Raw genomic sequence first — 57,287 nt, 5'->3', positions numbered from 1 at the left:
GTGACCGCGTCGCCGCGCACGCCAGCCGCACGATGCTGGGCACGGTGGTGCTGGTCGAGAAACTGGTCGAGACACCCACCAACGGCGCGACGCCCAAGGGCGCGGTGCGCAAGGGGGCGGCCAAGAAGGTCGCCGACGTCATGCTGCGGTACAACTTCCCGGCCGCCGGGCTCACCGACGACGCACTGCGCACCCTCATCCTGATGGTCCTGGCGACCGGTGCGGACGTGCGCCGGGATCTCACATCGTGACTTCGGTCATCGGCATCGTCGCGGCCGTGGTCCTCGACGAGCGCAATCGCCTGCTCGTGGTCCGCAAGCGCGGCACATCCGCCTTCATGCAACCCGGCGGAAAGATCGAGCCCGGCGAAGAGCCGTTGCAGGCGCTCGCCCGCGAGGTCTACGAGGAACTCGGCACGGGCTTCGATACGACGACGGCTCGGGCACTGGGCCGCTACACCGCGGCCGCGGCCAACGAACCGGGCCACGTCGTCGACGCTCATCTCTATTCGGTCGCACTCGACGGCGCTCCTGCGCCCCAGGCCGAGATCGAGGAGATGGCCTGGGTTGATCCGCATGCACCCGGAGACATCCAGTTGGCGCCACTCACCGAACACACTGTGCTGGCGCTGGTGCGCAACCCGGTTTAGAAGCGGCTGGGTGTATCCGGTCGGCCCGCCTATCAGCGACAAAGTCGCGGAAAACGCTTCGTGCGTAACATCATTCGCTTCAGCCCCACGCCGTGGATAACAGCTGCCACTCATGGCCCGCTGGCCACGTGCGTCACGCGATTCGGCATGCCCGCCTTACAGCGACAAAGTCGCGCGCAGGGCGGACACCTAATAATTGAGGCCGCTGTGGCGCACCGACATAGGAGTGCTTAGTGTGATTGTGCCCATGAGGCTCATGCTCCCATTGGGACTGCTGAGACGATTTCCGCGACTTTGTCGCTAATAGCCGGGCGCACCGGTACCTGCCACCGAGACGCGTACGGCTATTTGGCGCCGACGCACTCACCGCACACGCCGAAGATCTCGATCGTGTGGCTGACGTCGGAAAATCCGTGCTCGCGGGCGACGTCGGCAGCCCACGTCTCGACGTCGGGACCCGACACTTCGACGGTTGAACCGCACGCGCGGCACACCAAGTGGTGGTGATGGTGTTCCGAGCACCGCCGGTACACGGACTCTCCGGTATCGGTCCGCAAGGTGTCGACGACGCCTGCGGTCGCCATGGCCTGCAGGGTGCGATACACCGTCGTCAAGCCGATGCCCTGGCCGCGGCGGCGCAACTCATCATGTAGCTCCTGGGCGGAGCGGAACCCGTCGGTCTCGTTGAGAAGGTCGGCAATGGCCGCCCGCTGGCGGGTGGACCGGACTGCGCCCGTCACCGGCGGTCCTCGCCGGCGTGCGCGACGGCGTCGACGACGATGTGTGCGAGGTGGTGATCGACCAGCCGATAGAGCACCTCACGGCCGGCCCGCTCGCTGGACACCACGCCGGCCTGTTTCAGGATGCGCAGGTGCTGGCTGACCAGAGGTTGCGGCACGCCGAGCGCGTCGACCAGTTCGTGCACGCACCGCTGGGACTGCTGGAGTTGCAGCACGATCGCGATTCGCAGCGGCGCGGCCAGCGCGCGCAGCAGCTCACCCGCGGTGTCGAGGACCTCGCGCGGCGGCAGTTCGGGAGCCGGCGCGCCGTGATGCTGATGCGCGTCAGCGTGCTGATCGTCTGCCAAACTGGAAATCGTTTTCATTATGCGGCCAGAATACATGCGCGTTGATGCATGTCAACAGTTCGGGCCGGTGCGGCGGATTATCAGTGGCAGGCCGCCGGTCGCTACGCTGTTGCACCGTGGCATCCATCATCGACACCGTTGCGAACCTGGCGAAACGCCGTGGCCTTGTCTATCAGTCGGGCGAGATCTACGGCGGCACCAAGTCGGCATGGGATTACGGGCCACTCGGTGTCGAGCTCAAGGAGAACATCAAGCGTCAGTGGTGGCGCTCGGTGGTCACCGGCCGCGACGACGTCGTCGGCTTGGACAGCGCCATCATCCTGCCGCGGCAGGTGTGGGTCGCCTCGGGTCACGTCGAGGTGTTCAACGATCCGCTGGTCGAGTGCCTGAACTGCCACAAGCGGCATCGGCAGGACCACATGCAGGAGGCGTACGCGGCGAAGAAAGGTCTCGATGACCCCGACGCGGTGCCGATGGACGAGATCGTCTGCCCGGACTGCGGCACCAAGGGCCAGTGGACCGAGCCCCGCGACTTCAACATGATGCTCAAGACCTACCTCGGCCCGATCGAGACCGAGGAAGGGCTGCACTATCTGCGCCCCGAGACCGCGCAGGGCATCTTCGTGAACTTCGCCAACGTGGTCACCACCGCACGCAAGAAGCCGCCGTTCGGCATCGGCCAGATCGGTAAGAGTTTCCGCAACGAGATCACACCGGGCAACTTCATCTTCCGCACCCGCGAGTTCGAGCAGATGGAGATGGAGTTCTTCGTCGAGCCGTCGACCGCGGGCGAGTGGCACCAGTACTGGATCGACACGCGCCTGGAGTGGTACGTCGATCTGGGCATCAACCGCGACAACCTGCGGCTCTATGAGCACCCGAAGGAGAAGCTGTCGCACTACAGCGACCGCACCGTCGACATCGAGTACAAGTTCGGATTCGCCGGTAACCCGTGGGGTGAGCTCGAGGGCGTGGCCAACCGCACGAACTTCGACTTGTCCACCCACTCACAGCATTCCGGCGTCGATCTGTCGTTCTACGACCAAGCCACCGAGACCCGCTTCGTGCCTTACGTGATCGAGCCCGCGGCGGGCCTGACGCGTTCGCTGATGGCCTTCCTTGTCGACTCCTACACCGAGGACGAGGCGCCCAACGCCAAGGGCGGTGTCGACAAGCGCACGGTGCTCAAGCTCGACCCGCGGTTGGCGCCGGTCAAGGCGGCCGTGCTGCCGTTGTCGCGCAACGCCGACCTGTCACCGAAGGCCCGCGACTTGGCCGCCGAGCTCCGCAAGAGCTGGAACGTGGAATTCGACGACGCCGGCGCGATCGGCCGCCGCTACCGCCGTCAGGACGAGATCGGCACACCGTACTGCGTGACAGTCGATTTCGACACGCTCGAAGACAACGCGGTCACCATCCGCGAGCGCGACGCCATGACCCAGGAACGCGTCGCACTCGACAAGGTGTCCGACTACCTGGCGGTGCGGCTCAAGGGCTGCTGAGCCGCGCGCTCAGAACCGGCCGCCGCCGCCGCTGTAGCTGCGGCCGGACGAGCGGGATGCCCCGCCGTAGGACGTCGGCCGGCCCATGCCGCGGCCGCCGCCGAACCCTCCGCCGTAGCCCCCGCCGAACCCTCCACCGCCGGAGAAGCCGCCGCGGAGGATGTTGCCGATGATGATGCCGCCCAGCACCGCGCCCATATCGGACCCGCCGCCGCCCCCGTAATGCGACGTGTAGGAGCGCTGCGCCGCGCGCACGTCGTCGTTGGCCAAGCCCTGCGCCTGAGCGGCCAGCGTCGAGGCCCCATTGGCATGCGCGACAGCCTCATTGGGATTGCTGGCGCGTTTGGCCTCGGCGGCCTGCAGCTGTCGGCCCGCTTCGGCGAGCCTGGTACGCGCCTCCGGGCCGATGCTGCCGCGCCGCGTCTCGATGAAGTCCGACACCGCTTTGATGCGCGACTGGGCGGTGAACAGTGCCTGCTCCAGCGTGCGCGCCAGGCGTTCTGCGGCTTCGCGTTGTTCGTGCACGCTGGCGAGTAGTTGGTCGAGGTTGGCGTCGGCCTGCGTCAACCGTGTGAATGTGCCCAGCGGGTCGGCGTTGCCGTTGGCCCTGGCGTCGTCGGCGGCTTTGGCGGCCGCGTCGCGGGCGGTCGAGAGCTTGTCGGTCTGTGGCGTACCCGCTTGTGCCAGGAGGGTATTCGCCTGGTCGATACCGGCCTGGATGTCGGTGATCGCGGCGGGAAGCCCGGCCAGCGCCCGATTGATGTCGGTGGCCGCGCTGTCGACCGCGTCCAGCAGGGTGCGGGCCTGATCGAGCGCGGACTCCGCCGCACGTACCGAGTCGACCAACCCGGTCTGATCGCCTGCCGGCCGGGCCACCAGATTGCGGGCATTGCTGATGTTGCGGTCGGCGAACGCCAGCCGTTCCTTGGCGGCGTCGACGTTGCCTGCCACCGAACTGAGTGCGGAGGCGTCGAACTGCTTGTGCAACCCATCGAGCGTCTGCGCCGACGGATTCATCCGCGCCGTCAGATCGACCATCTGTTGCGTCATGGTGTCGAGCCGCGCCGGGGCGTTGATCACCAGGTCCCGCAGCTGCTCGAACGCCTGGCTCTGCGCATCGAGTTCACGGTCGGCCCTTGCCGCCGCCACGACGACCCGGGTCAGCAGATCGCGTTGTTGCAGCGGTGTCTCAGGCGCGTCGTCGTCGAGGATCTGGCGCACGTTGAACGCTTGCGCCAGGGCGGTTTTCGCGTTGGACAGAGCCCGGCTGAAGGGTTCGGTCTGCTTGGGGCCGAACTCTTCGACTGCCAGTTCGAGTTCGGCTTCGCTGGTACGCACCGCGTTGTCGACGTCGACGACGATCGAGCGGGAGAGCTCGTCGAGCGCTTCCAGCGGCACCGTCGCAAGCGCATTGGCGTCGGTCGGGTCGACGCGTTTCGCGGCCTCGAATTCGGCCTTGCGGCGCTTGGCGCGGCGCCGGCGCGACCACCACCAGAGCAGTCCGCCCGCCACGAGCAGCACGCCGAGGGCGATCAACAGCGCAGGCCACGACACACTGGATTGCGGCGCGGCCGGTTCGGCGTTCAGATTGTTGGCGGCCGCGATCGCTGCGCCCGCCCAGTCGTCGCGCCGCAGCGCCGGTTCGATGTTGTCGCGCCGGATCTCCTCGGCTCGGGAGTTGCCGCCGGGAAGCGTGTCCGGAACCTGGAATGCGAACGAACGCGCTCGCGTGGCGACCGCCAGCAGCGCATCGTCGTCACCCAAGTCGCTCAACTGCATCGTGTTCTGTGCCCAGCCGAGATGATTCTGGTCGGAGAAATCCTCGACGAACACGACCCACAGCTGGATGCGGCGGTCGTCGTAGAGCTGGTCTAGGGCTCGTTGCACGCCGGCGCGCTGGGAACTCGAGAGGGCGCCCGCGTTGTCGGTGAGCTGGGTCGCGAGCCGCAGTGGTGGTTCGGCCGCGGCGCCGGGCGCAGCGAGCAACGCGGTTATCAGTATCGCGAGCAGCATGCTGAGCAGACGGGCGATGCGCATGACGGTCAATCTAATGCGCTGCACGGGTTGGGCGGCGTGTCCTGGCAGACTGTGCCCCGGTGAACGCGGTAAGGCACGACCACTATGACGACTTCGACCGGCAACGCTTGGTGGCCGAAGCGCCGAAAGGTGCTGCGCTGCCCGGGACCGATGCCGAGCACCGCACCGACTTCGCCCGGGACCGGGCGCGGGTGCTGCACAGTGCCGCGCTGCGGCGGCTGGCCGACAAAACGCAGGTCGTCGGACCGCGGCAGAGCGAGACCCCACGGACTCGCCTGACGCATTCGCTTGAGGTGGCCCAGATCGGTCGCGGCATGGCGATCGGCCTCGGGTGCGATCCCGACCTCGTCGACCTGGCCGGGCTGGCCCACGACATCGGGCACCCGCCCTACGGTCACAACGGCGAGCGTGCGCTCAACGAGATCGCCAACGCCTTCGGCGGGTTCGAGGGCAATGCGCAGAACTTCCGGATCCTCACCCGGCTTGAGCCGAAAGTCCTTGACGGCGAAGGCCGTTCGGCGGGTTTGAACCTGACGAGAGCCGCGCTCGACGCGGTGACGAAATACCCGTGGCGGCGATACGGCGGCCGCAAGAAGTTCGGGTTCTACGACGACGACCTCGACGCCGCGGCCTGGGTGCGCGACGGTGCGCCTGCCGAGCGGCCGTGCCTGGAAGCGCAGGTGATGGACTGGGCCGACGACGTCGCCTACTCCGTGCACGACGTCGAGGACGGCGTGATCTCGGGCCGCATCGATCTGCGGGTGCTCGCGGACGCCGACGCCGCCGAGTCGCTCGCGCGCCTGGGCGCCGAGTCCTTCCCGACGGTGACGCATGACGAACTGCTGGCCGCCGCACAGCGTCTGTCGGAGATGCCTGTCGTGGCGGGCGTCGGCAAATACGACGGAACGCTTGCGGCCTCGGTCGCGCTCAAACGCCTGACGAGTGAGCTCGTCGGCCGGTTCGCGAGCGCGGCGATCACCGAGACCCGGGAGGTGGCCGGTGACGGCCCGCTCAAGCGTTTCGACACCGATCTCGCGGTGCCGAACCTCGTGCGCGCCGAGGTCGCGGTGCTCAAGATGCTGGCGTTGCAGTTCATCATGTCCGACCATCGGCACCTGCAGATACAAGCGGACCAGCGCACGCTCATCCATGAGGTGGCCCTGGCGCTCTGGGCACAGGCACCCGGCAGTCTCGACCCGCAGTTCGAGCCGGAGTTCACCGCGGCCGACGACGACGGTGCCCGGCTGCGGGTGGTGATCGACCAGATCGCGTCCTACACCGAGGGGCGGCTGGAACGAGTGCACGAAGCGCGCTCGCCACGGCCGTTGGACTGAAGAACCTCAGGCGCCGATCTTGTCGGCAATCGCCCACGCCACGTCGACACCACTCGTCTCGGGGTTGGCGACCTCGGTGGATTTCCCGTCGTCGAACGAGATCTCGGTCTCGACCAGGTAGCTGCCTGCGACCGTGACGGCCCGGGCGTTGGGACTGGTCTGCGCATTCCTGGTGCGCCCGAACAACACCGTCGCGGCCAGCGTCGTCTCCTCGGTCCGGATATCGGTGATCTTGTGCGTCAGGTGCCCGGCATCGGGTATCTCGGTACCCCAATAGGTGACGGTCTGGCCGTCACAGCGTTGCCACGTCGCCTTGATCTCATCGAAAACCGCCTGAGCCTCCTCGGGCGTCGACAGTTCGATGACGGCCTCGTCGACCTTCCTGACCACCCCGTCGGAGCCGCGCCAGACTTGACGCGCGAAGTCCTGCACATCGGCGTCGGCGTAACCACTCCTCTCGGCCACCACGACGGGACCGATGCAGTCGTACGGTTCGGCACCGGCCTGGGAACTCGAGGTCTCGGCCATGTCGTCGATGCCGCCCTCGACGGCGTCTTGGGGGACGGGTTCGAACGTCTCGCCGAGCAATTCACCGAGTTCGCTCCCGGTCAAGAGCAACTGCTTGGCCGACTTGTCGCTCTCGGCCGCGGACGTCCCCGACGTCGCAGGGTTGTCCGACTTGCCGGGTAGCACCGCCCACACCACCACCGCGACTACTGCGGCAACGATCACGCAGTAGGAGATGGTCAGTCCGGCCACCGCCCGCCCGCGACCCCGCTCGCGACGTTTCTTGATCTGTGTCAGCGCGAGGTGGCCGAGTACGGCGCCGACCGGGGCGAACACGAAGCCGAACACGATCGACAGCGTCGACAGGGGATTGACCGGTGCTGCGGGTGGCGGCGCCGAAAAGGTGTGTGGTGGCGGGGGCCCGCCGTATCCGCCGAAGCTCATCTGCGTCCCTCCCCGCCGCGGGCAAACCCGTTCAACCGGAGTTTCCGGCACGCATAGACTAGGCCGGTGGCCGGCCGGATTCCTGATCGCGATATCGCGGCCATCCGTGACAAAGTCCGCATCGAGGATGTCGTCGGCGATTACGTGCAGTTGCGGCGTGCCGGTGCGGACTCGATGAAGGGGCTGTGCCCGTTCCATGACGAGAAATCACCGTCGTTCCATGTCCGGCCCAATCACGGTCACTTCCACTGCTTCGGGTGCGGCGAGGGCGGTGACGTCTACGCGTTCGTCCAGAAGATCGAGCACGTCAGCTTCGTCGAGGCAGTCGAGCTCCTGGCCGACCGCGTCGGCTACACCGTCACCTACACCGGCGCGTCGACCACGAACGTGCAGCGCGACCGCGGCAGCCGCAGCCGCTTGCTGGCGGCCAACGCCGCCGCCCAGGAGTTCTACGCCGAGGCTCTGCAGTCAGACGAGGCCGCCGAGGCCCGCAAGTACCTGACCGAACGCAACTTCGATGCCGCAGCGGCCGCCCAGTTCGGCTGCGGGTTCGCCCCGTCGGGGTGGGACAAGCTGACAAAGCACCTGCTGCGCAAGGGTTTCGAGTTCAAGGAGCTGGAAGCGGCCGGGCTCAGCCGGGAGGGTAAGCGCGGCCCGATGGACCGGTTCCACCGTCGCCTGCTGTGGCCCATCCGGGTGTCGTCGGGCGAGACCATCGGCTTCGGTGCGCGCCGGTTGTTCGACGACGACCAGAACCAGGCCAAATACGTCAACACGCCGGAGACCGTGCTCTACAAGAAGTCTCAGGTGCTGTTCGGGCTCGACCGCGCCAAGCGCGATATCGCCAAGGGCCATCAGGCCGTCGTCGTCGAGGGCTATACCGACGTGATGGCCATGCACCTGGCCGGGGTGACCACCGCGGTGGCCTCGTGCGGGACCGCGTTCGGTGACCAGCACCTGTCGATGTTGCGGCGACTCATGATGGACGACAACTTCTTTCGCGGTGAGTTGATCTACGTGTTCGACGGCGACGCCGCAGGCCGGGCCGCGGCGGTCAAGGCGTTCGAGGGGGAGCAGAACCTCGCCGGGCAATCATTCGTGGCGGTGGCGGCCGACGGTATGGATCCATGCGATCTGCGGTTGCGTTCCGGTGACGGCGCGCTGCGGGATCTGGTGGCCCGACGAACACCGTTGTTCGAGTTCGTGATTCGCAGCGCGCTCGCCGAACACGACCTCGACAGTGCCGAAGGCCGCGTGGCCGCGTTGCGCCGGTGTGTGCCGATGGCGGCCCGGATCAAAGACCCGACACTGCGAGACGAGTACGCCCGCCAGCTCGCCGGCTGGGTCGGCTGGGACGACGTGGCACAGGTGATCGGGCGCGTGCGCGAGGAGGCCAGCGGTGGCCGCCGCGACGGCCGTCGTGCCGGCGCCGAGCCGCAGGCCCGGCCCAAACCACCCCCCGTGCAGCGGCCTGACCCGAGCGATCCCACACTGTGGCCGCAGCGGGAGGCCCTCAAGGCCGGCCTGCAGTATCCGGCGCTTGCCGGTCCGGTGTTCGACTCGCTGACCGTGGAGAGCTTCACGCATCCGGGCTATGCCGCCGTGCGCACCGCCATGGAGGCGGCAGGTGGCACAGCGTCGGGCGCGTCCGGGGCGCAGTGGATCGAAGCCGTGCGCGAGCAGACGTCGTCTCCTGCGGCCGCGAGCCTCGTCAACGAGCTCGGCGTGGAAGCGATCAACGTCGAAGACGACGAAAAGCTCCCGCGCTACATCGGCAGCGTGCTGGCCCGCCTGCAGGAGGTCTGGGTGGGCCGTCAGATCGCCGAGGTGAAGTCCAAGTTGCAACGGATGTCGCCGGTCGAGCAGGGAGACGAATATCACGCACTGTTCGGTGACCTCGTCGCGATGGAGTCCTACCGCCGCAGCCTGCTGGAACAAGCGAGCGGCGACGACCTCACTGCGTGACGGCTCACATCACGATAAGGTGGAGCCGATCTTTGGACGAGCTGAGAAAGGCAACCTGGTGACACAGTTCAGCAACCGGACGCGGCGCTTCGTCGCAGTCGGAGCTTTTGCGGCAGCCGCAGTGGCCGCCCCGGCCTTCCTCGCCGCCACGACCCCGCAGTCCGACGTCACTGCCGCCCCGGCCTGCCTGGCCTGGTTCGGCAACAAAGAGGACGGCAAGTGCCTGTCGTACTCCAACGGTCAGCCCGCGGTCGGCGGCATCCCGCCGGTCTCCATCGGCGCGCCCGGCAGCGGTAACCCCGGCCTGAGCACCGGCCCGCTGCTTCCCGGCACGTCGATCAATCAGAGCATCGGCTAGGGCTCACCAGCCGCGCTTGGCCTTCACCGAATCGTCGGTGTTCTCCACGGAGAGCACCGACGTTTCTGCGTCTATGGGGGTCATCGTCACGAACTCGGGATCGGGCGACACGCGGCGCGCGATCTGGCGCCGCCCGGCGTCGATGACGGCCCGGGTGGCAGGGTTGGACGTGACCGCGCGATAGGTGCCGGCGATCTGCTCGTAGCGACGGCGGCCGGCCTTCGCGCCGAGCACGTAGCCGACGGCGATCACGGCGGCATAGCGGATCACAGCGTTCCTCCCAGACGACAGTTGTGTGTGTCCATCCTGCCTCACCGACGCGTCGACTCGCCCGTGTGGGATCGCATTGGCGGCGGCGGCGGTCAGTACGCTAGAGTCAACGCTCGGCCGCGGAGGAGATCCGCGGAAAGGCAGTCCCCTGTAGCTCAATTGGCAGAGCATTCGGCTGTTAACCGAAGGGTTGCTGGTTCGAGTCCAGCCGGGGGAGCAAGGTACGAGATCGCCGGGCGGCATCGATCAGGTCCGCCTCGGCGAACCGCCCCCGCGGGGTGTGTTTGACCAGCTCCTCATCCAGGTACGGACAATCCGTTGTCGGATCGTCAGACGTGCACAGCAGCAAATGCGTCAGGTAGTTCCGCGCAGCCTGTAATCGCGCACACTGCTCGTCGAGCCGCTTGATGTGGCCCCGCACCGCCTCCAGCCATTCGCCGTTCTGCGTATCGCCGGATGTCACGATGGCGGCCTGGTCCAGCGGCATCCGTCCGGTGACCGCGCACAGATAGGCCAGCCCGATCCGGCGCAGGTCAGCTTCGCTGTAGGTGCGCCTGCCCCCGTTCTGGTCCGGCTCGGGCAATACGCCCTGTTTCTCCCACCAGCGCAGTGCCGACGGTGCGAGCCCGTAGAGGGCGGCGGCCTCACCGATCTGCACGTGCGCGCCACGTCGATTCTCGTCCATGTGGAGCAGTTGACATGAAGTCGACTTCAACTTCAAGACTTAGGGCAGCCTTCCCTATGAGAGGACGCCGACAATGCCCGAGGTCGCCCCACCTCCCGCACTACCCGTCAGCTACCGCGCCGCCGCTGACATGCTGCGCCCGGTGCACGTCAACCTGATCGCGTGCGCGCTGCTGGCCGCCGTCGCCGCGACGACCGGGCTACTGCCCTATATCGCCATCGCCGAGATCGCTCGGCACGCGCTGGCGGGCTCGGACAGCCACGTGTGGCTGTGGATCGGCATCGGGGCGGCCGGTGCCGCCGCACGCCTGGTCTGCCTCGGCCTGGCCTCCCATATCGGCCACCACGCCGACGCCAGGATGCTGCACCACCTCCGCAAGCGCATCGTCGACCGTCTCGGCGTCGTGCCGCTGGGCTGGTTCCGGTCCTCGGGCTCCGGCCAGATGAAGAAGGTCATGACCGTCGACCTCGAAGCCATGCACGTGCTGTTCGCGCATGCCCTCGGCGAGCTCGTCGGCGCGGTCACCGTCACGCTCGTCGCGATCGGCTATCTCATATCGGTGGACGCGCCGATGACGGCGGTCACGGTCGCGGTGCCGGTGATCGCCTTTCTGACCTACCGGCTCGCAATGCGGTCGATGCCGGAACACACCCAGAAGCTGATCGCGGCCGAGACCCGGATCAGCGGCGCGACAGTGGAATACGCCGACGGTATCGCCGTTGCCAAAACGTTCGGTGCCACAACGGCATTGGAGAGATTCACGCGGGCGGTCCGCGACTATCGCGACGCCTTCCGAGCCTGGGTCGCCGAGGTTCGCTACAGCACCGCGGCCAGCCACATCCTCGCGGCGGAGGTGACGGTGCTCGCGGTCGTGACAGTCGCCGGGTTGGTGCTCGTCCGCTCGGGCGGGCTCGCGATGGCAGACCTGATCCCGTTCCTCGTCGTGGGGGTGGGACTCGCCGCGCCGTTGTCCGAACTCATCCACGGGTCGATCGCATTGCGCGGTGCTCGCGTGGCCGCGGGCAACATCGAACGGCTGCTCTCGACACCCGCACTGCCCGAGCCGCAGATGCCCAAGAGCCCCAACGAGTTCGGTGTGGAATTCGACCATGTCGGATTCTCCTACGACGGCACCACCGACGCCGTGCGGGACATCACCATGACCTGCCGTCCGGGCACGGTCACGGCGCTCGTCGGGTCGTCCGGGGCCGGCAAGACCACGCTGGCGACGTTGGTGCCGAGGTTCTACGACGTCACGTCCGGGGCCATCCGCATCGGTGGGGTCGACATCCGCGACATGTCGTCGACCGCCTTGCTGTCGGCGGTGTCGCTGGTGTTCCAGGACGTCGTGCTCGTCCGCGATTCCGTCGCCGAGAACATCCGGCTGGGCAGGCCCGGGGCCACCGACGCCGAGGTGCGCGTCGCGGCGAAGGCCGCGCAGATCCACGACGTCATCGAACGATTGCCGCACGGCTACGACACTGTGCTGAATCAAGCTGACGGGGGCGGTCTTTCGGGGGGCGAGCGGCAGCGATTGACGATCGCCCGGGCCATCCTGGCGCGCTCACCGATCGTGGTGCTCGACGAGGCGACGGCCGCGCTCGACCCGGACAGCGAAGTCGCCGTGCACGACGCGCTCGCCGAACTCATCATCGGCAAGACGGTCATCGTGATCGCCCACCGCCTGCACACCATCGTCGGCGCCGACCAGATCGTCGTGCTCGACGGTGGCCGTATCGCCGAGACCGGCACCCACGCCGCGCTACTCGCCCGCGACGGGCTCTACGCCAGATTGTGGCGCGCACAGCAGGGGGTGGCGGCATGATCCGCCGGCTACTGACCATCGTGACCGACCCCCGCCCGCTGTTGCACGTCGCGGCGCTGCAGGCGGTACTCGGTGTCGCGCAGGGACTTCTGCTCGGCGCGCTGGTTCCGATCCTGCGCGCCCTGCTGGCGCCGCAGCCCGATTTCGCCGCAGCCGCACCATGGTTGGGCGCCGCGGGAGCCGGCGTGCTGATCTACTGGTGGCTCAACGTGCGGACGATGACGGTCGGATTCGTCGCGGCGGGGGAGACCACCGCGCAGTTGCGCGGCAGGCTCATCGAACACCTCAACGTGTTGCCGATGGGCTGGTTCAGCGGCGACAACAAGGGCCGGTTCGTGCGGACCGCCACGTCGGTGGCCGGCGAGGTCGGGCACGTCAGCGTCGTGGTGGCCGGGCCCGCGGTGAACTGCATCAGCGTGGCGGTGACGCTCACCGCGGTCACGCTGCTGGTCGACTGGCGGCTCGGGCTGGTGCTGGCACTGACGCTGCCCGCCGCATTGCTCGCGGCGCGGAACTGTCGCCGCAGCACGGTCGGTGTGGTCGCCGACATCGAAGCCGCCGGGAATGAAATCGCCGGGCGGGCAGTCGAATACGGTCAGGCGCAGTCGGTCATCCGGGCGGCGGGCCGCGGGCGTACCGGTACCGTGCAGATGCGCGCCGCGCTCGACGAACACCGCAGACGCTATGCCAGGGGCCTGAACCGGCTGTTGTGGCCCGATCAGCTCTACACCTTGGTCGTGGCCGCCGGTTTCGTCGCCACGCTCGCGCTGTCGGCGACATTCGTGCTCGACGGATCACTACAGGTCGCCGACGCCGTCGCTCTGTTGATCCTCGCGGTGCGGTTCACCGAACCGCTCGGCGCGCTCGGCGGTCACGTGAGCGGCATCGGTGCGCTCGACTATCTCGTCGCCACCGTCGACGATTTCCTGCGCCTCGACCCACTGCCGCAATCGCCTCGGCCGCGCCGCGTCGTGTACGACGTCGGCATCGAATTGTGCGGTGCCGGTTTCGGGTACGGCGGAAACGCCGCGCTCAGCGACGTGTCGTTCTCCTGTCCGGCCGGCTCCACGACGGCGCTCATCGGCCCGTCCGGGTCGGGGAAGACGACGGTGCTGCGGCTGATCGCCCGGTTGTTCGACACCGACACCGGGTCGGTACGCATCGGCGGCGTCGACGTCCGCGATTACGACCACACCGCGCTCCTGCGCGAAATCGCGATCGTCTTCCAGGACGTCTACCTGTTCGACACCACGATCGAGGAGAACCTGCGCTTGGCCCGGCCCGAGGCGACCGCGGCCGAGTTGCATGCCGCGGCGCGCGCCGCCGCTCTCGACGAGGTCATCGACCGGCTGCCCGACGGATGGGCGACCCGGGTGGGCGAGGGCGGCGCGCAACTGTCCGGCGGTGAGCGTCAACGGGTGTCGATTGCCCGCGCGTTTCTCAAGCAGGCGCGCATCGTGCTCATTGACGAGGCCGCGTCGGCACTCGATCCCGAGAACGAAGCGGCCGTCGGCGCGGCCATCGCCGAACTGGCGGCCGACCCGCGCCGCACGATGATCGTCATCGCCCACCGCCCGGCCACCCTCGAGGCGGCCGATCAGGTCATCGCGCTGGACGGCGGACGGGTCGTCGAAACCGGGTCACCGGCACAGTTGATGGAGTCCGCGGGGGTTTACGCCCGGCTGTATCGCCAGTACGCGCGCGCCCGCGGCTGGCACATCGCGGCAGATTAGGACTGCGGCCGGTTCTGCTTTTGGCGCGCGGCCTGAGCCAGCGCCTCCACCAGCGGATTGGTGGCCGAGGCCAGCGCCTTCCGCTCCTCCTCGGTCAGCTGGTAGAACGTCCACACACCCCACGCGGCCGGCCGGACGTACACCGTCACATGCTGCTTGTTGTTCTGCAGCACCGCGGGCACCGCGACGGCGCGGTCCAGGGTCGCCGAGCTCAGCATCTCCTCGGCGAGCTTGTCGGTGTCGACCGATTCCTGCAGTTGGTACAGCACGGCCTTATTGGCGGGGCCTTCCATGGCGAGGAACCAGGCCATCAGTGTGTCTCCTTCAGTCGGTGCCAGCGCAGTCACTGTAGCGCTAGGTGATCAGCCTGACAGGCCGTACTTAGCTGACGGCGACCGCCTGGCGTATCCGATCGATCGCCGCGTTGCGCCGGTCCCGCGAACCCGCCCCGTAAGCTCGGTGGCATGCGGTTGTCCCGGCTGAGCGCGGTGCTGCTGTCCCTCGGTTTCCTCGGTGTGGGGTGTGGGTGGAGCCCACCGTCGGCGCCGCCGCCCAAGCCCGACACCTGCACACCGGCTGACGGGCCCAGCGCCGACACCGTGGCGCAGGAGATCGCCAAGCTGCCCGCGCCCAAGGCCGGTTCGGAGTGGACGAAGACCAACGAGGGCCACACCAGCAACTGCCGGCTGTACTGGGTGCAGGTCGGCCAGACCAATCCAGAATCGAACAGCCCGGGGCAGCTGCTGTTCTTCGACCGGCAGACCCCGCTCGGCCCTGCGACTCCCGAGCCGCGGCCCTACATCAACGTCGTCACCAATGCCGACGACACGGTCGTCGTGAATTACCAGTGGCAGCAGGGGCAGGATTCACCGAAGGCCCCGACCGGGATCGCGACCGTACGGTTCCGGATCGGGGACGACGGCAAGCTGGTTGCCGTCGACCCGCTCCCGAAGCCCTAACCGTTGACCAGCTCGTCGGGGTCGAGCATCGCCGCATAGCGCAGCTGCTCGGGGATTCCGAATCCGTCGACGAGCGTCTCGATGTGCGGCCGCAAACTGCGGCAGCGCTCGTTGATTCCGCGCGTGACGGCCTTGGCGCGTTCGGTGGACAGATACCGGTGCTCGATGAACCAGGCTTTGTCGTCCTCGATCACCGACAGCGCGTACAGATCGCACACATCGTTCAGCAATTCGCGTGCGGTGTCGTCCTCGCACGCGTCGATGCCGGCGACGAACGCTTCCAACACGATTCGGTCGATGTGGGCGGTCGCGGCATGCAGCACGTGATCCTGCACGGTGTTGAACGCATCGAACGCCGACATCTCCTTGGCCTTGCCCTGGAGCCGTCGTGCCACAGACGCCAGCATGTACGCCTCGCGGTCCTCGAACATCTTGACCTGCGTTCCGCGGTTGAACAGGCTGCCCTCTTCCTCGTTGTCCTGACGGCTGTCGAGGATGGTCTGCATGATCGTCTCGGCGGCGGTGCGCTTGAGGACCCGCTCACCGGCGAAGTTCGCCGCGAAGCGCACCCACTCGACGGGGCTCATGCCCTTGATGTCGTCGGCGTAGGCCGTCAGCAGCTCCTTGGCGACGAGTTGCGTCAGCACGTGGTTGTCGCCTTCGAAGGTGGTGAACACATCGGTGTCGGCGCGCAGCGCGATCAGCCGGTTCTCGGCGAGATAGCCTGCGCCACCGCAGGCTTCGCGGGCCTCCTGGATGGCCTTGCTGGCATGCCACGTATTGGCGGCCTTGAGACCGGCGGCGCGCGCCTCCAGTTCGCGTTGTTCCTCCGGATCGGGATTGTCCGAGGTCTGCAGCTCATGGCATTTCGCGACGAGCTCGTTCTGCGCGAATTGCAGGGCATAGGACTTGGCGATCAGCGGGAGCAGCCGGCGCTGATGCACCAGATAATCCATGATCAGCACCTCGTCCTCACCGTCGGGTGCGCTGAACTGCTTGCGTTCCAACGCATACCGGGCGGCGATGTCGAGTGCCACGCGAGCCGCGGCGGCCGCGCTGCCGCCGACCGTGACGCGACCGCGGATCAAGGTGCCAAGCATGGTGAAGAACCGCCTGCCCGCGTTCTCGATCGGTGAGCTGTAGGTGCCGTCGGGCGAGACATCGGCGTAACGGTTGAGCAGGTTCTCGCGCGGCACCCGAACGTTGTCGAACACGATGCGGCCGTTGTCGACGCCGGGCAGCCCGCCCTTGTAGTGGCAATCCGACGTGGTGACGCCGGGCATGTCGTTGCCCATCTCGTCGCGGATCGGGACCACCAGACAGTGCACACCGTGGTTCACGCCGTCGGGGGTGATCAACTGTGCGAAAACCGCTGCGACGCGCGCGGTTTCGGCGGCGCCGCCGATGTAGTCCTTGCGTGCCGTTGGGGTGGGGGAGTGGATCACGAACTCCTGGGTCACCGCATCGTAGGTGGCGGTCGTCTCCAGGGATTGCACGTCGCTGCCGTGGCCCGTTTCGGTCATCGCGAAACAGCCGAGCAGGTCGAGGTCGATGAGCTTGCGGACGTAGGCCTTGTGGTGGCGCTCGGTACCGAGGTTCTCGATGGCCCCGCCGAAAAGCCCCCACTGCACGCCGGCCTTGACCATCAGGGACAGATCCGACATCGCGAGCATCTCGATCTGCGTGATTGCAGCGCCGACATCGCCGTTGCCACCGTGTTCCTTGCGGAACCCGTCCTCGGCTGCGCCCGCGGCCGCCATGATCTTGAGTTGCTCGGTCACCTTCGCCCTGGCAATGACCGTATTGGGCGTGTAGTGCGGCCGGAATATCTCGTTCGACAGGTTGGTCCGCATGGCGTTCTTGACGTCGCGCCAGCGGCCGTCCAGCGTGTTGCGCAGATGTTCGGCTGTGGAGGTCATATCCGACGGTAACGCGTGCGCCCGCCAACGCAGGTAAACCTGAGTGGAACGGTGAAAACGCGTGGGCGTTGAATCGGGCCTATGACCGATCGGCTCGGGCCGCTGTCGCCCACCGGAATGCCACACACCATCGACCACAAACACGCCGACGTGACGGGCGGCTGGTTGCGCGCCGCGACGTTCGGCGCCATGGACGGCCTGGTCAGCAACACCGCGCTGATCGCCGGTGTCGCCGCCAGTGCCAGCGCGCAGACCGTCGTGCTCAGCGGTGTTGCGGGCTTGCTGGCCGGCGCGTTCTCCATGGCACTGGGCGAGTACACGTCGGTGACCACCGCCAACGAGCAGATCGACTCCGAGGTTCGGGTCGAACGGCGCTCGTTCCGTAAGCAACCACAGGCTGAGAAGGCTGAACTGGTCGGGATGCTGGTTGCGATGGGTATGACCGAGCCCACCGCGCAGAAAGCCACCGACGAGATCCACCGCGACGAGAATCGCGCACTCAATTTCCATCTGGTGCAGGAACTGGGCGTCGACCCGCGGGAGAAGCCCTCACCCATCACGGCGGCGGTGTCGTCGTTCCTGATGTTCGCGATCGGCGCCATCGTCCCGTTGATCCCGTATCTGCTTGCCTTCGAATCACTGTGGGCCGGGTTGGCCTGCGGTGGGGTCGGCCTGCTGATCGCGGGCGGGGTCGCGGCCAAGTTCACCAGGAAGCCGGTGTGGTCAGCGTCGCTGCGGCAGTTGATGTTCGGCACTATCGCGATCGCGGCCACCTATGTCGTCGGCACTTTGGTCGGTACTGTCACGACGTGATGCTGCGTCGAACACTGCTCGCCGTTGTGCTGTTGCTGACCGGCTGCGATGCCGATGCCGATGCCGATGCCGCGCCAGGGTTCGAGTACCTGGGCCAGCAACGGATCGCGCCGGGCGCGACGTTCGACGGCACCGTGATCGGCGGGCTGTCCGGGATCAGCTACGACGCCGCGGCCGGGCTCTACTACGTCGTCAGCGACGATCGTTCGGCGAAAAACCCGGCCCGCTTCTACACCGCACGGATCGCGTTGTCCGACAATGGCATGGACCACGTCGACTTCGTTGGCACGCATCCTTGGCTGGACCGCAACGGTAAGCCGTTCGGGCCGCTGGACGCCGAAGCCCGCCCGCCCGTGGTGCCGCCGGATCCCGAGGGTATCGCGTACGACGCCCGCCGCGGCCGGCTGTATTGGACAAGCGAGGGGGAGCGCAGCGACGGAGGGATTCAGCTCGATCCCTGGGTGCGTATCGCGGGCCTCGACGGCGCCTACATTGGTGAGTTCGCCTTGCCGGACCCGCTGAAGATGTCGGCCCCGGATCGCGGCGCCAGGCAGAACCGTGCGCTGGAAGGGCTTTCGCTCACCCCGGACGGCCGCTATCTGTGGGCTGCGATGGAGGGACCGGTCTACCAGGACGGCGCGCTGCCCGACGAGCAGCACGGTGCGATCACCCGCATCACCCGGTACGGCGTCGACACCGGCGCGGACGATCGCGAATACACCTATCCACTCGACCCGGTCAGCGCCGGGCTGGGCGGCGACAACGGGCTGTCCGATCTCGTCGCGCTCGACGACGGGACGTTCTTGGTGGTCGAGCGTGGCTACGGTACCCACGTCGCGGTGCGCGTCTACCGGGCCGGCGTCACCGAGGGCTCTGGTCAACTGACCAAGACGTTGCTTGCCGATCTGACCAACACGCCCGGGCTCACCCCACTGGACAACATCGAGGGAATCACACTGGGCCCCAAGCTTTCCGACGGGCGCCAGTCGGTGATCATGGTCAGCGACGACAACTTCTCGCCGACTCAGGTCACGCAATTCCTGTTGTTCGCGATGTGAGCGGGTTTGCGAGCCGGTGAGGCGGGCACCGCGGTTGATGACGGTTGGTCGCTCCTGCCCGGCTATTAGCGACAATGTCGCGGAAACCGCCTCGCACGTCTCACCGGCCGCTTCAGTCCCAGATTGCCGAATCACTTGCAACACAACAACACTGCCGTGTCACTTCGGCACCAGCGGTTACGTGCCCGCATACCAGCGACTTTGTCGCTGGTATGCGGGCACAGGAAATTGCGGTTCGCATGAGGCAGGCGGGGCTGGAGTGTCAAATGTTATCGGAGCTGTGGGACCGGGGTGAATAGTGTTGCATGAGAGGCGATTTCAGCGACATTGTCGCTCACAAGCGGGCAGAACGACACACGGCTCTGCCCGGCCGCCCGCGATGCCTGGTGCGAAAGCCTAACTGTCGCTGCCCACTGTGACGGCCGTCGCCTCGTCGGTGAGCTCGTCGAGTTCGTCTTCCTCGACATCGATGCCCGTCAGGTGCGACCGCGTCGCGAACAGCACGCCGGCACCCAGGAGCACGGCCCCCGCGCCGACCCAATACGGCAGGTGCACGCTGACCTGCTCACCGAGGACACCGGCAAGCCACGGCGCGACGGCCGCGCCGCTGAACCGCAGGAAGCTGTACGCCGCGGAGGCCACGCCGCGTTCGACCGGGGCGGCCTTCATCACCGTCTCGGTGATAAGCGTGTTGTTGATGCCGATGAACAGGCCCGCGACCACGACACACGCGGCCAGGATCGCCTTCGAGTCGGTGCCGAGCGCCATCACGACCAGGGTTGCGGTCATCGCGAGCAGGTTGACGATCAGCGTCGGCACGGTGCCGAAGCGGTGCTGCAGACGCGGTGCGACGACCACCGAGGTGAACGCCAGCGCCACACCCCAGCCGAAGAAGATAAGCCCGATCTGGTGCGCGGTCATGTCGAGGGGGAACGGCGTGAACGCCAGGAGCGTGAAGAAGCCGAAGTTGTAGAGCAGCGCGGTGACCGCGACGCCGAGCAGCCCGCGATGGCGCAGTGCGCGGAACGGGTCGAGGAGTGTGGTCGCCCGCTCGGCGCGTGGTGTGGCGGGCAGCAGGAACGCGGTGATCACGAGCGCGAAGGCCATGAGGGCCGACACCCCGAAGAACGGTCCACGCCACGAGATGGAGCCCAGCACGCCGCCGACAAGCGGGCCGATCGCGATACCGAGTCCCAGCGCGGCCTCGTAAAGGATGATCGCCTGTGCCACAGAGCCTCTCGCGGAGTTGACGATGGTTGCCAGGGCCGTCGCGATGAACAACGCGTTACCCAGGCCCCACAGTGCGCGCCAGCCGACGATCTCCATCACCGTGTCGCTCAATCCGGCCAGGCCGGCGCCGGCGATGATCACCACCAAGCCGAGCAGCAGGGTCCGTTTCGGTCCGATACGGCTCGACACCACGCCGGTGATCAGCATCGCCACACCCATGACGGCCATATAGCTGGTGAACAGCAACGAGACCTGGGACGGCGAGGCGTTGAGGTTGTCGGCGATCGGTTTGAGGATGGGGTCGACGAGTCCGATGCCCATGAAGGCGACGACGGACGCGAAGGCAACGGCCCAAACGGCTTTGGGTTGGCGCCACATAAGGGCAAGGGCTCCTAACTAGTTGTCGGGGTGCTCCGCGACATCGGCCAACAGCCGACGGATGACCTGGACGGCATCGGCCAGGGTTTGGCGGTCTTCGGCGTCCAACCGCTCAAGCCGCGGGTTGATCGCGGCGGCGCGATCGGCCCTCGCCTGGTTGAGGGTCTGCCTGCCTTTGTCGGTGATCCGGATGAGCACCGCGCGCGCATCACCTGGATCGGCGGTGCGAGACACCAGGCCGGCGTCCTCCAAGCGGCGCACCTGCGTGGTCATGGTCGGCTGCGAACAGTGGTCGAGGAGCGCGAGGTCGGAGATCCGCGCCTCACCCTGGTCCTCGATCGTGGACAGCAGCCGGGCCTGCGCCCACGGCAGCGGTAGCCGGGTGCGCTGGGTCGCCAACCGGTTGAGGCGGGCGACAACCGACAGCAGATCGGCGCCGAGTTCGGTTTCGTCAGTCACGGTGACATTCTCGGTGCTTGCTGCGGGCATGTGGACATATTACATAGATTTGCTATGCAGTGCACGGTCGTGTCGGCCGTCACACCACGGCCGGGTAAGCCTCGTCTTACCTCCTGGCAGAATCGAGAAATGACCGCGAAACCACCGGTGAGTGCGCCTCGGCGCGGAATGACTCCCGGTGAACTCGCGCAGGCCGCCGTCATGGCCGCGCTGTGTGCGGCAACCGCGATCATCGCCGTTGTGGTGCCGTTCGCGCGGGGTGTATCACTGCTCGGCACGGTGCCGATGGGGCTGCTGGCGTACCGGTACCGATTGCGCGTGCTCGTCGCGGCGACCATCGCCGGTGCGACCATCGCCTTCTTGATCGCCGGCATGGGCGGCATGATGACCGTCATCAACTGCGCCTATATCGGCGGACTGACCGGTGTCGTCAAACGCCGAGGCCGGGGCACCCCCACGGTGCTCGCCGCCGCGGTCGTCGCAGGCGCGATCTTCGGCGCAGCCGCGGTGCTCGCGCTGACCGTGCTGTCGCGGCTCCGCAATCTGATCTTCGACTCGATGACCGCCAACATCGACGGTCTGGCCGCCATTCTCGCCCGCATCCCGGTGTTGGACGTGCTTGCCGAGCCACTCAAGAACGGCTTCTCGACGCTGCTGGATTACTGGCCGCTGCTGTTCTTGGCCATTGGCATCCAGAGCATCACGTTCGTCAGCCTCGTCGGCTGGTGGGCGTTGTCGCGCGTGCTCACCCGGCTGACCGGTGTACCCGACGTGCACAAACTCGACGCCGACAGCGCGGAGCAGGCGATCGGCCCGGTGCCGGCCCGGCTGACCGACGTCACGTTCCGGTACCCGGGCGTCGACCACGACGCGCTCGGCCCCGTCTCGATGGAGCTGCAACCGGGCGAGCACGTCGCGGTGACCGGGCCCAACGGCTCCGGCAAGACCACCCTGATGCTGATCCTCGCGGGTCGAGACCCGTCATCGGGTGCCGTGGAGCGGCCGGGGGCGGTTGGCCTCGGCCGCATCGGCGGCACCGCGGTGGTCATGCAGCACCCCGAGAGCCAGGTGCTGGGGAGCAGGGTCGCCGACGACGTCGTCTGGGGGCTGCCGCCGGGAACGACGACGGACGTCGACAAGCTGCTGTCCGAGGTCGGCTTGGACGGGTTGGCCGAGCGGGACACCGGAGGGCTTTCGGGCGGCGAACTGCAGCGACTCGCGGTCGCGGGTGCGCTCGCGCGCGAGCCCTCGCTACTGATCGCGGACGAAATCACCAGCATGGTCGATCAGCAGGGCCGCGAAACACTGATGAACGTGTTGTCGGGTCTCACCGACCATCACCAGATGTCGCTCGTTCACATCACGCACTACAACGACGAAGCGGAAACTGCCGATCGCACGGTCAACCTGAGCGGAAACGGCGGCACCGCCGACAACACCGACATGGTGCAGAGTGCTGCCGTGCCGGCTGGGTCGATGGCCGCCCACCACCCGGGCGAGCCCGTGCTGGAACTCACCGCCGTCGGACACGAATACGCGAGCGGAACGCCGTGGGCCAAGACGGCTCTGCACGACATCACCTTCACCGTGAACGAGGGCGACGGGGTGCTCATTCACGGTCTCAACGGCTCGGGCAAGTCCACCCTGGCGTGGATCATGGCGGGCCTGACCGTTCCGACCTACGGTGCGTGCCTGCTCGACGGTGCCCCGGTGTCCGAACAGGTGGGTGCGGTGGCGCTGTCGTTCCAGGCGGCGCGGCTTCAGTTGATGCGCAGCAGCGTCGAACGTGAGATCGCCTCAGCAGCAGGCTTCTCGGTGCACGATCACGACCGCGTCGCCGCGGCGTTGGGATCCGTCGGGCTCGACCCGGCGCTGGGCAAGCGCCGCATCGACCAACTCTCGGGCGGCCAGATGCGTCGGGTCGTGCTGGCCGGGCTGCTGGCCCGCTCGCCCCGCGCACTGATCCTCGACGAGCCACTGGCCGGTCTCGATGCCGCCAGCCAACGCGGGCTTTTGCGGCTGCTGGAGGACCTGCGGCGGACCAGCGGGCTCACCGTCGTGGTCATCTCGCACGATTTCTCCGGCCTGGAGGGACTGTGCCCACGCACACTGCACCTCCGTGACGGAGGGTTGGCGCTCGCACCGACCGCGGCCGGGGGTGCGCTGTGACCGCACCGACTCGCGGACAACGCAAACCGGTTGTGCTGCTGCGGCCGGTACCCGGCACGAGCGTCGTCCATCAATTGTGGGCAGGCACCAAACTGCTGTCCGTCGCCGTCATCGGGGTGTTGCTGACGTTCTACCCGGGCTGGGTCCCCATTGCGTTCGTCGCGGTGCTGGCCCTGGTGGTCGGGAGGTTGGCGCACATCCCGCGCGGTGCGGTGCCCACGATTCCCGTGTGGCTGTGGATCGTGATCGCGCTGGGTGGGCTGACCGCAACGTTCGCCGGTGGTGACCCGGTCATCGATGTCGGCACGATGCAGATCGGGCTCGGCGGGTTGTTGAACTTCCTGCGCGTCACCGCGCTCGCCTTCGTGCTGATCGGGCTCGGGGCGCTGGTGTCGTGGACGACCAACGTCGCCGATATCGCGCCAGCGGTCGCGACATTGGGGCGGCCGCTGCGGCTGTTCCGCATCCCGGTCGACGACTGGGCGGTGACCATTGCTCTTGCGCTGCGGGCTTTCCCGATGCTCATCGACGAGTTCCGCACGCTGTATGCGGCGCGCAGACTGCGGCCCAAGGAGCGCGCCGAGACGCTGCGCGCACGCATCCGGCAGTTGGTGTCCGATCTCATCGACCTGCTGGCGGCCGCCGTGACCGTGGCGCTTCGGCGCGCCGACGAGATGGGTGACGCCATTACCGCACGCGGTGGCGCCGGGCAGATTTCGGCTGCACCGTCACGGCCCAAATCGCGCGACTGGATCGCGTTCGCGGTGCTCGCGGTGGTGTGCGGCTCCGCGCTCGCGTTGGAGCTCACGGTGTTGGGCACGAGCTTGCCGCGACGCGGCGGATAGTCAGCCCCGCCGCGACGTCACCAGCCGGATGACGGCGTAGCCGATGGCGGCGACGACGACGAGCGCGCCCAGCCACGGCAGCATCAGGCCGAACAACATGACCGCGCCGGATGCCACCGCGACCAGTCCGTCCCAGCCTCGCTCGACCTGGCCGAAGAATCCGTGGTACTGCTCGGTCGGGCCACCGACCTGCTCGGCGACCAACTCCAGATTGACCGTGCTGTAATCGATCCGGTCGCCCAACTGTGTGCGCTGAGCCCGCAGGCTGTCGAGGTCGGCCTGCCGCTGCGACAGTGCCTCCTCGGCTTTGATGAGCGCATCGGGATCTCTGGCGTCACGCATGATTCCCAGCAGGCGGTCGACCGAGGTCTGCAGCGCGGTGATGCGCGCATCGAGGTCGACCCGTTGCGACGTCACGTCTTCGGCCCGGATCTCCACGGTGTCGACCGTGCCCAGCTTCTTGAACTCGTCGAGCGTGGCATCGAGTTTGGTGACCGGCACGCGCAGCACGAGGGCGATGCGGGCGCGGCCCGAACTGGACCCGGCGTCCTCGGATCGGCTGTCGACGCGCCCACCGGCGTCGGTCGTGACCGATACGGCCTTGTCGGCCGATGCGGTGGTGTTCGCGGCGGTGATCGTCATCGACGCGGTCTTGACGACGTCTCGGTTGGAATCGGCGGGCTGGGGCGCCTCTTTGAAACCGGGGCCACCTGTCGGTGCGGGTGCGGCCGGGGCCGGCGCATATCCCGCTTCGGACTGGGGTGCTTCGGGACGTGTCGAGTCGCCGAGGGGACCCGCGCTGCAGGCAGGTACGAACATTGCAATCGCAAACATTGCCACTGTCAGGCGGACGCGGCGGGATGCCCTGGCGTGCTCAGACATCTGGCCACAGTACCGATTAGCTGTGAACCGTGGGATGAATCCGAGGCGACTACCGCGTGGCAGCGGTGTTCGCGGCCCACTGCGCATCGGCCAGCGTGGTCGCTACGTCGCCGCGGCCCAAAAACATCTCGTCGAAGTACGGCTTGATGGCTTCGTAGCCGGCCGGGAATCCGGCTCCACCCGGAGCGGGGATACGGGGCCCGCGCAGCACTCGGAAGAACGGGCTGACGTCGACACCACGTGCCTTCCAGTAATCGTGGAACACGGGCTGGGCGGCCAGCACCGCCGGGATGGCGGCGCCACGCAATCCAAGGAATTCGTTGCCCCGCTTGCTGCCCATCCACGCCAGCACCGCTCGTACCGCGTCCGGATGCGGGGTGGCCGAATTGGCCGCCGCCGCAATGCCGTTGGTGACGCTGACCCGCCCTTTCGGCCCGGCCGGCAGCATCACAACGCCCCATCGGAAGCGGGCCTGGTTGGCGATGGCAGCCAGGTTGTAGGTGCCGGACTGGAACAACGCCATGCGGCCCTGCAGAAACGCGCTGCGGGAGAAGTCCCCGTTGCTGTTGGTGTCGGACGCCGGGGGCGCGACGTGGTCTTCGTTGATCAGCCGGACCAGGTACTCGAACGCTTCGACGGACTGCGGGTTGTTGAACGCGAACCGGTCACCGATCGCGAAGATCCCGCCCGCAGAGCCGATGTAGTTGAGATAGATGCCCTGCAAATCGTTGGCGGCGTTGTATCCCCACTGTCGAATCCGGTTCGCGTCGAAGCCGGGGGTGGCCGCCGTGCGGCCGGCTTCGTCGAGGGTGAGCCGCGCCAGCAGTGACCGCAACGTGTCGTCTGGCCCATTGGACCAGCGCAGCGTCGGCAGTTCGGCGAGGCCGACGCCGGCGGCATCAAGCAGATCGGCGTTGAAGTAGACGGCAATGCCGGCGTCGGTCAGTTGCGGTACACCCCAGAGCGTGTCGTTGCGGGTGAACTGGTTGACGACAGACGGCTCCCACGCCCGCGCGGCGTTCGGCCCGAGGAGCTTGCCGACATCGAGCAGCCGGCCGTTGTCGGCATACCCCGCGAAGTAGGCATTGGAAATCCAGAAGATATCGTCGGCGCTGCCGCCCGCCACATCGGTGCGCAGCGTGTCGAAATACGACGAATACGCAACGGTGTTGACGCGCACCTCGATGTCGGGATGGTCTGCACTGAACGCGTCGAAGGACTCGCGGTACGCCTCCGCGACCTGCGGATCCCACAGCCGCACGGTCACCACGGTCTTACCCGATGGTTCGGTGTCGCGGCCCAGCAGCATGGCCGCCACCAACAGGAGCGCCATGGTGAGTGCAAGGCCGGCGGCCAGCTGCGTGGATCGCCTCACTTGATGCCCGTCACGACGATCGAGCGGACGATGTTGCGCGACAACGCGACAAACAGCACGATCAGCGGGACGATCGCCACCGTCGTCGCCGCCATCACGAGTGTCCACTGCGCGTTGTATTGGGTCTGCAGTCCTGCGGTCGCCACCGTCAGCACCTGCCACTTGCTTCCGCTCGTGATGACCAACGGCCACAGAAAGTTGTTCCACTGCGAAACCACGGTGATCAACGCCAGCGTCACCAGGATCGGCCGGCTCGCCGGCACCACGACGTGCATGATCACGTCGAGGGTGTTGGCGCCGTCGAGACGAGCGGCGTTGATCAGGTCGCCCGGGATCGAGCGGAAATACTCGCGCAGCAGGAAGACCGCGTACGGCGAGCCGAACATGAACGGCAGCACCAGCGCCCAGAATGTGTTGCGCAGCCCTGCTTCGGCCATCATCAGATACAGCGGCACCACCGTCACCGTGGCCGGCACCATCAGCGTCGCGACGTACACCCAGAACAGCACATCGCGTCCCGGAAACCGCAGGCGGGCAAAGGCATAGGCGGCCAGCACCGAGAACACCAACTGGCCGAGCAGAATGACTGACGTCACCAGGGCAGTTACCACGAAAGCCCGGCCGAACCCGGCGTCGGCCAGCCCGAGGTAGTTCTCCAGCGTCGGCGGCTTCGGCAGTGACAACGGGGATTCGGTGGCGAACTGATCGGCCGACGTGAACGACGTCAGCAACCCCAATCCGAACGGCAGCAGCGTGATCACCGCGCCAAGGAGCAGCCCGACGTAGACGATGACGTTACGTGAGGTCATAGCTGATCCTGCGGCGGAAGTAGAGATGTTGAACGATCGTGACGCCGACCAGCAGCGCGAACAACACGATGGCCATGACCGCGGCGCGTCCGACCGCGGCCGCGCCGAATGCCTCGGCGTAGATGCGGTGTGCGATCAGGTCGGTGCGGCCCTGTGGCCCGCCCGCGGTGAGCGCGTACACGGTGTCGAATACCTGGGCGGCGCTGACGATTCCGGTGACGAGCACGAAGAACATGGTGGGGCGCAGCATCGGCAGCGTGATGTGGCGAAACCGCTGCCACGAGCCGGCCCCGTCGGTACGGGCGGCATCGTGGATGTCGGCGGGGATGTTGAGGATGCCTGCGAGGAAGAACAGTGTCACGTAGCCGACATTGGTCCAGATGACGACCGCCGAGACTACGGGCAACGCCAGGGCCGGGTCGGTGAGCCATTCGATGCGGGTGTCGAGGACTGTGCTGAGCGCACCGTCGGTGGGCGCGAGGATCCAGCGCCACAGCACGGCGATGGCCAGCGGCGCGCAGATCCACGGCAGCACGTACACGGTGCGGAAGAATCCGGTTCCCGGTAGCCCCCTTGCCAGCATGCTTGCCGCGACCAGGCCGAGCACGGTTTGCGTCGGCACGACCAAGATGATGAACAGCAGCGTGACCACGAGCGACGTCGCAAACGACGAATCGGTGAGTACCGAGCTCCAATTGTCCAGTCCCACATACTCGATCGGGCCGAGCAGATCCCAGCGGTGCAGGCTCAACCACGCCACCACCAACATGGGCAGCAAAAGAAATACCACGACACCGAACAGGCTGGGCGCGACAAGCGCGTACCCCAATGCTGTCGTCCGGACACGCGAGGTGGCCATCGAGCCATTAAAGCGGGTGCTGGTGTCGAGCGGCCACGCGGGCTTCACCTCATCTGCCCATTGCGAGCTGGTCTCGCTAGAGCCCGATGCGGAGTGGCGCCAGTGGTGGTCCGTCGGTCAGGACGGCACGAAGTAGGGTCGGACAGAGCTCGTGGTGAGAATAGGAACCCTGCCGCTCCCGCACCATCTGGCCGATGATCAGGACGCCTGGCCCGGCGGCTGCAAGCGCTACTCCGGTTCGCTGAACCGATACGCAGTAATCATGCGACCGATCCGCCTCAAGAGATCGGAAAGGGCTGCATATTGACCGTTTCGGCAATTCAGATATTGTCTTCGATTGATTGCTGCAGTTCTGCGGGATGCGCGGCAGTTCCATCCGATCAGGCTTTTTGACGGTACGCACACAGGAGTACGGATTGCTGGCGAATTCGGGGAGCTACGCAGGGTTCGTCGGACTGCTCCGTGACTGGTGGCGTGAGCCGGTCGACTACCCAGCGCAGGTGCAATACTTCGCCAAACGGTCCATGTACGAGGCAATCCGGACACTCATCGGGTTAGGCACCGCGTTCAACGGCGTGATCTGCCTTGGGATTCTGATGCCGTTCGCAACGTCGCGCGCCTCAGCTGTTGTAGTCGCGATCTTCGGCTTGCTGCAGATCGGCTGGGGAGTGGCGTGGTGTGTTCGCCCATGGCCGTCACGCCGGACATCGCTGGCCTTCGTCATCACCGCCGACATCGGAATCGCCATCACAGCGATCGCGGACTCGAGTTGGCTGCTGGGCTTATTCGGGTTCAACGCGTTCACGATGATCTCGATCTACCTGATGTTCTTCGACGGCCCCAAAGCCCTTGTAGGGCATCTGACATGGATCCTGCTGGCAACAACGGCATTCACCGTGCGAGCCGCCGGCCATGCGAACTTCGACACGACCACATTCACAGCTAGCACACTCACCGCGGTTGCCCCAGTGCTCGCGACACCTCTGGGCATTCAGTTCGGAATCTGGGCCCTGCGCACCGACGCCAACGAGTCGGTCACCGACGCGCTGACCGGACTGCTCAACCGACGAGGTCTGCACTTGCACATCGGCGAACTGTTACGCGACGCCACTCCCCGCACCGAGTTCACCGTGATGGTAGTCGACCTGGACCGCTTCAAAGACATCAACGACACCTTCGGCCACACGGTTGGCGACGAGGTCCTGGTCCGCTGTGCACGACGGATCAAATCGACGGTCCGGGGCAGCGCGCTGGTGGCACGAATCGGCGGCGAGGAGTTCGTTATCGTCGATCGCACCGAATCCAGCCGCCGCGATCGAAGTGACTTGGACACCGTCCGGTACGCGATCTGCGCACCGGCCGAACATCCGGTGACCGCCAGTGTCGGCATCACCATCGGCGAAGCCGGTCACCTCGCAATGTCAGGAACCACCTCCGCAGCATGGCTCGACGGCATGATCGAACGAGCCGACCGCGCGATGTTCCACGCGAAGCGCAAGGGCGGCAACGCGACTGTCCACCTCTGAACACCCGGTACCCCCGAGTTGGTGGCATCCGAGGAGGCCACGTCCGGCTCCGTCAGTGGCGATGACGTCGAAGTGGACCCCACCGCCGCCGCTGAACCCGAATCGTCCCGTGCGATCACGTTCGCGACACCGACTGTCACCGCCGTTCCGTGTCCGAAACGGCAGCCCATGCCGTGCTAGGCGATTCGCAGTCACGGACGGCGTTGCCGCAGTGGCGATCCTGTCTGGGCCGCGAGATCATCCCCGGCGATTCGGAACACTCCAGCGATCCCGGAGTGATCGTGGCGCGGGCCGGGTCGGATGTTGGGCACGCGGAGGGCGCGCTGTCCGCATCGGCGTGGTAGGCGCGTGCGGTGACATCCCGTGGGGCGCCGTGTGTGCCGCCGCATCCGTCGCGACGGCATTCTGGCGCCGCAGTTCCTCGTCGATTCCGTCGGACAGGCGCCCGAGATACCCGATGAGCGCGGCGACATCGCCGTCGTCCCAACGGGACACGATGGACTCGAGCCTGGAGATGTTCAGCGTCCGCTGCCGTTCGAAGGTTGCGCGACCGCTTGACGTGAGGGCGAACCGCGGGGGAGCGGCTTGGTCCGTGTCGGGAAGCCGGCTCACCATGCCGTCTCGGATGAGTGTGGAGATCCGTTCGTCGACTGCCGTGGTCGGGCTGTCCACCTCGCGTGCCAGCTCTTCCAACGTCAGCGGCCGGGCGGCGCCGAGGTAGGAGGCGATGACGTAATCGCCGCGATCGAGCCGATATGGGGTCGAGGGAATCTGTAACGCGACCGCCGCCTGGCGGCCGAGTGCGGTGAGCACGTTCTCGAGTCGTTGCGCCCTGCGGCGGGTGGGTACGGGCGCCAGTACGGGTTCGACGGTGGACGGCGCGGGTGCGGGTACCGAGGTCGGGATCGTCATCGCGATGACGGCGGCGACGAGCGCGGCGCACCCGGCGATCAGCATGGCGGTTCGGAACGCCGTGAGTGTGGGGAAGGCGTGCCCGGCGACCATGACCGTCATCTGTGCGAGCACGGCGCTCGTGACCGCACTGGACGTCGATGTGCCCAGTGATCGCGCGAGAGAGTTGATGCCGTTGGCGGCCGCGGTTTCCGACACGGGTACGGCGGCGTTGATCAGTGTCGGCAGCGCGGCGAAGGCGAAGCCCACGCCGGTGCTGCAGATGACGCCGAAGACCAGGATGCCTGCCGGGGAGCCGAGCAACTGCGTGCCGCCGAGGTAGCCCACGGCGATGATGACCGCTCCGAGGATGAGAGTGAACCGCGGTCCGCGCGCCGCGATGACCCGACCCGCGATCGGGGACGTGGCCATCATCGCCAAGCCGCCGGGCGCCATCCACAGGCCGGCCATCACCATCGACTGACCCAGGCCGTAGCCGGTCATCGCGGGCATCTGGAGCAGTTGCGGACCCAGCAGGCTCGTGCCGAACATGCCGAAGCCGACCGCGACAGACGCGAGGTTGGTCAGCAGCACGGGCCGTTTGAGTGTGGTGCGCATGTCGACGAGCGGGGTGGGTGCGCGGTACTGCCACCATCCGAAGACGATGAAGACGACGACGGATCCGATCAGCAGGCCCAACGTCATCGGGCTCGTCCATCCCCAGCTGGCGCCCTTCGAGATCGGCAACAGCAGCAGAAGCAGTGCCGCGCTGAGTCCGAGCGCGCCAAGGACGTCGAACCGGCCCATCGACGCCGACGGCACGATGTCGGGGACGAGGGTGGCGAACAGGATGCACGACATCAGTCCGAGACCCGCGGCGCACCAGAACAATGCGTGCCAGCTCAGGTGCTCGGCGATGACAGCGGACATCGGCAGGCCGAGCGCTCCGCCGACGCCGAGTGAGGCGCTCACCATGCCCATCGCGCCACCCACCCGGTCGGGCGTGAGAGCGGCCCTCAGCACGCTGATGCCCAGCGGAATCACGGGTGCGCCGAACCCCTGCAGAGCGCGGCCGATCACCAGTGGTGCGAGCGAACTCGTCATGGCGGCGATCACCGACCCAGCCGTGAGGATGACCGCGCATACGACGAGAATCCGCTTGGGCCCGAACATGTCTCCGAGCCGGCCGAACATGGGTGTGGCGACGGCGCCGGTCAGCAGTGTGGCGGTGACCGCCCAGGACGCATTCGCCGGCGTCGTGCCGAGTAGGTCGGGCAACTGCGGGACGAGCGGCACCACGAGCGTCTGCATGAGCGACACGGCAACGCCCGCGGCGGCAAGGACCGCGATGAGCAGGCCCCCGCCCTTCGGCGGTGCCGGCCGTTCGATCATTTGCACGGACATGACGCAGACCCCTTCGAAGATTGGTGTGAACCGTGCGCGGCCGGAGATGACACGGCGGCGGGTCGACACCTTACGATAAGATAGCCTAACTAATCAAATCGCCGCCACGCTGGGTCGAGGCAGGGTCGATGAGCGGTTAACCAACGCGCGAATCTGCCCGAGCAATCCCGCTGATGACTCTTTGCTCAGGTGGCGTACATCACTTGACTGACCGGAATCGTGGGCGCCTTCGTTCGACTTGTTGCAAGTAGTTGCCACTACCACACCGAGGCGATGGCAAACGGGAACGAGGGGCTGGGACCAACTCATGAACACACCGCGCCACGCCCGGAAGGGCACCCTGATCACCAATGCAGCACAGTCCGCGCTCTTCGCCGTGCTGGCATTGGCCGCAATCGTCGTCGGCACGCTGGCCGGGCCGGTCGCGACCGCGAATGCCGCGGCCGACGCGTGCGCCGATGTCGAAGTCGTCTTCGCCCGTGGCACCAATGAAGCGCCCGGCGTCGGGGCCACCGGCCAGGCGTTCGTCGACGCGCTCACCGCGCAACTGCCCGGTAAATCCGTCGACGTGTATGGGGTGAACTATCCGGCATCGCTGAACTTCGGACAGGCGGTCGACGGGATCGTCGACGCCAGCAACAGGATCCAGTCGATCGCGGCAAGCTGCCCCGATACGAAGATCGTGCTGGGCGGGTACTCGCAAGGTGCCGCTGTTGCCGGGTACACGACGTCCAGCAGTGTGCCCGCCGGATACGTGCTGCCCGCTGGGTTGTCCGGTCCGATGCCTGCCGATGTCGCCTCCCACGTCGCAGCCGTGGCCCTGTTCGGGACACCCGACAGTTGGTTCCTGAGCCTGGCCGACCGCAACGCGCCGCCCATCACCATCGGAGCCCCCTACGCGGCCAAGACCATTCAGCTGTGTGCGACCGGCGACCCGGTGTGCTTCCCCGGCGGCCTCGACCGCGGGGCGCACAGCTCCTACAAGGTCAACGGGATGGCCGTCCAGGCAGCCGATTTCGTCGCCCGCCAGTTGGGCGGTGCCGCTCCCTCGGCGACGCTGGTGCAGACCGCGGGCCAGGCAGGCGCGAACTGAACAGAACCGCCGACGGCCGGAAGCCAGTCCTCATCGGACGGCTTCCGGCCGTCGTCGTTGTGACCCCGATCTGATCGCACCGTTTAATGTGGGGAGGCGTGACAGCTCAGCGACAAGTTGACGCCGACTTCCTCGGCCTGCCCCGGTTCGAGTTGGCCGACGCGGCGCTGGCCGCCGCGGTCGCCGTCGGCGCCAGCTACGCCGATCTGCGGATTCACCGCATCACCACCGAGCTCATCCAGCTGCGCGACGGTGAGCTGGAGACATCGGTGATCACTCGTGAGATCGGCCTTGCGGTGCGCGTGATCGTCGACGGGACGTGGGGGTTCGCCTCTCATGCCGAGCTCGATGCGACCGTGGCCGCGGCGACGGCGCGGCGTGCCGTCGAGGTCGCGACGACGCTGTCGCAGCTGAACGGCGAACGGATCGAACTCGCGCCCGAGCCGGTGTACACCGACGTGACGTGGGTGTCCGAATATGGCACCGACCCGTTCACCGTGGCGGCCGCCGACAAGATCGCGGTTCTCGATGACTACTCCGGGCGGCTGCTGGCCGCCGACGGCGTCGACCACGTCTCGGCAGGCATGCACGCGGTCAAGGAGCAGACGTTCTACGCCGACACGTTCGGATCGTCGATCACCCAGCAGCGGGTGCGGGTGCTGCCGACCCTCGAGGCGGTGTCGGTCGACTCCGCGGCAGGCAGTTTCGAAACCATGCGCACGCTTGCGCCGCCGACCGCGCGGGGTTGGGAGGCAGTCGCGGGTGATGGCGTCTGGGACTGGACCTCGGAGTTGGCCGAATTGCCGTCGCTGCTGGCCGAGAAGACCAAGGCGCCGTCAGTGGCGGCCGGTCCGACCGACCTGGTGATCGACCCGTCCAACTTGTGGCTGACGATTCACGAATCCATCGGCCATGCCACCGAATACGACCGCGCGATCGGCTACGAGGCCGCCTACGCCGGAACGTCGTTCGCGACTCCGGACAAGCTCGGCACCATGCGGTACGGCTCGGAGGTGATGAATGTGACCGCCGACCGCACCGTCGAGTTCGGCCTGGCCACAGTCGGATTCGACGACGAGGGCGTGCGTGCGCAGAGCTGGGATCTGGTGCGTGACGGCATATTTGTCGGCTATCAATTGGATCGGGTGTTCGCCCCGCGACTCGGCGAGGCGCGCTCGAACGGCTGCTCGTACGCGGACTCTCCGCACCACGTGCCGATTCAGCGGATGGCCAACGTCTCGCTGCAGCCCGGGCCGGACGACCTGAGCACCGAGGACCTGATCTCGCGGGTCTCCGACGGGCTCTACATCGTCGGCGACAAATCCTGGTCGATCGACATGCAGCGGTACAACTTCCAGTTCACCGGCCAGCGCTTCTACCGGATTCGCGACGGCCGCCTCGACGGGCAGGTGCGCGATGTCGCCTACCAGGCCACCACGACCGACTTCTGGGGTTCCATGGAGGCCGTCGGCGGGCAGTCGACCTGGCGGCTCGGCGGAGCGTTCAACTGTGGCAAGGCGCAACCCGGTCAGGTGGCGCCGGTGAGCCACGGCTGCCCGAGCGCCCTGTTCCGCGGCGTCAAAGTCCTCAATACCCGGACGGAGGGAGGCCGATGATCGACGCACAGCAGGTCGTCGACATCGCATTGGATGCGGCCGGGCCCGGCGCGGAAACGATCGTGCTGGTCACCGACCGCGCAGGTGCGTCGCTGCGCTGGGCGGGTAATTCGATGACCACCAACGGCGAGACCGTCAGCCGCACGACCACCGTGATTTCGATTGTGCGCCAAGGCGAGAAGGCCCACGTCGGATCGGTGCGCTCCAGCGAGGTCGACCCCGCGGTGATCCCCGAGCTCGTCGCCGCCGCCCGACGAGCCGCGCTCGCGGCGCCCGAAGCGCGCGACGCGGCGCCGGCGCTGCCGCCCGATGCCGGGCCTGCGGATTGGGACGCACCGGTACCCGGCACCGGTTCGCGGGTGTTCGCCGGAATCGCAGGCGACCTGGCCAAGGGTTTCCGCGGTTCCGACCAGCTCTACGGGTATGCCCGGCATGTGCTGGAGACGACGTTCGTGGCGACGTCGAGCGGCTTGCGGCGGCGCTACAGCCAGCCGACCGGCTCGGTCGAGATCAACGCCAAACGCAACGGCGCCAGCGCATGGGCCGGGGTGAGCACACCCGATTTCGTTGATGTCCAGGTCGATTCGCTGCTCGACGATTTGTCGCTGCGGCTCAGTTGGGCCGAGCGGACCGTGGAACTCCCGGCCGGGCGGTACGAAACGATCATGCCGCCGTCGACCGTCGCGGACATGATGATCTATCTGACCTGGACCATGGACGGGCGCGGCGCGCAGGAAGGCCGGACCGCGCTGTCGGCGCCGGGCGGAACACGGGTGGGGGAGAAGCTCACCGACCTCGGGCTGACGCTGTACTCCGATCCGTACGCGGAATCCCTGGCGTGCCAGCCGTTTGTCGCGGTCCCGACTTCATCGGAGCGGGTGTCGATCTTCGACAACGGCATGGACATCGGCCGGGTCGACTGGATCCGCGACGGCGTGGTCAATGCGTTGGCCTACCCGCGTGCGGTGGCCGCCGAATACGGCGCGCCCGTGACGGCACCCGCCGACAATCTCTTGATGACCGGCGGCACAGCCGAATTGGCCGATATGATCGCCGGCACCGAGCGCGGGCTGCTGCTGACGACGCTGTGGTACATCCGCGAGGTCGATCCCACCGTTTTGCTGCTGACCGGGCTCACGCGCGACGGCGTGTACCTCGTCGAGGACGGCGAGGTCACCGGCGCGGTCAACAACTTCCGGTTCAACGAGAGCCCGCTGGACCTGCTGCGCCGGGCCACCGAGGCCGGCATCAGCGAAATCACCCTGCCCCGCGAATGGGGCGACTGGGCGACACGGGCATCGATGCCGACTCTGCGCATACCCGATTTCCACATGTCGTCGGTGAGCCAAGCGCAATGACGTAGGAACGGCGATGGCGCAACGGCAATTCACCGCCTACGGCCCGTCCTACTGGGCCGCCATCGCGGTGTTCGCCCTTGTGGCGGTGCTGTTGGTGTGGCTGGGCCGCAGGCAGACCGCGCAGCAGTCGCGGGTGTTGGGCTGCGTTCTCGGTGTGCTGACGGCCGCGATCTACGTCGCGATGCTCGTCTACACACTGATACCGCCGTCGATCGAACGGTCGGTGCCGCTGCGCCTGACCGACCTCGCAACCGTCGTCGGTGCCTACGCGTTCTGGTCACAGCGGCAGTGGGCGTACGAGCTCACCTACTACTGGGGCCTTACCCTGAGCGCGCAGGCGCTCATCTCACCGGTGTTGAAGAGCCCGGATTTCCCGCACTATGAATTCCTGGCGTTCTGGTCGATCCACCTGCTGGTGGTCTGGGCCGCAATCTATCTGACGTGGGGACGTGGGATGCGTCCCGGCTGGCGAAGCTATCGATTCGTGGTGTTGGTGACCGCCGCGTGGGCGGCGGTCACCATGGCGTTCAACAGCTTCGCGGAGACGAACTACGGTTTCCTCAACGCCAAACCCGCGACGGCCTCGCTGCTCGACGTATTGGGACCGTGGCCGGTCTATGTGCTGACAGCCAGCGTTCTTGTCCTCGTGGTGTGGGCACTCATGACGTGGCCGTGGGAACGTCGTCGACCGCGCTAGCCGTATCGCGCCCGGCGAGCCGGTCGTCCCACACCGCAAGCACGGGTGCGGGGGTGCGGGTGGTCGCGAGGCTGACCACGACGTAGGCGATCAGGCTCGAGACCAAACCGTAGTAGATCGGCTCGTTGGCCAGGACATCGCCGACGATGGCCATCGTGCCCAGCGTCACGACGGTGCCGACGCCCATCGCGACCAACGCGCCGGCACCCGTCGCCCGCTTCCACAGGAATCCGCCGAGGATCGGTACCAGCAGTCCGCCGACCAGGATGTCGTAGGCGATGGTCAGCGCGCCGACCACATCGTTGAGCAGCGCGGCGATGACGATGACCACGACACCCAGCACCGCGACGTAACGGCGGTCCGAATGCACGTCCACCTCGGGGTTTTCGTCGGTTTCGGCTTTGCGGCCGATGATGCGCAACAGCAGCGGCCGGACGTCGGTGCGGGCAACGGTCGCAGTGGCGATCAGCGCGCCCGACGCGGTCGACATCATCGCGGCCACGGCGGCGGCCAGCACCAGGCCGCTGATGCCCACGGGCAGAATGGCTTCCGCGATCTGGGCGTAGACGTCGTCCTTGGCTTCGACGTCGGGCAGGAACGTCGATGCGGCCATGCCGATCAGCGCGCCGGCGATGCCGTACAGCACGCAGTACAGCGCGGCCGTTGTGCCGCCCCACTTCGCGACCTGCGGTGAGCGCGCGGTGAACACCCGCTGCCAAATGTCTTGTCCGATCAGCATTCCGAAGCTGTAGACGACGAAGAACGTGATGATGGTCTCGGTGCCGATGTTGGTGAGGCTGAAGAACGCGTCACCGGCACGCTCCCGGATGCCGTCCAGGCCACCGGCCCGGTGCCAGGTGAACGGCAGCAGCAGGAAGAACACCCCGATGGTCTTGAGGATGAACTGCACCATGTCGGTGAGCGTGATCGACCACATGCCGCCGATCGCCGAGTACAGCATGACGACCGCGCCGCCGATGATCACCGAAACGGTTCGGCCAGTGCCGAACAGGACATTGAACACCGTCGCGTAGGCGATGGTCGAGGTGACCGACAGCATCAGCGTGTAAGCGGCCATCACCACACCGGATGCCGACGTCGCGTCGACGCCGTAGCGCAGGCTGAGCATCTGCGCGACGGTGTACACGCGCAGGCGCTGGATGGGTCCGGCGAAGAACAGGCTTAGGGCCAGCAGGCCGACGGCGATCGCGACCACGAGCCACATGCCCGAGATGCCCCACTTGTAGCCGAGACCCACGCCGCCGACGGTGGACGCCCCGCCGAGCACGACGGCCGCCATGGTGCCGGTGTAGAGCGTCGGGCCGAGGCGACGGCCCGCGACGAGGAAGTCCGCGGAGTCCTTGGTGCGGGTCTTACCCCAGAACCCGAAGGCGAGCATGGCGACGAGGTAGATGACGACGATCGCGATATCGATTGGTTTACCCACGGATTCATTCCTTCGTTAGATGTGGGGTGGGCTCGGACTCCGGGTGGTGGGTGGGAGCAAACATGCGCAGTACTGCGGGCAGGACGACAACGGCGGGGCCGTCCGTCTCGAAGGTGGCCGCGACGACGTCTCCGATGTTGTCGGTGGTGGCCGTATGTGCTGGTATGCCGAAACTTGCTGCCAGGGCGGCGAAGTCGGGCCGGGCCAGTTCGGTCGCGGTGGCCTCGCCGAACTCGGCGGTCATGTACTCCCGCAGGATCCCGTAGCCGCCGTCGTCGACGATCAGCCAGGTGATGCCGGCGTCGTGCTGACGTGCCGTGGCGAGTTCGGCGATGGAGTACATCGCGCCGCCGTCGCCGGATATCGCGAAGGCGCGCTCGCCGGTCGCGATCGCGGCGGCCAGCGCCGCGGGAAAGGCGAAGCCCAGACCGCCCGCGCCTTGCGCGGAATGGAACGCGCCGTCTTGCGGGTCCCACGCCGACCAGGCCCAGTACCCGGCGATCGTCATGTCCCAGAACGTGTGGGTGGCTGCGGGTACGGCTGCGCGCAGATCGGACATGAGTTCCAGTTCGGTGGTCAGATCTTGTGCGGCAAGCCTGTCCTGCACCGCCTTTCGGAGCTCGGCGGCCTGTGCCGCGCCCGCGCTCGTGTCACGGGCGTGCACGCGTTCGGTCAACGCGCGCATCGCCGTTGCGGCATCGGCGTGGATCGCCAGCGCGGGGTGATTGGCCTCAAGCACGCGGGATTCGGCGTCGATGTGAACGAGCCGGCCGCGTGGTGCGAACGTGAAGTAGTTGCTCGTGACCTCGCCCATCGCGGTGCCGACGGCCAGCAGCACATCGGCGTTCTCCAGAAGTTCGGTGGTGTAGCGGTCCTCGATCCAGGAAGCGGCCGACAGCGGATGGTCGAACGGTATGGCGCCCTTGCCGCCCACCGTCGAAACCACCGGTGCGCCGAGTTTTTCGGCGAGCGCAAGGAGGGCATCCGGCCCGCCGGGGGAGCGGCGCACGCCGCCGCCGGCCAGGATGACCGGCCGCTCGGCGCTGTTCAGCGCTGTCGCGGCTTCCTCGATGAGTTCGGGCCGCGCGGCGCGGTACCACGGGGCCGCGGACAGTGAGGCGACCGGCGGTACCGACGTCGGCTCCAGCAGTACATCCTGCGGGATCTCCACCCACGTCGGCCCGGCCGGCGCCGACAGCGCCAGTGCGTAGGCGTCGGCGATCAGACTGGGGATCTCGGCGGCGTTCCGCGCGGTGGCAACGCTTTTGGTGACGTTGACCGCGCTGGCCTTCTGGTCGTCGAGTTGATGGAGCATGCCGCGGCGCAAACCCATGCCCGATCGGGGCACCTGGCTCGCGATCACCAGCATCGGCACGCCGGTGGCGTATGCCTCCTGCAGTGCGCCGAGCGCGGTGAGCGCGCCCGGCCCGGTCGACAGGAACAGCACGCCGATCTTTCCGGTGACGCGGCTGTAGCCGTCGGCGCCGAATGCGGAGTTGTTCTCCACTCGTGAGCTGATGAACGACAGGTCGGAGCGCCGGATGGCATCGAACAGGCCGAGCGCGTTCTGGCCAGGGATGCCGAACACATGCGAAACACCCAGTGCGGTCAGGGTTTCGACGACGACGTCGCCGCCGTTACGCACCTCAGCCCTCCTTGCCCAGCGCTAACAGGGACACCAGATCGTAGGCGACGTGCGAGGCGGCCACCCCGGTCATCTCGGCGTGGTCATAGGCCGGGGCGACCTCGACGACGTCGGCGCCGACCAGGTTGAGCCCGCGGAAGCCGCGCAGGATCTCGAGTAGCTCGCGGCTCGTCATGCCGCCGGCTTCCGGGGTTCCGGTGCCCGGTGCATGAGCCGGGTCAAGCACGTCGATGTCGATCGACAGGTAGACGGGCCGGTTGCCCACGCGCTGGCGGAGTTTGTCGACGACCTCGCGCACACCTTGGTAGTACACGTCGGATGATGTGACGATCCCGAACCCGAAGCGCCGGTCGTCCTCGAGATCCTTCTTGCCGTACAGCGGGCCGCGGGTACCGACGTGCGACAGGGCCTCGGTGTCGACGATGCCCTCTTCGACGGCTCGCCGGAACGGGGTGCCGTGGGTGTACTCGGCGCCGAAGTAGGTGTCCCAGGTGTCGAGATGGGCGTCGAAGTGCACGAGTGCGACGGGGCCGTGCTTGGCGGCGGCCGCGCGCAGCAGCGGCAACGCGATGGTGTGGTCGCCGCCGATGGTCACGAGTTTCGTTCCATCAGAGGTGAGTTCGCGGGCGGCGCCCTCGATGGTCTCGATCGCCTCGTGAATGTTGAACGGGTTGACCGCGATATCGCCGGCGTCGGCGATCTGCACGAGATCGAACGGCGACACATCCAGGCCCGGGTGGTACGGCCTCAGCAGCCGCGAGGATTCCCGGACGTGGGTGGGGCCGAAGCGGGCGCCGGGGCGGTAGGACACACCCGAGTCGAACGGCACGCCGGCGACGACGATGTCAGCTTTTGTCACCTGGTCGAGGCGGGGCAGTCGGGCGAAGGTGGCCGGGCCGGCGAAGCGCGGGATCTTCGACGCGTCGACGGGTCCGATCGGGGCGGTCATGCTGTCACTTCCTCTGCGGTTGTGGTGATTTCGGGCTTGCCGTCACTGACGATCGGGATGTCGGCGGGCGCACCGGCAGGCACGCCGCGCGGACCGTCGGGGCCGAAGGCGTCGCGGGGTTCGGGGAATGCCCACAGCAGCGCGGGGTAGAGAACAGCCGCGAGGCCAAGGCCGACCGGTATCGACAGGTCGATGCCTGCGGCGAGATTGCCAAGTGGCCCGACGAACTGATCGGGCAGGTTCACGAAACAGATCGACAGCGCGGCCGCGATGAGCCAGGCGGCCAAACCGCGCCAGTTCCAGCCGTGGGTGAACCAGTAGCGGCCTCCGCGCTGCCTGCGGTTGAACACCTGTAGGGCGTCGGAGTCATACCAACCGCGGCGCGTGAACCAGCCGATCATCATGACGACCATCCATGGCGCGGTACACGTGACGATCAGTACGGCGAACGTCGAAATGCTCTGCACCACATTGAAAGCGAACCGGCCGATGAAGATGAACACGATGGCGATCGAGCCGATGAAGATGGTCGCCTGAACGCGGCTGAAGCGGGGGAACACGCTCGAGAAGTCCAGGCCGGTGCCATAGAGGGCGGTAGTGCCGGTCGACATGCCGCCGATCAACGCGATGAGGCAGACCGGCACGAAGTACCAACCCGGTGAGACGGTCAGCAGCCCACCGACATAGTCGCCTGCGGCAAAGTTGTCCGGTGCGTGGGTGGCGATCACGGTCGCGGTGACCAGACCGAACAGGAACGGCACCAGCGTCGACAACTGCGCGGCGATCGTGGCCACCATGGTCTTCCACGCCGGGGTGTCCCGCGGGATGTAGCGCGCCCAGTCGCCGAGGAACGCACCGAACGACACGGGATTCGACATCACGATCAGCGCGGCACCGACGAACGACGGCCAGAACAGCGGATCGCCCATCGGCAGGGTGCCTGCATAGCTCGCGTCGAACATGCCGCCGAACGCCACGATTCCCGCGAGGAACAGCACAGTGGCCGCGATCACGGCGATCTTGTTGACCAACAACATGAATCGGAATCCGTAGATGCACACCACAAGCACCAGCAGCGCGAAGATGCCGTACGCGACAGCCACCGCAATGTCGTTCTGGGGTAGACCGATCGCGCGGTTCGCCCCGCCCACGAGTACGTCGCCCGACGTCCACACCGAGATCGAGAAGAACGCTACAGCGGTCAGCAGCGACAGGAACGAACCCACCACGCGACCGTGCACACCGAGGTGCGCTGACGAGGACACCGCGTTGTTGGTGCCGTTGCGTGGGCCGAACAACGACATCGGCGCCAGGATCAACGAGCCAAGGATCAAGCCGGCCAGCGTCGCGAGCAGACCGTCGCGAAACGACAAGCCGAAGATGATCGGGAACGTGCCGAGCACCACCGTGGCGATCGTGTTGGCGCCGCCGAAGACCAGACGGAACAGGTCCAGCGGACCGGCGGTGCGCTCGGCGTCGGGTATCGGTTCGACGCCGTGCGTTTCCACCTCGGTGACTTTGGGCCTGATCGGGGGAGTGTCAGCCATGGGGATCCTTGCGCGGGGAGGGCGAAGTGTGATGTGCGTTACGGTAAACCCGCAGGTCGGCGCGCGCAATCGATTCGCTCGTTACACCCGTGTTGCCAGTTTCGATATGCGCGTGGGATCCGGCATTAAGATCAGAAAGTACGGTTCTAGGGCCTGCCATTGATCTTTGTGACGGACGACCGGTGAGTAAAAATCTTCGACTGAATTTCAGGCGGTATTCAGATGGATGAGGTGGACGAGGCGATCGTCAGCCTGCTCGAGGGCGATGGGCGGTTGACGCACCGCGATATCGCGCGTCGCGTCGGGTTGTCGCGATCGGCGGCCGCGGCCCGCATGCAGCGGCTGATCGCCAGCGGGCAGGTCGTGGTGCGCGGCGTGGTGCATCCCGCAGTGCTGGGGCGTGGCGCGCTGGCGCATGTCAGCGTGACGGTCGACGGGCCGGCCGCCCGCATCGCAACCTCTCTGGCGCGCCGCGACGACGTCGCCTTCCTCTCGCTGACCAGCGGTGCCTATGGGTTGATCGCCGAGGTGCGGGTCGCGTCGATTCGCGACATCGACGGGGTGATCGATGAGATGCGGGCGATGGCGGGTGTCGTCGGCGTCGACACACTCACGTACGTCGAGGTGTTGCGCGATGTGGTCGGGCCGGTCGGTGAGGTCAGCGTCGAGGTGGACGACGTCGATTTGGCGCTGCTGCGTGCTCTGCAGGACGACGGCCGGGCGTCGTACGTGGAACTTGCCGAGACCGTCGGACTGTCACCTGCGGGTGCTCGGCGTCGCGTGGTGCGGCTCGTCGAGTCGCAGGTGGTTCGGATCGGTGCGGTGGTCCGGCATTCCGGGCAGGACCGGCAGAGCGCACTCGGGCTGGGCATCCGGCTCACCGGCGCCGCCGACGATGTCGTCTCGGCGCTGCTGGCGATGCGCTCGGTGATATTCGTGGCTCGCACGCTGGGTCGCTTCGACTTGCTGGTCACCGTGCGCGCGTTCTCCGCGGCGCAGTTGGTCGAGATCCTTGACGCCGTGCGGGCACTGTCCGGGGTCGGCGTCGTCGACAGCTGGGTGCACCTCGAGGTGGTCAAGGAAAGCTACGCGTCGGGGCTGGACGCCATGGCACAGGCATCAGCGGCGGCGCGGTAAAGCTCCCCGCCGGCGGCATCGGTGGTGGATACTGCCGGTGTGTTGAGTCAGTTGACGCGCCTGGTGGCGTTGTCGCCGCCGGGACTGGCCGATGTCAACGCCGACATTCGCGAGGCGTGCGCCTCGACTGTCGGACTGTCGCCGCTGCCCGCCGAATCGTGTGGTGGCGCGGTCGATCCGATGGTCACCGAGTTCGCCGAGCAATTCAGTGCTGATGTGACCGCCATCAGCGACGCCCAGCGAGCCGCGTTCGGGGATTTGCTGGGCGCCAACGTCTTTGGCGTCACCACGCTGATCTTCATCGCCGATTTCGTACCCCGGGTGTTCGCGGGCTTGAGCTCGATCGGGGTGAACGTGCCGGTCGAGCCGGGCAGCTGGGACCACGACACCCCTCCCGCTGACTATGTGATCGACGTCTTCGTGCCCGCGGTCGGCCGGATGCGTGCGCTCGACCCCGTGACATCCGAGATCGTGCGGCTGCGCGGCGCCCGCCAGCACAACTGCCGGCTGTGCAAGTCACTGCGCGAGGCCGGCGCGTTGGAGGCCGGCGCAACCGAGACGATGTTCTCCGCGATCGACCACTACGAGAATTCCGAGCTGTCCGAACGCCACAAGGCTGCACTGCGCTACGTCGACGCCCTGATCTGGACACCGTCGCGGGTGTCGGGTGATTCGCTGCTCGAGCACTTCTCCCGGGACGAGGCAATCGAATTGACGCTCGACGTCATGCGAAATGCGTGCAACAAGGTGGCCGTCGCACTCGGCGTCGACGGTGCCCGCGTGCACGAGGGCACCGAACAGTACCGGATCGGCGACGACGGGCAGCCGGTCTACACCTGACCGAGCAGACGCAGCACATCATCGACCTCGCGCTCGCTGGTCGCCCACGAGCAGACGAACCGCACCGTCGGCAGCATCGGGTCGGGCCGGTGAACCGCATACGCCGTCGACAGCTGGTGATACTCACGAGGATCGAGGTCGACGAACACTTCGTTGGCCTCGGTCGGGGCGGCGAGCCGCAGGCCAAGGCTTTCGAAACCGACGCTGAGCCGGGCGGCCAGATGGTTCGCGTGGTCGGCGTTTCGGAGCCACAAGCCATCGCCGAACAGGGCCTCGAACTGGGCGGCGATGAAGCGCTGCTTGCTCGCCAGATGGCCGATCTGCTTCTGCACGAAGGGAATCCCGTCGAACAGCTCGGGACGGCGTACCAGGATCGCGTCGCCGAGCAGGATGCCGTTCTTCGTGCCCCCGACCGTGACGATGTCGGCGTCGCCGATGGCTTCGCGTGGTGGGATGTCCAGCGCCGCTACCGCATTGGCGATCCTGGATCCGTCCACGTGCACCAGAAGTTCCAGGTCGTGGGCGTGGTCGATGAAGTCCTTGATCGCCTGCGGGGTCCACAGGCGCCCGTTCTCGGTGGACTGCGTGATCGTGACGATGCGGGGTTGCGAGTGATGGACCGGTCCCCGGCGGGTGACCGCGCGGTCGAGTTCGGCTGGGTCGATGAGGCCGTCGTCGCTGCGCAGTTTGGTGAGCTGGGCGCCGGACAGGCGGACCGGGCCACCGGCCTCGTCGACCAGTGAGTGCGCGATGTCGCTGCACAGGATTTCCTGCCACGGTCTCACGGCCGAGGCGAGGGCGATGATGTTGGCGCCCGTGCCCGTCAGCGCGAACAGCACGTCGGCGTCGGGGGAGTCGAACGTCGCCTTGATGGCTTCGGTGGCGCGTTGGGTGGCGGCGTCGTCACCATAGGACGCGACCGCCGCGGAGTTGGCGGCGGTGATCGCCTCGATGACCTTCGGATGAGCGGGCGCGGCGTTGTCGGAGGCGAACGCGAAAGACGGTGACGGCACGTCCGCCATGATTCCACCTACGTCGAGGCGGACTTCTTCTTCAGAACCAGCATCGGCAGGACCAGCGTGGCCACGGCGGTGACCAGCCAGACCACGACCGTCGCAGCGACCCACGAACCGATCCCGCGGATGCTCAAACCCGTGGTGAACACCGACGCGAGGACCAACGCGACCAGCGTCGACACCAGGCCGATGCCGCCCAGGAACGCCGAGGCGTAGCGGTTGGCCATCTTGAGGAAGAAGGGCGAGAGGATGCCCTGCGCGACGGTGAAGATCACGACGGCGGCGATGAAGCCCAACGCCGACACCCGCACGCCCGGAACCAGCCACGCCGCGACCAGCAAGCCGATGGCCGACGAGCCCAGGAAGATCGCAATGCGCAGCAGAAAGCGGATCACGCGGTGAGCGTATCCGGCAGCGACTCGCCGAGTGTGCCGATCCATACGGCCGCGCCGGCGCGTCGCGGATGAAACCGCATATTCGGCTGACACCGCCAGTGGTTCGGCTGCGCCTGTGTGGGATCATGGGTGCCGCGCAGATGCGCCCGGGGCGGTAGCTCAGTCGGTTAGAGCCGTGGACTCATAATCCATTGGTCGCGGGTTCGAGCCCCGCCCGCCCCACTTCAGAGGCCATTTTCAAGAACAGAGTTTGAGCTCGACGGTTATTCATCCTCTATGGAAGTTGGTTCCGATCGCGACGCATGCTGCCAGGACTCACGCACTTTCTTGAGTGCTTCGGTCGCGGACACGGTGAGACGTGTCTGGCTGGCGAGCTGCGACTGCCAGTCGACATCCGACGGCGCAGTGTTGAACATGTGCGGCATCGGGTTCTTGTTTGTCGGTCCATATCGCCGAAAGAGTCCGGCCGCAACCGCGTCTATCGCACCGAGGCGGCTGAGCGCCCACAGATCCCATAGATCTCGAGCAGCGTGCCGGTCGGCCCACGTCGCGGTCTTCGACGCCGCGAAAGCGTGCAGGGTGGGCACAAGCAATTCGGCGGGTGGGGCGTCGGCGTAGCGCTGAACCAAGCGGCGTCGTTCTGTTGGCCAGACCGTTCGGTCACGGGCTGACAGCAGCTGCAATCGGACCGGACGTCCGTCCGCGGGGCGCAGTACGACCGGGAAGGTATCCGCGGTGGCACGCAGTGCGGGTTCGACGGTCAGTCTGCCGTGGGTCCGCGCGACTGCGCGGGGGAGCGCGCTGTCGAGCTCGTGGGCGACGTCCTTGCGGTTGCCGACGGCGATGAGGTCGATATCCTCGCTCAGCCGTCCGTCCGGGAGGTGGGTGCGGGCGAGGGCAGTGCCGCCGATGAAGTGGATTCGGTCGCCGAAGTTGTGGCTGAGGAAGCCCAGGAGATGGGAAATGAGATGGTCACGCTCAACCTGTTCGGCAGAAACGCCGAACTGCGTTGCTACCGACTCACGTTCGTCAGGATCCATGACTGATCCCGGCCCATTTCTCGGCACGGCGTAGCGACGCTAGCCGGCGTTGTTCGGTCGCTAGGCCCTGCAAGCGGTCCTTGTCGCTGCGGGCGTAAAGCGCCGTGACCACTGCTGGGACGTCGGCTGCGCTGTCACCTAGGTTTGGGCGGTGAGCTAGATCGAGGACCGTCTGTTCCGGCGTGGTGACCAATGCCGGCCCCAACTCGGTCCGGATCCGTTCGGCGTCAAGGCGACTGGTGTCGCGTTGGACGAACCGCACGACGGCCAGCCGGTCGGTCAGCGTGATGGGGTGGTGCCGGCGTGGTACCGCGACGATTGCGGTCGCTATCGCACGTGGAAAGACCCCGTGCAATCGGGCGGCACTGAGCCCCATGACGACGATGGCGTCATGGCTGTAAATCGTTGTCGCGATTCCCGCGGCGGCGGCCTCCAGGTCGGGGATCCACTTGCGCCCCACCATGTCTTGAGGCACGACGACGTAGTAACCGTCGGCGAGCCGGTGGAGGACGCCATTGTCGGCCAGCCGGACCAGCTGGGTCCGAGGATGGGCGTACACGGCGGCGGCATCGCGTGGCCGGATCGTCTTCAGGGGAGCCTGCACGAGGCCGACAGGAATCGGAGTGCTGCGGTTCAGTCCCACGCGTTCCCCCCCTCGAGTACGCATTTCGTACTTCTGTAGAGTACGAAATGCGTACTTGCCTGCGCAACCCGCGTGCTGCGGTTGACCCGTTCACTCACTACTGCACCGGGCGCAAAACCACGATCCCAGGCACCGTCTTCAGATATTCGCGAAGCGGGGTGTCGACAACCTTGTTGTCCGCCCGCAGGGACGAAGCGTTCCGGAAGATGGGCCCGGCGGGTGTGTCGATGACGATGCCGACGTGGGTGACGTCGAGGCCGCCGTCTTCGGCGTAGGCACCGAGGTAGTCGCCGGTGCGCAGCCCGCCGATGACATGGCTGTCGACCTTGTCGTTGGGAATGTAGGAAACGGTCCGTGGAACGACCGGCAAACCGGGCAGATACACGCCTCCGGAACTCTTCGCATTGAGGTTCTTGGCCACCTGAATCGCATCGGGGCTCAGGTCGTTCGTGATGTCGGTAGCGATGGCAGGCGCCGACACAGACCAGTCCGTGAAGAAGTGTTTCCTGTTCTGGAAGCTGACGACGCCGTCCCGGTATCGCACCGTGGCCAGTGCATCGAGGAACTGGTCGCGGTTGGTCGCCCGTTTGAGCGCTTCGACGTAGTCGGCATAGGTGAAGCAGTCGACCTTCTGCAGATCGACGACCAGCTGTTCGGGCACGCCAGCCGAACCGCCAAGGGTATTGGCGCCGTAGGGGACGCCGAGGAATTGCCGTGACAGTTGGTCAGACCCATCGCCGGCATCGTTTCGGACACTTAGCAGCTTCTCGAGAATCTGCTCGCTCTGGCCGGAGATCCGAATGTCGGGCGCGGGCGGCGCGTGGGTCTTGAGATAGTCCGCAACCGGGACAGGCGCGGTCGCCGCATACCCGACGGGGAGTGTCACGTCGCCGGCGGTCGAGTTGTAGACGACGTCCCACCGGTAGTACCCGGCCAAGGCTCCGGGGTCGGCGGCGAGCACCGCGGCGTAGGCACTGATCGCCCGCACATATTGGTTGGAGTTGTTGTACCGGTACAGGGCGTAGTCGCGGTCGTTGGCGAAGCCGTTCGCGGCGAGGTAGCGGCCCGCAGCCATGATGGAGTCATGCGGCGAGTGGATGTCACCGCCCCCGCCGTAGGCCGCGAACGTCGTCGGCATGAACTGCATGGGACCTTGCGCGCCCGCAGTGCTGACGCCGGCGATGCGGCCGAAGCCGGTCTCGATGAAGTTGATCGCAGCCAGGTAGTTCCAGCCGACGCCGGAGGCTGCCTCGGCTTTGCGGTAGTAACCCATCAGCTCGTCGACAGGACGGGGCGGCACGATCCGCCACGCGGGCAGCGTGTCCTTCGCGCGCTTGCTCATCGCGTTGAGCTGACGGCGCGCGTCGACATTGCGGTCATAGGTTTCGAGGAGTGGCGGGGGGATTCGCGGACGGGCGATCGGGTCCCATTCGGGATGCCGTCCGAGGGCGCGGTAGGCCGCTTGCTGACGGACGGCCGCGGCCTGCAAAACCTCCTCCGGCGACGCTGGATCCCTCAAGACCTGCTCGTCGGCGACAAGATCGTCGGCCAGTTGTGCCGGGTCGGACGCCAGTGGCCGGTTCGTGGCGTCCGGCGCCGGCGGGTGAGCCGCGGCAGGTGCCGTCGTAGGAGTGGACGCCGTGTGGGCTTCTGAGCAGCCGACGACTGCGCACATCATCGTGAGGATGAGAAGCAGCGTGGTGTGGATACGAATGTGGCTCAAGATGTTCATCGCGACGATTTCGTGGACGTGACTGCACGGCACCAACAGGCCGGCCGGAAGTCTCCATCGTAGCGACTGGTGCCAGCCCATCTGATCGCGCTGAGCAGTCGACTAGCACTTCGTCGAGTCTGCATCCATGGCGCAAAAGTGCGAGTGACCCACGCCCTGCGCGCAGACTCGATGCGGTGTTAGAACGGCGCACCCGGTGGAGGCGGTGGCGGCGGTGGCGGGGGAGCTGGTGCCGGTGGCGGCGGCGGAGGCGCCCCGGGAATCGTTATGGGCGGCAGCCCGGGAATCAGGATGACGTTGCCGTCGGGTGGCGGCGGCGGTGCACCGGGCGGCGGTGGCGGAGCCTCGGGGCGCGGAACGTAGACCGGCGGCACGTACCCGGTGCTGGTGTTGATCGTGATGATCGAACCAGGGATGGTCTTGCCGCGCGGGGTCGTCCCGACGACCGAACCCTTCGGGGCCGAGTTGTTGACCGCTGTCGGATATTCGGCGACCTGGAACCCGGCGTCTTGCAGACGCTTCCGTGCCGCATCGAGTTTCAGACCGGTCACGCTGGGCACTTCGCTGCCTGGCCCGCCGTCGACGTAGCGCGGATCGGTGGGCGGCATCCCCAGCGGCCCGAAGTACTCGGCGATCGGGTCCATTGCCATGTACCAGGTTCGGGCCGGCTCCGTCCCTCCGTAGAGGTCGCCGTCACCGCACTTGCGCAGCGGGTACGAGCACAAGCCCGACGGCGAGGAGGAGTCGTCGAAGATGTAGTTCGCGGCCGCATACCGGTTGGTGAACCCGAGAAACGCCGACGACCGGTGCGATTCGGTGGTGCCGGTCTTGCCGGCCATCGGCAGATCCCACCCGACCGTGCTCGCCGCGCTGGTGGCGGTCCCGCCGGTGTGGTCTTTACCGAGGGCATTGGTCAGTGTGTTGGCCAGCCCTTCGGGTACCGCCTGTTCGCAGGGTGGGGTCTCGACGCCGACCTCCCGCCCGTAGCGGTCGAAGATCTTGTCGATCGGGTTGGGTGGGCACCACATGCCGCCCGACGCCAGCGTTGCCCCGACATTGGACAACTCGAGCGCGTTGAGCTCGAGCGGGCCGAGAGTGAACGAGCCGATGTTCTGGCGCTTGACGTAATCGGCGATGCTCTCGTCCGCGTGTTCCCCGGAGTCGGAGTTGTACGCGCGGGCGCTGCCCGGCTCGGCGTATGACCGCAACCCCAACCGGACCGCCATGTCGACCGCCCGCGGAACCCCGATCTGCGCAATGAGTTTGGCGAACGCGGTGTTGGGTGATTGGGCCAGCGCATCGGTGACGTTCATGGGGCTGCTGTAGGCCCTGGCGTTGCGCACACACCACGTCTCCCGCGGGCAGCCGGGGGTATCGCTGCTGCCAAGCCGCTTACCCTGGAACGACGCCGGAACGTCGAGCTTCGCATTGATGCCCATGCCCATCTCGAGCGCGGCGGCCGTCGTGAAGATCTTGAATATCGATCCGGCCCCGTCGCCGACCAGGGAGAAGGGCTGCGGTTGCACGGTCTCGTTGGCGTCGAGGTCAAGGCCGTAGGTGCGGTTGTCGGCCATCGCGACCAGTCGGTGGGTGTCCTTACCCGGCGTGATCACGCTCATCACACTCGCCACGCCGTCGGTGGTCGGGTCGGCGACGGTGTCGACGGCTGACTTGACGCTGTCCTGGACCTTCGGGTCGAGATTGGTGCGGATCAGGTAGCCGTTGCGCTTGATCTCCTCCATGCTGATGCCCGCGTTCGCCAAGAACTGCAGCGCGTACTCGCAGAAGAACGCCCGATCCCGCGCGCTGATGCACCCCTGCGGCAACGGATCGGGTTGCGGGAGCACCCCCAGCGGCTGACCCTTGGCGGCGCGGAGTTCGTCAGCCCGGTCGGGCAGGTTCTCGATCATCGTGTCGAGCACCGTGTTGCGCCTTGCCAGGGCGCCGTCGGGATTGGTGTACGGGTTGAGCGCGCTGGTTGATCTGACCAGACCGGCCAGCAGCGCGGCCTGCTGCCAGTTGAGCTGCGCGGCGTCGATGCCGAAGTACGTCCGCGCCGCGTCCTGCACACCGAATGCGCCGTTACCGAATGACACCAGGTTCAGGTAGCGGGCCAGGATCTCCCCTTTGGGGAGCGCTTTGTCCAACGCCAGTGCCAACCGCATCTCCCGCAATTTGCGCGCCGGGCTGACCTCGATCGCGGCGCGACGCTCCTTGTCGGTCTCGGCGCGCACCAGAAGGTTGAAGTTCTTGACGTACTGCTGGTCGAGGGTCGACCCGCCGCGGATCTGCTCGGCGCCACGCATATAACTCACGAGCCCGTTCAGCGTCCCCTGGACGTCCACGCCGTTGTGTTCGGCGAAGCGTTTGTCCTCGACCGAGACGATCGCGAGCTTCATGGTGTCGGCGATCCGGTCGCTGGGCACCACCCAGCGGCGTTGCTCGTACAACCACGCGATCGGATTTCCCGCGGAATCGACCATCGTGGACACGACCGGAGCTTCGCCCTCCAACAGCTCGGCGAAGTCCTCGCTCACCGTCTCCGACACCCGGCTCGTCAACATCCCGGCGGCCCCGACAACGGGGAACAGCAATGCCGCCACGAGGAATCCGGCCAGTACGCAATACATGGCCAATTTCGCAACCGTTGCCCCCGACCTCGGGCGTTGGTCGGACATGTCGTCAAGGGTATGCCGTAGGACGGCCTGTGATGAGCAAATCGCACGCGAGTCGTTCAGCGCGTTGGTATCTCGGCGGTGCCGCCGTGGGGAGCCTCGGTCGGGCAGGTCGCGGGCAACGCCGCCGACGAAGCCGAAACGAGCTGTTTGACAACAGCTTTCACCTTCCGAGCGGCCGGCCGGGCACGCCGGCGGTTCGGCGCCGCTATTGACCTTTCCGACGCCGTGGTGTATTTCCCAACCAGGGACATGTCGATGACGACAACCCGGGGGAGGGCCCGATGGCCGACAGCAAGCTCACCGAACCGGTGTCCGACTCCGCGTCGTATGAGCTGGGAACCAGCCGTCCACCACTGGGTGTCGGCGACCTACCCGAGCCCGAGGACGTGTTCAAGGTCTCGCGTCTCGGTCCCCGGCAAGTCATCCAGTTCGTGATCGGGCCGAGTCTGATCGCGCTCGGCATCTCGGTCGGAAGCGGCGAGTGGCTGCTCGGACCGCAGGCGGTCGGTGCGTACGGATTCGTCGGCATCGGCTGGGTGATCACGGTGTCGGCCATCCTGCAGACGTTCTACAACGTCGAGGTCTCGCGCTATGTCGTCGCGACCGGCGAGGTGCCGATCGTCGGGTGGGGGCGCGTCCCGCCGGGGTGGAAATTCTGGATCCCGGTGTCGCTCATCGTCTTCTACTTCGCCTTCATCTTCGGTGGCTGGGCAGCGAGCGCGGGACAGGGCCTGTTCGCGCTGATCGCGGGACGTGTGCATCGACCCGATGAACTCGAATACACCCGGCTGCTGGCAATCGGTCTGCTGTTCGTCGTATTTCTGATCTGTGTGTTCGCCCGCAAGATCTCGCGCGCGCTCGAGTTGAGCAACTGGGTGATCGTCGGCTCGCTGCTGGCGGTGTTGCTCGTGATCGACATCGCGATCGTTCCGCCATCGGTGTGGTGGGAGGGCATTCGGGGTCTGCTGACGCCGGCCGCGCCGCCGTCCGGTATCACCGCGACGACGCTCGGCGCGCTGGCCGGGTTCACCGCGCTGGCGTCGGGGCTGAACTGGTATGCGATGGCCCATTACCGCGACAAGGGATACGGCATGGGTCATCACGTGGGCTACATCTCCGGGATGCGCGGGGACCGACGCGAATTGCTCCCGGTGGGCGTGACCTTCCGTGACACACCGGAGAACGCCTCCCGGTGGAAGCGCTGGTACCGGTTGCTGCTGATCGACCAGTGGGCGGTGTTCTTCTGCGGCGCGATGCTCGGGATGCTGCTGCCGACCGTCCTGATGGCCCACATCGTCGCGACCACCGGCGATGCGCCGACCACGACGAACGTGCCGACGTTCACCGCCGAGAAGCTGGGCGAGCAGTACGGCTCGGGCATGTTCTACCTCATGCTCGTGGTCGGCGTGCTGATCCTGTTCTCGACGCAGCTGGGTATTTTCGAGGCGTTGGTGCGCACGTTCACCGATGCCGCACATGCCACGAGCCCACGGCTGCGTCGCCTGCTCGAAGGCGATCCGCGCCGGTTCTACTACCCGTTCATGTTGGTGGTGCTCGTGGTGATCGCAGGCGCGATACACCTCACCACGCCCGTGCGGTTGGTGCAGATCTCGGCGAACATGTCGAACCTCGGAGCCTTGGCCTTTCCGTTCATGCTCATGTATCTGAACTCGAAGCTTCCGAAGCCGGCCCGCCCGAAGTGGTGGCATTATGTGCTGCTCGTGATCAACTTCCTGTTCTTCGGGTTCTTCTTCGTGAACTTCGTCTACGAGTTGATCAGCGGCACACCGCTGGTGAAGTTCTGAGGCGCTGCATGGCTTGGGATTTCAGCACCGAACCGGAGTTTCAGGAGAAGCTGGATTGGGTCAGGCAGTTCTGCGCTGACAAGGTCGAGCCGCTCGACCACATCTTCCCGTACGCGGTGCGCTCACCTGACCCGGCGGTGAAAGCCTATGTGCGCGAACTGCAGCAAGAGGTCAAAGACCAAGGCCTGTGGGCGATCTTCCTCGACCGTGACCTCGGCGGCCCCGGCTTCGGTCAGCTCAAACTCGGTCTGCTCAACGAAATCATCGGACGCTACGCGGGCGCCCCGCACATGTTCGGCGCATCCGCTCCCGATACCGGCAACATGGAGATGCTCGCCGCCTACGGCACCGAGGAACAGAAGGAACGTTGGCTGCGGCCACTGCTCAACCAAGACATGTTCTCGGCCTACTCGATGACCGAACCACAGGGTGGAAGCGATCCCAACCTGTTCAAGACTCACGCCGTCCGCGACGGCGACGAGTGGGTGATCAACGGCGAGAAGTGGTTCACGTCAGCGGGCCGCGTGGCAGACCTGCTGTTCGTCATGTGCACCAACGGGATGTTCGTGGTGCCGCGCAAGACACCGGGCGTGGAGATCATGCCTGAGCCGCGCAACCACAACCACATCGTCTACCGCGACGTGCGGGTGCCGCTCGACCATCTCCTCGGACCAGAAGACGGCGCAAAGACGTTGGCGCAGCGGCGACTTGGCGGGGGCCGCATCCATCACGCCATGCGAACCATCGCCCAGTGCAATTTGGCTTTCGACATGATGTGTGAGCGCGCACTCAGCCGGGAGTCGCACGGCAAGGTCATCGCAGAGCACCAGATGGTTCAGGAGAAGATCGCCGAGTCTTACGCGATGATCAAGATGCTGCGCCTGTTCGTGCTGGAGACGGCGTGGAAGATCGATCAGACCTCGGCTCTGGAAGCACGCACGGAGATCGCCGCCGTCAAGTTCACGATGGCGAAAGTGTTGCGCGAGGTGTCGTTCAATGCGTTGCACATTCTCGGCTCACTGGGAACCACGGACCTCACGCCGATCCAGGCGATGTATGCCGGAGCGCCGACGATGGGTATCGCCGACGGTGTCGACGAGGTACACAAGGCGACGGTGGCGCGCCGGGTGCTGCGGGACTACCACCCACACGAGGGCAATTTCCCGACGGAGTTCCTCCCATACAAACGAGAAGAAGCCCGGCAGAAGATGCAGCCGGTACTCGATTCCCGGCCCGAGCTGGCCGCCGCTGCCGAGGCTTATCAGAAGTACTTCGCGCGCCACCGGTGAGCACCCCCCACGGGCTCACCGGTGTGCGCTGAAGTGGTCGGTACTAGAACCACACCTTTCGGCCGCCGACCGGGCGGCCAACTGCCCCGAGAATCCACAGGATGATTCCGATCACCACCAGGATTCCGCCGATGGTGTAGAGGATCGACAGGCTGGTGAAGTAACCGATCAGCAGGAGGATGATGCCGAGCACAATCACGGTAAATCCGATCGACGTAGGAACCTTACGGAACTGCCGGACGGAGGAATTGCCAGATCCGTCAAATCCCAAACATTCGAATCCGTAAGTGGCCGTCGCGGGTGCGATTGGGGCCGGCGGACCAGGTGGCTTTTCGTTGCTGCCGCAAAGTGGCCGCAGCCCTACCCGTCGCATGTCGGCAACGACGCCGCGATCGACTCCCAGGCGTCGTGCAGATGTTCACAGACAGCCCCGGTTTGGGTGATGACGGTGACACACCGGTTGCTGTGGTCGTAGAGCTCGATCGCCGAGGTCAATCCCGTCGCACCGGATGCCTGGGTGACCCAGCACTCCGCGACGTACGCCGGGTCCATCGCGTACCGGCACGCGCCGAAGATCACCGCGAAATGTGCACCCGCCGCGTCGAACATCGCGGCACGGCCCCGGTGCAATTGCACGCATCCAACGCTTGGCCGGGCAGTTGTCGCAGCGTCGGCCGTCAGTACACATCGCGTACGTACCGCTTCTCTCGCTTGAGGGTGTTGACGTACTCGGTGGCGTCGTCGACGCCGAGACCGCCGTGCTCGCTGACGATTTCGTGCAGCGCCTTGTCGACGTCCTTGGCCATGCGCGTGGCGTCGCCACACACGTAGAAGTGCGCGCCGTCCTGCAGCCAGGAGTACAACTCCTTGCCGTTCTCGCGCATGCGGGTCTGCACGTACACCTTGTCAACCTGGTCGCGGGAAAACGCAACGTCCAGCCGCGTCAGCAGACCCGAGCCCTGCCAGGCGGCGAGCTCGTCGGCGTAGATCAAATCGTGCTCGCGGTGCTGGTCGCCGAAGAACAGCCAGTTGCGTCCGCCGGCGGCGCGCTCCTCGCGCTCCTGCAGGAACGCCCGGAACGGCGCGATACCCGTACCCGGCCCGACCATGATCATCGGCACGTCGTCGGCAGGTACGCGGAACGATTTGTTGGGCTGCAGGAAGATTCGCGCACTGTCGGAGCGGTCAGCCAGGTATGTCGAACACACCCCGCCGCGTTCGCGGCCGCCGCGGTGGTACCGAACGCTTGCGACAGTGAGATGAATGCGATCGGGATGGGCCAGTGAGCTCGATGAGATCGAATACGCGCGATGCTGCAACGGCTTCAGCAGCGCGATGAACTCCTCGACGCTGAGCGCGTCGCCGCCGATGCGCAGGATGTCCAGGATGTCCTTGCCGTACAGCCAGCGGTCCAGGACGTCCTTCACCCCGCCGCGCAGAGCGTGGGAGAACTCCTCGTTCTCGGCGCGACTCTCGACCTCGCTCAGGAGGTCTTTCGATGGCGTGCTGATCTCGTAGCGGTGGCCGAGCAGCTCGCTGAGCGGCGTGCCGTCGACGACCGTGTCGACCGAAACCCGGAAATGCGCACATATGGCCTCGACGAGTGCCGGGTTGTTCTCGGGCACGACGGCCAGCGCGTCGCCCGCCTCGTAACTGATACCGCTGTCGGCGAGCGCGAATTCGTAGTGCCGGATCTCCTTGGCCGATCCTGCGCCCGACAGCAGTCGGTTGACCGGAAGTTCGGCGAGGAACGGATTCTTGCGCGTCCATCCGGAGCGCGCGACCGTGCTCGGCGGAGGTGTGCCGGGACTGCCGCTGGCGCCGGCGAGCGTCACGAGCGAACCGACTGCGCCTTGCACCCATTCGGCTGCCTGCGCCTCGTAGTCGACATCGCAGTCGGCGCGGCCGACGACCCGGCTGGCGCCGAGCTGCTCCAGCCGGGTGTCGATGAGCTTGCCCGCCTGACAGAAACCGTCGTAGCTCGTGTCACCGAGCGCGAGCACGCCGTAGGACACACCCTCCAACCGCGGCGCCTGCGTCGAAGACAATGCCTCCCAGAACAATTCGGCGTTGTCGGGCATCTCGCCCTCGCCGTACGTCGAGGTGATGATCAGCACGTAACGCAGACCGACGAACTCGTCGAGTCCGATCTCGTCGAGGCCGCTCACTGTCACATCGAAACCTTGTGCCTTCGCGGCGGCGGCCGTGTCGGCCGCGACGGCCTCGGCGTTGCCGGTCTGCGTGCCGTAGAGGACCCGCAGCGGCGGACGCGATGCCGTGCTGTCGGTCGCGGCGGGCGGCGGCGCGACGTTCATCGCCAACCGGGAATGCAGGCCGGCGAGGAAACCGGAGATCCAGGCGCGCTGATCCTCGTTGAAGGGAGCGTCT

The 57,287-nt window shown here is 66.7% G+C and carries 47 protein-coding genes, 2 tRNA genes and 4 pseudogenes (2 of these 53 cut by a window edge); 24 read left to right on the top strand and 29 right to left on the bottom strand.

Going from position 1 to position 57,287, the window contains the following annotated elements; translation table 11 throughout:
- Positions 1-251, top strand: partial view of a hypothetical protein gene (locus ACRCUN_RS15155; protein WP_462142460.1) — the 3' portion only. It extends 196 nt beyond the left edge of the window; 251 of the gene's 447 nt are visible here — the last part of the coding sequence; its start codon lies beyond the left edge, outside the window; the stop codon is at positions 249-251.
- On the top strand, positions 248-649 hold the full coding sequence (locus ACRCUN_RS15150; RefSeq protein ID WP_462142459.1) for an NUDIX hydrolase: 402 nt from the start codon (positions 248-250) through the stop codon (positions 647-649). The genes ACRCUN_RS15155 and ACRCUN_RS15150 overlap by 4 nt, the downstream gene beginning before the upstream one ends.
- A 344-nt stretch (positions 650-993) precedes the next feature.
- Here the strand turns inward: ACRCUN_RS15150 and ACRCUN_RS15145 are convergent, their stop codons facing one another.
- Positions 994-1,389, bottom strand: coding sequence for a Fur family transcriptional regulator (locus ACRCUN_RS15145; protein WP_462142458.1), 396 nt, complete (start codon positions 1,387-1,389; stop codon positions 994-996).
- Positions 1,386-1,754 carry an ArsR/SmtB family transcription factor gene (locus tag ACRCUN_RS15140; RefSeq protein WP_067852068.1) on the bottom strand — a complete coding sequence of 123 codons (369 nt, stop codon included), beginning with the start codon at positions 1,752-1,754 and terminating at the stop codon, positions 1,386-1,388. Before ACRCUN_RS15140 ends, ACRCUN_RS15145 begins: the two co-directional genes overlap by 4 nt.
- A 98-nt stretch (positions 1,755-1,852) precedes the next feature.
- Between ACRCUN_RS15140 and ACRCUN_RS15135 the strand changes: the two genes are divergently transcribed.
- Entirely contained in the window at positions 1,853-3,238 is a 1,386-nt protein-coding gene (locus ACRCUN_RS15135) for a glycine--tRNA ligase (RefSeq protein ID WP_462142457.1), read from the top strand.
- 9 nt (positions 3,239-3,247) lie between these two features.
- On the opposite strand, the gene ACRCUN_RS15130 is transcribed toward ACRCUN_RS15135, so the two are convergent.
- The gene (locus ACRCUN_RS15130) at positions 3,248-5,275 is read right to left on the bottom strand and encodes a TPM domain-containing protein (protein ID WP_462142456.1); all 2,028 of its coding nucleotides are present in this window, start codon (positions 5,273-5,275) and stop codon (positions 3,248-3,250) included.
- A 59-nt stretch (positions 5,276-5,334) separates the two neighbouring features.
- Here ACRCUN_RS15130 and ACRCUN_RS15125 point away from each other — a divergent pair, with 59 nt between their 5' ends.
- Positions 5,335-6,609, top strand: coding sequence for a deoxyguanosinetriphosphate triphosphohydrolase (locus ACRCUN_RS15125; RefSeq protein WP_462142455.1), 1,275 nt, complete (start codon positions 5,335-5,337; stop codon positions 6,607-6,609).
- A gap of 6 nt (positions 6,610-6,615) precedes the next feature.
- Here ACRCUN_RS15125 and ACRCUN_RS15120 read toward each other — a convergent pair whose 3' ends face one another.
- Positions 6,616-7,560 (bottom strand): sensor domain-containing protein, encoded by a 945-nt coding sequence (locus tag ACRCUN_RS15120; RefSeq protein WP_462142454.1) that lies wholly within the window; start codon positions 7,558-7,560, stop codon positions 6,616-6,618.
- 66 nt (positions 7,561-7,626) lie between these two features.
- Here ACRCUN_RS15120 and dnaG point away from each other — a divergent pair, with 66 nt between their 5' ends.
- Positions 7,627-9,525 carry a DNA primase gene (dnaG, locus tag ACRCUN_RS15115; RefSeq protein WP_462142453.1) on the top strand — a complete coding sequence of 633 codons (1,899 nt, stop codon included), beginning with the start codon at positions 7,627-7,629 and terminating at the stop codon, positions 9,523-9,525.
- 58 nt (positions 9,526-9,583) lie between these two features.
- Positions 9,584-9,883, top strand: a complete 300-nt coding sequence (locus tag ACRCUN_RS15110; RefSeq protein WP_462142452.1) for a DUF7155 family protein — start codon at positions 9,584-9,586, stop codon at positions 9,881-9,883.
- A 3-nt stretch (positions 9,884-9,886) separates the two neighbouring features.
- On the opposite strand, the gene ACRCUN_RS15105 is transcribed toward ACRCUN_RS15110, so the two are convergent.
- Positions 9,887-10,153, bottom strand: a complete 267-nt coding sequence (locus tag ACRCUN_RS15105) for a hypothetical protein (protein ID WP_462142451.1) — start codon at positions 10,151-10,153, stop codon at positions 9,887-9,889.
- A 144-nt stretch (positions 10,154-10,297) separates the two neighbouring features.
- On the opposite strand from ACRCUN_RS15105, the gene ACRCUN_RS15100 reads away from it, so the two are divergent.
- Positions 10,298-10,370 (top strand) — tRNA-Asn (locus ACRCUN_RS15100).
- 15 nt (positions 10,371-10,385) lie between these two features.
- Here ACRCUN_RS15100 and ACRCUN_RS15095 read toward each other — a convergent pair.
- Positions 10,386-10,811 (bottom strand): annotated as a pseudogene (locus ACRCUN_RS15095) (helix-turn-helix domain-containing protein); the annotation flags it as partial.
- A 100-nt stretch (positions 10,812-10,911) separates the two neighbouring features.
- Here ACRCUN_RS15095 and ACRCUN_RS15090 point away from each other — a divergent pair.
- Positions 10,912-12,663, top strand: coding sequence for an ABC transporter ATP-binding protein (locus tag ACRCUN_RS15090; RefSeq protein WP_462142450.1), 1,752 nt, complete (start codon positions 10,912-10,914; stop codon positions 12,661-12,663).
- Positions 12,660-14,396 carry an ABC transporter ATP-binding protein gene (locus tag ACRCUN_RS15085; RefSeq protein ID WP_462142449.1) on the top strand — a complete coding sequence of 579 codons (1,737 nt, stop codon included), beginning with the start codon at positions 12,660-12,662 and terminating at the stop codon, positions 14,394-14,396. Before ACRCUN_RS15090 ends, ACRCUN_RS15085 begins: the two co-directional genes overlap by 4 nt.
- On the opposite strand, the gene ACRCUN_RS15080 is transcribed toward ACRCUN_RS15085, so the two are convergent.
- Entirely contained in the window at positions 14,393-14,707 is a 315-nt protein-coding gene (locus ACRCUN_RS15080) for a hypothetical protein (RefSeq protein WP_085148818.1), read from the bottom strand. The genes ACRCUN_RS15085 and ACRCUN_RS15080 overlap by 4 nt on opposite strands.
- 153 nt (positions 14,708-14,860) lie before the next feature.
- Between ACRCUN_RS15080 and ACRCUN_RS15075 the strand changes: the two genes are divergently transcribed.
- Entirely contained in the window at positions 14,861-15,355 is a 495-nt protein-coding gene (locus ACRCUN_RS15075) for an LppP/LprE family lipoprotein (RefSeq protein WP_462142448.1), read from the top strand.
- Here the strand turns inward: ACRCUN_RS15075 and ACRCUN_RS15070 are convergent.
- On the bottom strand, positions 15,352-17,274 hold the full coding sequence (locus tag ACRCUN_RS15070; RefSeq protein WP_462142447.1) for an acyl-CoA dehydrogenase family protein: 1,923 nt from the start codon (positions 17,272-17,274) through the stop codon (positions 15,352-15,354). The two genes, ACRCUN_RS15075 and ACRCUN_RS15070, sit on opposite strands and share 4 nt — an antisense overlap.
- An 81-nt stretch (positions 17,275-17,355) precedes the next feature.
- Here ACRCUN_RS15070 and ACRCUN_RS15065 point away from each other — a divergent pair, with 81 nt between their 5' ends.
- Positions 17,356-18,087, top strand: a complete 732-nt coding sequence (locus ACRCUN_RS15065) for a VIT1/CCC1 transporter family protein (protein ID WP_462142446.1) — start codon at positions 17,356-17,358, stop codon at positions 18,085-18,087.
- Positions 18,087-19,145 (top strand): esterase-like activity of phytase family protein, encoded by a 1,059-nt coding sequence (locus tag ACRCUN_RS15060; protein ID WP_462142632.1) that lies wholly within the window; start codon positions 18,087-18,089, stop codon positions 19,143-19,145. The genes ACRCUN_RS15065 and ACRCUN_RS15060 overlap by 1 nt, the downstream gene beginning before the upstream one ends.
- A gap of 396 nt (positions 19,146-19,541) precedes the next feature.
- On the opposite strand, the gene ACRCUN_RS15055 is transcribed toward ACRCUN_RS15060, so the two are convergent.
- Both ACRCUN_RS15055 and ACRCUN_RS15050 read right to left on the bottom strand, forming a co-directional pair.
- Positions 19,542-20,753, bottom strand: a complete 1,212-nt coding sequence (locus ACRCUN_RS15055) for an MFS transporter (RefSeq protein ID WP_462142445.1) — start codon at positions 20,751-20,753, stop codon at positions 19,542-19,544.
- Positions 20,754-20,771: 18 nt separating this feature from the next.
- On the bottom strand, positions 20,772-21,242 hold the full coding sequence (locus ACRCUN_RS15050; protein WP_462142444.1) for a MarR family winged helix-turn-helix transcriptional regulator: 471 nt from the start codon (positions 21,240-21,242) through the stop codon (positions 20,772-20,774).
- A gap of 99 nt (positions 21,243-21,341) precedes the next feature.
- Here ACRCUN_RS15050 and ACRCUN_RS15045 point away from each other — a divergent pair, with 99 nt between their 5' ends.
- Positions 21,342-23,381, top strand: coding sequence for an ABC transporter ATP-binding protein (locus tag ACRCUN_RS15045; RefSeq protein WP_462142443.1), 2,040 nt, complete (start codon positions 21,342-21,344; stop codon positions 23,379-23,381).
- The gene (locus tag ACRCUN_RS15040; RefSeq protein WP_462142442.1) at positions 23,378-24,226 is read left to right on the top strand and encodes an energy-coupling factor transporter transmembrane component T family protein; all 849 of its coding nucleotides are present in this window, start codon (positions 23,378-23,380) and stop codon (positions 24,224-24,226) included. The genes ACRCUN_RS15045 and ACRCUN_RS15040 overlap by 4 nt, the downstream gene beginning before the upstream one ends.
- Here the strand turns inward: ACRCUN_RS15040 and ACRCUN_RS15035 are convergent, their stop codons facing one another.
- From ACRCUN_RS15035 to ACRCUN_RS15020, 4 genes are all read right to left on the bottom strand, one after another.
- Positions 24,227-25,045 carry a DUF4349 domain-containing protein gene (locus tag ACRCUN_RS15035; RefSeq protein WP_462142441.1) on the bottom strand — a complete coding sequence of 273 codons (819 nt, stop codon included), beginning with the start codon at positions 25,043-25,045 and terminating at the stop codon, positions 24,227-24,229. It lies immediately after the preceding gene.
- Positions 25,046-25,157: 112 nt separating this feature from the next.
- Positions 25,158-26,441 carry an ABC transporter substrate-binding protein gene (locus tag ACRCUN_RS15030; protein ID WP_462142631.1) on the bottom strand — a complete coding sequence of 428 codons (1,284 nt, stop codon included), beginning with the start codon at positions 26,439-26,441 and terminating at the stop codon, positions 25,158-25,160.
- A 38-nt stretch (positions 26,442-26,479) separates the two neighbouring features.
- Positions 26,480-27,292, bottom strand: coding sequence for a carbohydrate ABC transporter permease (locus ACRCUN_RS15025; RefSeq protein WP_462142440.1), 813 nt, complete (start codon positions 27,290-27,292; stop codon positions 26,480-26,482).
- Positions 27,279-28,151: a carbohydrate ABC transporter permease gene (locus tag ACRCUN_RS15020; RefSeq protein ID WP_462142439.1), complete on the bottom strand. Its 873-nt coding sequence runs from the start codon at positions 28,149-28,151 to the stop codon at positions 27,279-27,281. The genes ACRCUN_RS15025 and ACRCUN_RS15020 overlap by 14 nt, the downstream gene beginning before the upstream one ends.
- A 389-nt stretch (positions 28,152-28,540) precedes the next feature.
- Here ACRCUN_RS15020 and ACRCUN_RS15015 point away from each other — a divergent pair, with 389 nt between their 5' ends.
- The gene (locus ACRCUN_RS15015) at positions 28,541-29,677 is read left to right on the top strand and encodes a GGDEF domain-containing protein (protein ID WP_462142438.1); all 1,137 of its coding nucleotides are present in this window, start codon (positions 28,541-28,543) and stop codon (positions 29,675-29,677) included.
- 237 nt (positions 29,678-29,914) lie between these two features.
- On the opposite strand, the gene ACRCUN_RS15010 is transcribed toward ACRCUN_RS15015, so the two are convergent.
- On the bottom strand, positions 29,915-31,972 hold the full coding sequence (locus ACRCUN_RS15010) for an MFS transporter (protein WP_462142437.1): 2,058 nt from the start codon (positions 31,970-31,972) through the stop codon (positions 29,915-29,917).
- Between the two features lie 307 nt (positions 31,973-32,279).
- On the opposite strand from ACRCUN_RS15010, the gene ACRCUN_RS15005 reads away from it, so the two are divergent.
- The 4 genes from ACRCUN_RS15005 to ACRCUN_RS14990 all read left to right on the top strand — a co-directional run bounded on the left by ACRCUN_RS15005 (position 32,280) and on the right by ACRCUN_RS14990 (position 36,736).
- On the top strand, positions 32,280-33,065 hold the full coding sequence (locus ACRCUN_RS15005; protein WP_462142436.1) for a cutinase family protein: 786 nt from the start codon (positions 32,280-32,282) through the stop codon (positions 33,063-33,065).
- An 86-nt stretch (positions 33,066-33,151) separates the two neighbouring features.
- Positions 33,152-34,681 (top strand): TldD/PmbA family protein, encoded by a 1,530-nt coding sequence (locus ACRCUN_RS15000; RefSeq protein WP_462142435.1) that lies wholly within the window; start codon positions 33,152-33,154, stop codon positions 34,679-34,681.
- Entirely contained in the window at positions 34,678-36,039 is a 1,362-nt protein-coding gene (locus tag ACRCUN_RS14995; RefSeq protein ID WP_462142434.1) for a metallopeptidase TldD-related protein, read from the top strand. Before ACRCUN_RS15000 ends, ACRCUN_RS14995 begins: the two co-directional genes overlap by 4 nt.
- 13 nt (positions 36,040-36,052) lie before the next feature.
- Complete coding sequence (locus ACRCUN_RS14990; protein WP_462142433.1) at positions 36,053-36,736, top strand: YwaF family protein; 684 nt, start codon at positions 36,053-36,055, stop codon at positions 36,734-36,736.
- Here the strand turns inward: ACRCUN_RS14990 and ACRCUN_RS14985 are convergent.
- The 4 genes from ACRCUN_RS14985 to ACRCUN_RS14970 are packed head-to-tail and all read right to left on the bottom strand — an operon-like array spanning position 36,699 to position 42,324.
- Positions 36,699-38,171: a sodium:solute symporter family protein gene (locus tag ACRCUN_RS14985; RefSeq protein WP_462142630.1), complete on the bottom strand. Its 1,473-nt coding sequence runs from the start codon at positions 38,169-38,171 to the stop codon at positions 36,699-36,701. The two genes, ACRCUN_RS14990 and ACRCUN_RS14985, sit on opposite strands and share 38 nt — an antisense overlap.
- 16 nt (positions 38,172-38,187) lie before the next feature.
- Entirely contained in the window at positions 38,188-39,828 is a 1,641-nt protein-coding gene (locus ACRCUN_RS14980) for a thiamine pyrophosphate-binding protein (protein ID WP_462142432.1), read from the bottom strand.
- A gap of 1 nt (position 39,829) precedes the next feature.
- The gene (gene speB / locus ACRCUN_RS14975) at positions 39,830-40,777 is read right to left on the bottom strand and encodes an agmatinase (RefSeq protein ID WP_462142431.1); all 948 of its coding nucleotides are present in this window, start codon (positions 40,775-40,777) and stop codon (positions 39,830-39,832) included.
- Positions 40,774-42,324: a purine-cytosine permease family protein gene (locus tag ACRCUN_RS14970; protein ID WP_462142430.1), complete on the bottom strand. Its 1,551-nt coding sequence runs from the start codon at positions 42,322-42,324 to the stop codon at positions 40,774-40,776. Before ACRCUN_RS14970 ends, speB begins: the two co-directional genes overlap by 4 nt.
- A gap of 222 nt (positions 42,325-42,546) precedes the next feature.
- Between ACRCUN_RS14970 and ACRCUN_RS14965 the strand changes: the two genes are divergently transcribed.
- Both ACRCUN_RS14965 and ACRCUN_RS14960 read left to right on the top strand, forming a co-directional pair.
- Entirely contained in the window at positions 42,547-43,461 is a 915-nt protein-coding gene (locus ACRCUN_RS14965; RefSeq protein WP_462142429.1) for an Lrp/AsnC family transcriptional regulator, read from the top strand.
- Between the two features lie 21 nt (positions 43,462-43,482).
- Positions 43,483-44,301 carry a carboxymuconolactone decarboxylase family protein gene (locus ACRCUN_RS14960; RefSeq protein ID WP_462142428.1) on the top strand — a complete coding sequence of 273 codons (819 nt, stop codon included), beginning with the start codon at positions 43,483-43,485 and terminating at the stop codon, positions 44,299-44,301.
- Here ACRCUN_RS14960 and ACRCUN_RS14955 read toward each other — a convergent pair.
- Together ACRCUN_RS14955 and ACRCUN_RS14950 are read right to left on the bottom strand one after the other, a co-directional pair.
- Positions 44,292-45,323 (bottom strand): threonine aldolase family protein, encoded by a 1,032-nt coding sequence (locus ACRCUN_RS14955; RefSeq protein WP_462142427.1) that lies wholly within the window; start codon positions 45,321-45,323, stop codon positions 44,292-44,294. The genes ACRCUN_RS14960 and ACRCUN_RS14955 overlap by 10 nt on opposite strands.
- 8 nt (positions 45,324-45,331) lie before the next feature.
- Positions 45,332-45,712, bottom strand: a complete 381-nt coding sequence (locus ACRCUN_RS14950; protein WP_462142426.1) for a phage holin family protein — start codon at positions 45,710-45,712, stop codon at positions 45,332-45,334.
- 148 nt (positions 45,713-45,860) lie between these two features.
- On the opposite strand from ACRCUN_RS14950, the gene ACRCUN_RS14945 reads away from it, so the two are divergent.
- A tRNA-Ile gene (locus tag ACRCUN_RS14945) sits at positions 45,861-45,934 on the top strand.
- Between the two features lie 41 nt (positions 45,935-45,975).
- On the opposite strand, the gene ACRCUN_RS14940 is transcribed toward ACRCUN_RS14945, so the two are convergent.
- The 5 genes and pseudogenes from ACRCUN_RS14940 to ponA2 form a co-directional block, all read right to left on the bottom strand.
- On the bottom strand, positions 45,976-46,752 hold the full coding sequence (locus ACRCUN_RS14940; RefSeq protein WP_462142425.1) for a nucleotidyl transferase AbiEii/AbiGii toxin family protein: 777 nt from the start codon (positions 46,750-46,752) through the stop codon (positions 45,976-45,978).
- The gene (locus ACRCUN_RS14935; RefSeq protein ID WP_462142424.1) at positions 46,742-47,395 is read right to left on the bottom strand and encodes a type IV toxin-antitoxin system AbiEi family antitoxin domain-containing protein; all 654 of its coding nucleotides are present in this window, start codon (positions 47,393-47,395) and stop codon (positions 46,742-46,744) included. The genes ACRCUN_RS14940 and ACRCUN_RS14935 overlap by 11 nt, the downstream gene beginning before the upstream one ends.
- A 97-nt stretch (positions 47,396-47,492) precedes the next feature.
- Positions 47,493-48,104: pseudogene (locus ACRCUN_RS14930) on the bottom strand (DUF1460 domain-containing protein); the annotation flags it as partial.
- Between the two features lie 111 nt (positions 48,105-48,215).
- Positions 48,216-49,127: pseudogene (locus ACRCUN_RS14925) on the bottom strand (lytic transglycosylase domain-containing protein); the annotation flags it as partial.
- A 179-nt stretch (positions 49,128-49,306) separates the two neighbouring features.
- The gene (gene ponA2, locus ACRCUN_RS14920; protein WP_462142423.1) at positions 49,307-51,805 is read right to left on the bottom strand and encodes a transglycosylase/D,D-transpeptidase PonA2; all 2,499 of its coding nucleotides are present in this window, start codon (positions 51,803-51,805) and stop codon (positions 49,307-49,309) included.
- Between the two features lie 281 nt (positions 51,806-52,086).
- Here ponA2 and ACRCUN_RS14915 point away from each other — a divergent pair, with 281 nt between their 5' ends.
- Both ACRCUN_RS14915 and ACRCUN_RS14910 read left to right on the top strand, forming a co-directional pair.
- Complete coding sequence (locus ACRCUN_RS14915) at positions 52,087-53,610, top strand: Nramp family divalent metal transporter (RefSeq protein ID WP_462142422.1); 1,524 nt, start codon at positions 52,087-52,089, stop codon at positions 53,608-53,610.
- A gap of 8 nt (positions 53,611-53,618) precedes the next feature.
- The gene (locus ACRCUN_RS14910) at positions 53,619-54,899 is read left to right on the top strand and encodes an acyl-CoA dehydrogenase family protein (protein WP_462142421.1); all 1,281 of its coding nucleotides are present in this window, start codon (positions 53,619-53,621) and stop codon (positions 54,897-54,899) included.
- 43 nt (positions 54,900-54,942) lie between these two features.
- Here ACRCUN_RS14910 and ACRCUN_RS14905 read toward each other — a convergent pair whose 3' ends face one another.
- From ACRCUN_RS14905 to ACRCUN_RS14895, 3 genes and pseudogenes are all read right to left on the bottom strand, one after another.
- A complete protein-coding gene (locus ACRCUN_RS14905; protein WP_110775351.1) occupies positions 54,943-55,098 on the bottom strand; it encodes a hypothetical protein in 156 nt (51 codons plus the stop codon).
- Between the two features lie 161 nt (positions 55,099-55,259).
- Positions 55,260-55,562: pseudogene (locus ACRCUN_RS14900) on the bottom strand (hypothetical protein); the annotation flags it as partial.
- A gap of 14 nt (positions 55,563-55,576) precedes the next feature.
- Positions 55,577-57,287 carry the 3' portion of a diflavin oxidoreductase gene (locus tag ACRCUN_RS14895; RefSeq protein WP_462142420.1) on the bottom strand. 23 nt of this gene lie beyond the right edge of the window, so 1,711 of the gene's 1,734 nt are visible here — the last part of the coding sequence; the start codon falls outside the window, past its right edge — the gene reads right to left on this strand; the stop codon is at positions 55,577-55,579.

The sequence above is a fragment of the Mycobacterium venezuelense genome (assembly GCF_054919535.1).
Note: the sequence above shows the minus strand (reverse complement) of the source record. Positions and strands in the feature narration are given on the sequence as shown.

Excerpts from the sequence above, each read along its gene's own strand:
- ACRCUN_RS15140 (WP_067852068.1), bottom strand. The coding sequence starts at position 1,754 with ATGAAAACGATTTCCAGTTTGGCAGACGATCAGCACGCTGACGCGCAT.
- ACRCUN_RS15130 (WP_462142456.1), bottom strand. The coding sequence starts at position 5,275 with ATGCGCATCGCCCGTCTGCTCAGCATGCTGCTCGCGATACTGATAACC.
- ACRCUN_RS15120 (WP_462142454.1), bottom strand. The coding sequence starts at position 7,560 with ATGAGCTTCGGCGGATACGGCGGGCCCCCGCCACCACACACCTTTTCG.
- ACRCUN_RS15090 (WP_462142450.1), top strand. The coding sequence starts at position 10,912 with ATGCCCGAGGTCGCCCCACCTCCCGCACTACCCGTCAGCTACCGCGCC.
- ACRCUN_RS15085 (WP_462142449.1), top strand. The coding sequence starts at position 12,660 with ATGATCCGCCGGCTACTGACCATCGTGACCGACCCCCGCCCGCTGTTG.
- ACRCUN_RS15080 (WP_085148818.1), bottom strand. The coding sequence starts at position 14,707 with ATGGCCTGGTTCCTCGCCATGGAAGGCCCCGCCAATAAGGCCGTGCTG.
- ACRCUN_RS15075 (WP_462142448.1), top strand. The coding sequence starts at position 14,861 with ATGCGGTTGTCCCGGCTGAGCGCGGTGCTGCTGTCCCTCGGTTTCCTC.
- ACRCUN_RS15070 (WP_462142447.1), bottom strand. The coding sequence starts at position 17,274 with ATGACCTCCACAGCCGAACATCTGCGCAACACGCTGGACGGCCGCTGG.
- ACRCUN_RS15065 (WP_462142446.1), top strand. The coding sequence starts at position 17,356 with ATGACCGATCGGCTCGGGCCGCTGTCGCCCACCGGAATGCCACACACC.
- ACRCUN_RS15060 (WP_462142632.1), top strand. The coding sequence starts at position 18,087 with ATGCTGCGTCGAACACTGCTCGCCGTTGTGCTGTTGCTGACCGGCTGC.
- ACRCUN_RS15055 (WP_462142445.1), bottom strand. The coding sequence starts at position 20,753 with ATGTGGCGCCAACCCAAAGCCGTTTGGGCCGTTGCCTTCGCGTCCGTC.
- ACRCUN_RS15050 (WP_462142444.1), bottom strand. The coding sequence starts at position 21,242 with ATGCCCGCAGCAAGCACCGAGAATGTCACCGTGACTGACGAAACCGAA.
- ACRCUN_RS15045 (WP_462142443.1), top strand. The coding sequence starts at position 21,342 with ATGACCGCGAAACCACCGGTGAGTGCGCCTCGGCGCGGAATGACTCCC.
- ACRCUN_RS15035 (WP_462142441.1), bottom strand. The coding sequence starts at position 25,045 with ATGTTCGTACCTGCCTGCAGCGCGGGTCCCCTCGGCGACTCGACACGT.
- ACRCUN_RS15030 (WP_462142631.1), bottom strand. The coding sequence starts at position 26,441 with ATGGCGCTCCTGTTGGTGGCGGCCATGCTGCTGGGCCGCGACACCGAA.
- ACRCUN_RS15025 (WP_462142440.1), bottom strand. The coding sequence starts at position 27,292 with ATGACCTCACGTAACGTCATCGTCTACGTCGGGCTGCTCCTTGGCGCG.
- ACRCUN_RS15020 (WP_462142439.1), bottom strand. The coding sequence starts at position 28,151 with ATGGCCACCTCGCGTGTCCGGACGACAGCATTGGGGTACGCGCTTGTC.
- ACRCUN_RS15010 (WP_462142437.1), bottom strand. The coding sequence starts at position 31,972 with ATGTCCGTGCAAATGATCGAACGGCCGGCACCGCCGAAGGGCGGGGGC.
- ACRCUN_RS15005 (WP_462142436.1), top strand. The coding sequence starts at position 32,280 with ATGAACACACCGCGCCACGCCCGGAAGGGCACCCTGATCACCAATGCA.
- ACRCUN_RS15000 (WP_462142435.1), top strand. The coding sequence starts at position 33,152 with ATGTGGGGAGGCGTGACAGCTCAGCGACAAGTTGACGCCGACTTCCTC.
- ACRCUN_RS14995 (WP_462142434.1), top strand. The coding sequence starts at position 34,678 with ATGATCGACGCACAGCAGGTCGTCGACATCGCATTGGATGCGGCCGGG.
- ACRCUN_RS14990 (WP_462142433.1), top strand. The coding sequence starts at position 36,053 with ATGGCGCAACGGCAATTCACCGCCTACGGCCCGTCCTACTGGGCCGCC.
- speB (WP_462142431.1), bottom strand. The coding sequence starts at position 40,777 with ATGACCGCCCCGATCGGACCCGTCGACGCGTCGAAGATCCCGCGCTTC.
- ACRCUN_RS14970 (WP_462142430.1), bottom strand. The coding sequence starts at position 42,324 with ATGGCTGACACTCCCCCGATCAGGCCCAAAGTCACCGAGGTGGAAACG.
- ACRCUN_RS14965 (WP_462142429.1), top strand. The coding sequence starts at position 42,547 with ATGGATGAGGTGGACGAGGCGATCGTCAGCCTGCTCGAGGGCGATGGG.
- ACRCUN_RS14955 (WP_462142427.1), bottom strand. The coding sequence starts at position 45,323 with ATGGCGGACGTGCCGTCACCGTCTTTCGCGTTCGCCTCCGACAACGCC.
- ACRCUN_RS14940 (WP_462142425.1), bottom strand. The coding sequence starts at position 46,752 with ATGGATCCTGACGAACGTGAGTCGGTAGCAACGCAGTTCGGCGTTTCT.
- ponA2 (WP_462142423.1), bottom strand. The coding sequence starts at position 51,805 with ATGTCCGACCAACGCCCGAGGTCGGGGGCAACGGTTGCGAAATTGGCC.
- ACRCUN_RS14915 (WP_462142422.1), top strand. The coding sequence starts at position 52,087 with ATGGCCGACAGCAAGCTCACCGAACCGGTGTCCGACTCCGCGTCGTAT.
- ACRCUN_RS14910 (WP_462142421.1), top strand. The coding sequence starts at position 53,619 with ATGGCTTGGGATTTCAGCACCGAACCGGAGTTTCAGGAGAAGCTGGAT.